Annotated in this window: 55 protein-coding genes and 1 pseudogene (1 of these 56 cut by a window edge); 25 read left to right on the plus strand and 31 right to left on the minus strand. The window is 58.5% G+C overall.

From position 1 onward, the window contains the following. Position 1 precedes the first annotated feature (1 nt). Genes yidC through rpmH form a run of 4 tightly spaced genes read right to left on the minus strand, consistent with a single transcriptional unit; the run spans position 2 to position 2,483 of the window. Positions 2-1,690 (minus strand): membrane protein insertase YidC, encoded by a 1,689-nt coding sequence (gene yidC, locus QRN38_RS02550; RefSeq protein ID WP_005738535.1) that lies wholly within the window; start codon positions 1,688-1,690, stop codon positions 2-4. Between the two features lie 2 nt (positions 1,691-1,692). Continuing rightward, positions 1,693-1,938 (minus strand): membrane protein insertion efficiency factor YidD, encoded by a 246-nt coding sequence (gene yidD, locus QRN38_RS02555; protein WP_003377879.1) that lies wholly within the window; start codon positions 1,936-1,938, stop codon positions 1,693-1,695. Then, positions 1,931-2,332, minus strand: coding sequence for a ribonuclease P protein component (gene rnpA, locus QRN38_RS02560; RefSeq protein ID WP_005768230.1), 402 nt, complete (start codon positions 2,330-2,332; stop codon positions 1,931-1,933). The genes yidD and rnpA overlap by 8 nt, the downstream gene beginning before the upstream one ends. 16 nt (positions 2,333-2,348) lie before the next feature. Continuing rightward, positions 2,349-2,483 (minus strand): 50S ribosomal protein L34, encoded by a 135-nt coding sequence (gene rpmH, locus QRN38_RS02565; protein ID WP_002551315.1) that lies wholly within the window; start codon positions 2,481-2,483, stop codon positions 2,349-2,351. 583 nt (positions 2,484-3,066) lie between these two features. Between rpmH and dnaA the strand changes: the two genes are divergently transcribed. Genes dnaA through gyrB form a run of 4 tightly spaced genes read left to right on the plus strand, consistent with a single transcriptional unit; the run spans position 3,067 to position 9,292 of the window. Further along, entirely contained in the window at positions 3,067-4,602 is a 1,536-nt protein-coding gene (gene dnaA / locus QRN38_RS02570; protein ID WP_010210352.1) for a chromosomal replication initiator protein DnaA, read from the plus strand. Positions 4,603-4,640: 38 nt separating this feature from the next. Further along, complete coding sequence (gene dnaN, locus QRN38_RS02575) at positions 4,641-5,744, plus strand: DNA polymerase III subunit beta (RefSeq protein WP_005768226.1); 1,104 nt, start codon at positions 4,641-4,643, stop codon at positions 5,742-5,744. 22 nt (positions 5,745-5,766) lie between these two features. After that, complete coding sequence (gene recF / locus QRN38_RS02580; RefSeq protein WP_003377871.1) at positions 5,767-6,870, plus strand: DNA replication/repair protein RecF; 1,104 nt, start codon at positions 5,767-5,769, stop codon at positions 6,868-6,870. Between the two features lie 4 nt (positions 6,871-6,874). Next, a complete protein-coding gene (gene gyrB, locus QRN38_RS02585; protein ID WP_005768224.1) occupies positions 6,875-9,292 on the plus strand; it encodes a DNA topoisomerase (ATP-hydrolyzing) subunit B in 2,418 nt (805 codons plus the stop codon). A 271-nt stretch (positions 9,293-9,563) separates the two neighbouring features. On the opposite strand, the gene QRN38_RS28135 is transcribed toward gyrB, so the two are convergent. Beyond that, on the minus strand, positions 9,564-10,982 hold the full coding sequence (locus tag QRN38_RS28135; RefSeq protein WP_233594517.1) for a phenylacetaldoxime dehydratase family protein: 1,419 nt from the start codon (positions 10,980-10,982) through the stop codon (positions 9,564-9,566). Between the two features lie 24 nt (positions 10,983-11,006). On the opposite strand from QRN38_RS28135, the pseudogene QRN38_RS02595 reads away from it, so the two are divergent. Then, a pseudogene (locus QRN38_RS02595) lies at positions 11,007-11,726 on the plus strand (AraC-like ligand-binding domain-containing protein); the annotation flags it as partial. Positions 11,727-11,895: 169 nt separating this feature from the next. Here the strand turns inward: QRN38_RS02595 and QRN38_RS02600 are convergent. The 4 genes from QRN38_RS02600 to glyQ are packed head-to-tail and all read right to left on the minus strand — an operon-like array spanning position 11,896 to position 16,287. Next, entirely contained in the window at positions 11,896-12,666 is a 771-nt protein-coding gene (locus QRN38_RS02600) for a lysophospholipid acyltransferase family protein (RefSeq protein WP_005768204.1), read from the minus strand. A 57-nt stretch (positions 12,667-12,723) separates the two neighbouring features. Beyond that, positions 12,724-13,275, minus strand: coding sequence for a D-glycero-beta-D-manno-heptose 1,7-bisphosphate 7-phosphatase (gene gmhB, locus QRN38_RS02605; protein WP_005768202.1), 552 nt, complete (start codon positions 13,273-13,275; stop codon positions 12,724-12,726). A 13-nt stretch (positions 13,276-13,288) separates the two neighbouring features. After that, positions 13,289-15,343: a glycine--tRNA ligase subunit beta gene (gene glyS, locus QRN38_RS02610; RefSeq protein ID WP_011103028.1), complete on the minus strand. Its 2,055-nt coding sequence runs from the start codon at positions 15,341-15,343 to the stop codon at positions 13,289-13,291. Continuing rightward, on the minus strand, positions 15,340-16,287 hold the full coding sequence (gene glyQ, locus QRN38_RS02615) for a glycine--tRNA ligase subunit alpha (protein WP_003379468.1): 948 nt from the start codon (positions 16,285-16,287) through the stop codon (positions 15,340-15,342). Before glyQ ends, glyS begins: the two co-directional genes overlap by 4 nt. Before the next feature lie 79 nt (positions 16,288-16,366). Here glyQ and QRN38_RS02620 point away from each other — a divergent pair, with 79 nt between their 5' ends. After that, a complete protein-coding gene (locus QRN38_RS02620) occupies positions 16,367-16,918 on the plus strand; it encodes a DNA-3-methyladenine glycosylase I (protein ID WP_057417683.1) in 552 nt (183 codons plus the stop codon). A 37-nt stretch (positions 16,919-16,955) separates the two neighbouring features. After that, on the plus strand, positions 16,956-17,843 hold the full coding sequence (locus QRN38_RS02625) for a lysophospholipid acyltransferase (RefSeq protein ID WP_005768197.1): 888 nt from the start codon (positions 16,956-16,958) through the stop codon (positions 17,841-17,843). Between the two features lie 221 nt (positions 17,844-18,064). Here QRN38_RS02625 and QRN38_RS02630 read toward each other — a convergent pair whose 3' ends face one another. The 5 genes from QRN38_RS02630 to def form a co-directional block, all read right to left on the minus strand. Further along, positions 18,065-20,419, minus strand: coding sequence for an FdhF/YdeP family oxidoreductase (locus QRN38_RS02630; RefSeq protein ID WP_057417682.1), 2,355 nt, complete (start codon positions 20,417-20,419; stop codon positions 18,065-18,067). A 142-nt stretch (positions 20,420-20,561) separates the two neighbouring features. Next, positions 20,562-21,935 carry a Trk system potassium transporter TrkA gene (trkA, locus tag QRN38_RS02635; RefSeq protein WP_005768190.1) on the minus strand — a complete coding sequence of 458 codons (1,374 nt, stop codon included), beginning with the start codon at positions 21,933-21,935 and terminating at the stop codon, positions 20,562-20,564. Then, positions 21,932-23,278 (minus strand): 16S rRNA (cytosine(967)-C(5))-methyltransferase RsmB, encoded by a 1,347-nt coding sequence (gene rsmB, locus QRN38_RS02640; RefSeq protein ID WP_024667281.1) that lies wholly within the window; start codon positions 23,276-23,278, stop codon positions 21,932-21,934. Before rsmB ends, trkA begins: the two co-directional genes overlap by 4 nt. Continuing rightward, positions 23,275-24,219 (minus strand): methionyl-tRNA formyltransferase, encoded by a 945-nt coding sequence (fmt, locus tag QRN38_RS02645; RefSeq protein ID WP_057417681.1) that lies wholly within the window; start codon positions 24,217-24,219, stop codon positions 23,275-23,277. The genes rsmB and fmt overlap by 4 nt, the downstream gene beginning before the upstream one ends. A 60-nt stretch (positions 24,220-24,279) precedes the next feature. After that, a complete protein-coding gene (gene def, locus QRN38_RS02650) occupies positions 24,280-24,786 on the minus strand; it encodes a peptide deformylase (protein ID WP_005768180.1) in 507 nt (168 codons plus the stop codon). A gap of 125 nt (positions 24,787-24,911) precedes the next feature. On the opposite strand from def, the gene QRN38_RS02655 reads away from it, so the two are divergent. The 3 genes from QRN38_RS02655 (at position 24,912) to tsaC (ending at position 27,772) form a co-directional block, all read left to right on the plus strand. Beyond that, positions 24,912-25,937, plus strand: coding sequence for a LysM peptidoglycan-binding domain-containing protein (locus QRN38_RS02655; RefSeq protein ID WP_011103024.1), 1,026 nt, complete (start codon positions 24,912-24,914; stop codon positions 25,935-25,937). Positions 25,938-26,060: 123 nt separating this feature from the next. Beyond that, complete coding sequence (gene dprA / locus QRN38_RS02660) at positions 26,061-27,176, plus strand: DNA-processing protein DprA (protein ID WP_057417680.1); 1,116 nt, start codon at positions 26,061-26,063, stop codon at positions 27,174-27,176. A 38-nt stretch (positions 27,177-27,214) separates the two neighbouring features. Beyond that, on the plus strand, positions 27,215-27,772 hold the full coding sequence (tsaC, locus tag QRN38_RS02665; protein WP_003379455.1) for an L-threonylcarbamoyladenylate synthase type 1 TsaC: 558 nt from the start codon (positions 27,215-27,217) through the stop codon (positions 27,770-27,772). Positions 27,773-27,779: 7 nt separating this feature from the next. On the opposite strand, the gene QRN38_RS02670 is transcribed toward tsaC, so the two are convergent. After that, positions 27,780-28,757 (minus strand): NADPH:quinone reductase, encoded by a 978-nt coding sequence (locus QRN38_RS02670; protein WP_057417679.1) that lies wholly within the window; start codon positions 28,755-28,757, stop codon positions 27,780-27,782. A gap of 169 nt (positions 28,758-28,926) precedes the next feature. Here QRN38_RS02670 and hemF point away from each other — a divergent pair, with 169 nt between their 5' ends. Both hemF and aroE read left to right on the plus strand, forming a co-directional pair. Continuing rightward, positions 28,927-29,841 (plus strand): oxygen-dependent coproporphyrinogen oxidase, encoded by a 915-nt coding sequence (hemF, locus tag QRN38_RS02675; protein ID WP_005768167.1) that lies wholly within the window; start codon positions 28,927-28,929, stop codon positions 29,839-29,841. Then, entirely contained in the window at positions 29,841-30,665 is an 825-nt protein-coding gene (aroE, locus tag QRN38_RS02680) for a shikimate dehydrogenase (protein ID WP_007244935.1), read from the plus strand. Before hemF ends, aroE begins: the two co-directional genes overlap by 1 nt. A 103-nt stretch (positions 30,666-30,768) precedes the next feature. Here aroE and QRN38_RS02685 read toward each other — a convergent pair whose 3' ends face one another. From QRN38_RS02685 to betC, 4 genes are all read right to left on the minus strand, one after another. Next, positions 30,769-32,337: a SulP family inorganic anion transporter gene (locus QRN38_RS02685; protein WP_057417678.1), complete on the minus strand. Its 1,569-nt coding sequence runs from the start codon at positions 32,335-32,337 to the stop codon at positions 30,769-30,771. A 71-nt stretch (positions 32,338-32,408) separates the two neighbouring features. Continuing rightward, positions 32,409-32,726, minus strand: a complete 318-nt coding sequence (locus QRN38_RS02690; RefSeq protein WP_005768154.1) for a hypothetical protein — start codon at positions 32,724-32,726, stop codon at positions 32,409-32,411. A 166-nt stretch (positions 32,727-32,892) separates the two neighbouring features. Then, on the minus strand, positions 32,893-33,819 hold the full coding sequence (locus QRN38_RS02695) for a choline ABC transporter substrate-binding protein (protein WP_044392376.1): 927 nt from the start codon (positions 33,817-33,819) through the stop codon (positions 32,893-32,895). 37 nt (positions 33,820-33,856) lie between these two features. Further along, positions 33,857-35,362, minus strand: a complete 1,506-nt coding sequence (gene betC / locus QRN38_RS02700) for a choline-sulfatase (protein WP_005768150.1) — start codon at positions 35,360-35,362, stop codon at positions 33,857-33,859. Positions 35,363-35,476: 114 nt separating this feature from the next. On the opposite strand from betC, the gene QRN38_RS02705 reads away from it, so the two are divergent. After that, entirely contained in the window at positions 35,477-36,427 is a 951-nt protein-coding gene (locus QRN38_RS02705; protein WP_057417677.1) for a choline sulfate utilization transcriptional regulator, read from the plus strand. Positions 36,428-36,435: 8 nt separating this feature from the next. Here the strand turns inward: QRN38_RS02705 and QRN38_RS02710 are convergent, their stop codons facing one another. Further along, positions 36,436-36,774 carry a hypothetical protein gene (locus QRN38_RS02710; RefSeq protein ID WP_235814505.1) on the minus strand — a complete coding sequence of 113 codons (339 nt, stop codon included), beginning with the start codon at positions 36,772-36,774 and terminating at the stop codon, positions 36,436-36,438. A 425-nt stretch (positions 36,775-37,199) separates the two neighbouring features. Here QRN38_RS02710 and QRN38_RS02715 point away from each other — a divergent pair, with 425 nt between their 5' ends. Further along, positions 37,200-37,532, plus strand: a complete 333-nt coding sequence (locus QRN38_RS02715) for a DOPA 4,5-dioxygenase family protein (RefSeq protein WP_057417675.1) — start codon at positions 37,200-37,202, stop codon at positions 37,530-37,532. Between the two features lie 212 nt (positions 37,533-37,744). Further along, the gene (locus QRN38_RS02720) at positions 37,745-38,569 is read left to right on the plus strand and encodes an alpha/beta fold hydrolase (RefSeq protein ID WP_057417201.1); all 825 of its coding nucleotides are present in this window, start codon (positions 37,745-37,747) and stop codon (positions 38,567-38,569) included. A 189-nt stretch (positions 38,570-38,758) separates the two neighbouring features. Here QRN38_RS02720 and QRN38_RS02725 read toward each other — a convergent pair whose 3' ends face one another. The 3 genes from QRN38_RS02725 to trpB form a co-directional block, all read right to left on the minus strand. After that, on the minus strand, positions 38,759-39,262 hold the full coding sequence (locus QRN38_RS02725) for an anti-virulence regulator CigR family protein (protein WP_054090645.1): 504 nt from the start codon (positions 39,260-39,262) through the stop codon (positions 38,759-38,761). 126 nt (positions 39,263-39,388) lie between these two features. Further along, on the minus strand, positions 39,389-40,201 hold the full coding sequence (gene trpA, locus QRN38_RS02730) for a tryptophan synthase subunit alpha (RefSeq protein ID WP_005613464.1): 813 nt from the start codon (positions 40,199-40,201) through the stop codon (positions 39,389-39,391). Then, positions 40,198-41,427: a tryptophan synthase subunit beta gene (trpB, locus tag QRN38_RS02735; RefSeq protein ID WP_005768143.1), complete on the minus strand. Its 1,230-nt coding sequence runs from the start codon at positions 41,425-41,427 to the stop codon at positions 40,198-40,200. The genes trpA and trpB overlap by 4 nt, the downstream gene beginning before the upstream one ends. A 79-nt stretch (positions 41,428-41,506) precedes the next feature. Between trpB and QRN38_RS02740 the strand changes: the two genes are divergently transcribed. Then, positions 41,507-42,463 carry a LysR family transcriptional regulator gene (locus QRN38_RS02740; RefSeq protein ID WP_005768142.1) on the plus strand — a complete coding sequence of 319 codons (957 nt, stop codon included), beginning with the start codon at positions 41,507-41,509 and terminating at the stop codon, positions 42,461-42,463. On the opposite strand, the gene QRN38_RS02745 is transcribed toward QRN38_RS02740, so the two are convergent. Further along, entirely contained in the window at positions 42,464-42,790 is a 327-nt protein-coding gene (locus QRN38_RS02745) for an ElaB/YgaM/YqjD family protein (RefSeq protein ID WP_003379422.1), read from the minus strand. A gap of 167 nt (positions 42,791-42,957) precedes the next feature. On the opposite strand from QRN38_RS02745, the gene QRN38_RS02750 reads away from it, so the two are divergent. Both QRN38_RS02750 and QRN38_RS02755 read left to right on the plus strand, forming a co-directional pair. After that, on the plus strand, positions 42,958-43,173 hold the full coding sequence (locus tag QRN38_RS02750) for a dodecin (protein WP_005613459.1): 216 nt from the start codon (positions 42,958-42,960) through the stop codon (positions 43,171-43,173). A 149-nt stretch (positions 43,174-43,322) separates the two neighbouring features. Next, positions 43,323-43,547: a DUF1161 domain-containing protein gene (locus QRN38_RS02755; RefSeq protein ID WP_003379418.1), complete on the plus strand. Its 225-nt coding sequence runs from the start codon at positions 43,323-43,325 to the stop codon at positions 43,545-43,547. Positions 43,548-43,693: 146 nt separating this feature from the next. On the opposite strand, the gene QRN38_RS02760 is transcribed toward QRN38_RS02755, so the two are convergent. Beyond that, the gene (locus QRN38_RS02760; protein ID WP_005768139.1) at positions 43,694-44,695 is read right to left on the minus strand and encodes an LLM class flavin-dependent oxidoreductase; all 1,002 of its coding nucleotides are present in this window, start codon (positions 44,693-44,695) and stop codon (positions 43,694-43,696) included. Positions 44,696-44,905: 210 nt separating this feature from the next. Between QRN38_RS02760 and QRN38_RS02765 the strand changes: the two genes are divergently transcribed. Then, positions 44,906-45,337 (plus strand): OsmC family protein, encoded by a 432-nt coding sequence (locus QRN38_RS02765; RefSeq protein WP_005768138.1) that lies wholly within the window; start codon positions 44,906-44,908, stop codon positions 45,335-45,337. Positions 45,338-45,454: 117 nt separating this feature from the next. Continuing rightward, entirely contained in the window at positions 45,455-45,688 is a 234-nt protein-coding gene (locus QRN38_RS02770) for a DUF1161 domain-containing protein (RefSeq protein WP_003379415.1), read from the plus strand. On the opposite strand, the gene QRN38_RS02775 is transcribed toward QRN38_RS02770, so the two are convergent. Both QRN38_RS02775 and QRN38_RS02780 read right to left on the minus strand, forming a co-directional pair. Beyond that, positions 45,689-46,108, minus strand: a complete 420-nt coding sequence (locus tag QRN38_RS02775; protein WP_079215988.1) for a PA0061/PA0062 family lipoprotein — start codon at positions 46,106-46,108, stop codon at positions 45,689-45,691. 150 nt (positions 46,109-46,258) lie between these two features. After that, entirely contained in the window at positions 46,259-47,995 is a 1,737-nt protein-coding gene (locus tag QRN38_RS02780; protein WP_057417674.1) for an OPT family oligopeptide transporter, read from the minus strand. Positions 47,996-48,261: 266 nt separating this feature from the next. Between QRN38_RS02780 and QRN38_RS02785 the strand changes: the two genes are divergently transcribed. Together QRN38_RS02785 and QRN38_RS02790 are read left to right on the plus strand one after the other, a co-directional pair. After that, positions 48,262-48,942, plus strand: coding sequence for an EcsC family protein (locus QRN38_RS02785; protein WP_005768134.1), 681 nt, complete (start codon positions 48,262-48,264; stop codon positions 48,940-48,942). A gap of 285 nt (positions 48,943-49,227) precedes the next feature. After that, positions 49,228-50,298 (plus strand): GTP pyrophosphokinase, encoded by a 1,071-nt coding sequence (locus QRN38_RS02790; protein WP_005768132.1) that lies wholly within the window; start codon positions 49,228-49,230, stop codon positions 50,296-50,298. Positions 50,299-50,730: 432 nt separating this feature from the next. On the opposite strand, the gene QRN38_RS02795 is transcribed toward QRN38_RS02790, so the two are convergent. After that, positions 50,731-51,168 (minus strand): DUF3592 domain-containing protein, encoded by a 438-nt coding sequence (locus QRN38_RS02795; protein WP_057417673.1) that lies wholly within the window; start codon positions 51,166-51,168, stop codon positions 50,731-50,733. A 180-nt stretch (positions 51,169-51,348) separates the two neighbouring features. On the opposite strand from QRN38_RS02795, the gene QRN38_RS02800 reads away from it, so the two are divergent. Next, positions 51,349-52,404 (plus strand): aminopeptidase, encoded by a 1,056-nt coding sequence (locus QRN38_RS02800; RefSeq protein ID WP_057417672.1) that lies wholly within the window; start codon positions 51,349-51,351, stop codon positions 52,402-52,404. A gap of 140 nt (positions 52,405-52,544) precedes the next feature. On the opposite strand, the gene QRN38_RS02805 is transcribed toward QRN38_RS02800, so the two are convergent. Beyond that, positions 52,545-53,090: a gamma carbonic anhydrase family protein gene (locus QRN38_RS02805; RefSeq protein ID WP_005769457.1), complete on the minus strand. Its 546-nt coding sequence runs from the start codon at positions 53,088-53,090 to the stop codon at positions 52,545-52,547. 76 nt (positions 53,091-53,166) lie between these two features. On the opposite strand from QRN38_RS02805, the gene prlC reads away from it, so the two are divergent. Continuing rightward, positions 53,167-55,254: an oligopeptidase A gene (gene prlC, locus QRN38_RS02810; protein ID WP_162491791.1), complete on the plus strand. Its 2,088-nt coding sequence runs from the start codon at positions 53,167-53,169 to the stop codon at positions 55,252-55,254. Then, a complete protein-coding gene (locus QRN38_RS02815; protein WP_005769461.1) occupies positions 55,251-55,538 on the plus strand; it encodes a YheV family putative zinc ribbon protein in 288 nt (95 codons plus the stop codon). The genes prlC and QRN38_RS02815 overlap by 4 nt, the downstream gene beginning before the upstream one ends. Positions 55,539-55,642: 104 nt before the next feature. Here QRN38_RS02815 and QRN38_RS02820 read toward each other — a convergent pair whose 3' ends face one another. Both QRN38_RS02820 and QRN38_RS02825 read right to left on the minus strand, forming a co-directional pair. Next, positions 55,643-55,873, minus strand: a complete 231-nt coding sequence (locus QRN38_RS02820; RefSeq protein ID WP_005769463.1) for a hypothetical protein — start codon at positions 55,871-55,873, stop codon at positions 55,643-55,645. A gap of 214 nt (positions 55,874-56,087) precedes the next feature. Next, a protein-coding gene (locus QRN38_RS02825) for a cytochrome c/FTR1 family iron permease (protein ID WP_057417670.1) crosses the window boundary here: on the minus strand, positions 56,088-56,382 show its 3' end. 1,604 nt of this gene lie beyond the right edge of the window; only the last 295 of its 1,899 coding nucleotides appear in the window; its start codon lies off the right edge, out of view; it ends in the stop codon at positions 56,088-56,090.

Raw genomic sequence — 56,382 nt, forward strand, 5'->3', positions numbered from 1 at the left:
ATCAGGCAGCTGCTTTCTTGGTAGCTGCTTCGATCTTGCGAGTGATGTACGCCTGCTGTGCGATCGACAGGGTGTTGTTCACAACCCAGTACAGAACCAGACCGGCAGGGAACCACAGGAAGAAGAACGTGAAAATGATCGGCATCATTTTCATGACCTTGGCCTGCATCGGGTCCGGCGGAGTCGGGTTCAAACGCTGCTGGATGAACATGGTCGCGCCCATGATGATCGGCAGGATAAAGAACGGGTCTTTGATCGACAGATCAGTTATCCACAGGATCCACGGCGCCTGACGCATTTCCACGCTTTCCAGGAGTACCCAGTACAGCGAGAGGAAAACCGGCATTTGTACAAGAATCGGCAAGCATCCACCCAGTGGGTTGATCTTCTCTTTCTTGTACAGCTCCATCATTGCCTGGGACATCTTCTGACGATCATCGCCATGTTGTTCCTTCAGCACTGCAAGCTTTGGAGCCACGGCGCGCATGCGTGCCATCGACTTGTAGCTGGCTGCGGACAGCGGGAAGAACAGGCCTTTGATCAACATGGTCAGGACGATGATCGACCAGCCCCAGTTGCCCAGAATCGCGTGGATGTGTTGCAGCAGCCAGAAGATAGGCTGGGCAATGAACCACAGGAAACCGTAATCGACTGTCAGCTCCAGACCTGGGGATAACTCTTTGAGCACCGCCTGGCTTTTCGGACCTGCGTACAACGTGGCAGTGGTTTCGCCTTGTGCGCCTGGCGCAACCGACAGTGTCGGGCTGGTGAAACCAATGATGTAGTTACCTTGGCTGTCTTTGCGGGTCTGAACGGCGTTGGTCACGTTGTGATCAGGAATCCACGCCGTCACGAAGTAGTGCTGCAGCCATGCAACCCAGCCGCCCTGCACGTTTTCCTTGATCTGGCCCTTGTCGATATCTTTCATCGACACTTTTTTGTACGGCTCGGCCGCAGTCCAGAGCGCAGCACCCAGGTAGGTGGCTGTGCCGGTTGCAGTGGTCGACGAAGGATCGGAGCTGGCATCACGCTTCAATTGCGCGAACAGATTACCGGCCCAGGGTTGCGCGCTCTGGTTATCCACAACGTAAGTCATGACCAGGTCGTACAGACCGCGCTTGAATGTGAAGCGCTTGATGTAGTTGACGCCGTTTTCCGAGAATTTCAGCTCCACGACCATCGAGTCCTGGCCATCAGCCAGTTGATAACTCTTTTGCGCGGAGGAATAAACCGGACGACCGGAGGCGCGAGCATCAGGACCATTGGTCCCGGTCAGGCCGCTCTGTGCGAGAAAAGTACGCTCGCCGCCGTTATCGAACAGCTGGAAAGGCACGTCAGGACGATCCTGACGACGCGGGTACAGAGGCAAACGAAGCTGAACGACGTCACCACCTACCGGATCAATCGCCAGATCAAGCACGTCGGTCTTGACGTGGATGAGGTCTTTGCTGGCTACGGCCGGAGTTTCAAGAGGCGCTGCACTGGTAGTATTGCCAGTAGCGCTCGGAACGTCGGCACTTGCAGAACCATTATTACCAGCAGCCGTATCCGGAATACCCGGTGCGGTGTTGCTGGCTGCAACATTCTGGGTTGGCATGGCAGCCTGACCATAGTCTTGGTTCCATTTCAGGACCCCGACGTAGGTCACGATTGCCAGGGCAACGATCAGGATCGTGCGTTTAATATCCATGATTACTCGGCCATCGAAGAAGAACGGGAGGTGGGGACAGCTGGAACCGGGTCATAACCACCGGGATTCCACGGGTGACAGCGACCCAGGCGACGAATTGACAGCCAGCCGCCGCGCAAAAGGCCATGATTATCGATGGCTTCATACGCGTAGCAGGAGCAACTGGGGTAGAAACGACAGTGACTGGCCATCAGCGGGCTAATGGCATAGCGATAAAACTGGATCGGAACGAGTGCCAGTTTACGCATCGGTACTGTCTACCCCTGCAGGTTCGGACTTTTCTTCCGGAGTGGGTCGGCTACGCGCCAGACGCTTCCAGAGCTTGCCGAAATGCTGAATCAGTTCAGGGTTTTCTACGTCACCCAAACCTTTACGCGCGACGATAACGATATCCCAACCGACCAAACTGTCTTGGTGTTGGCGAAATGATTCGCGCATCAGGCGTTTCAAACGATTGCGCTCGACGGAGAGCTTCACGCTCTTTTTACCTATCACAAGCCCCAGACGGGGATGATCAAGGTCGTTGTTGCGCGCAAGGAGCAGGAGATTTTTCCCCGGAACCTTACCGGTAGGGGAGTCAAAGACTGCCTTGAAATGCCGGGGAGTCAGCAAACGCTTTTCCCGACTGAAGTCTCGACTCACCTCCTGTGCCGATTTATCAAACTGCCAGACGCTTACGGCCTTTGGCACGACGACGCGAAAGGACGGCGCGGCCGTTTTTGGTGGCCATACGTGCACGGAAACCGTGGGTGCGGGCGCGCTTGATAGTGCTGGGTTGGAAAGTACGTTTCATGGCGTGTTACCTGGTTCGTCCACTACGGGCCGGAATGGCCCCCGTTTTAAGAGACCGGGGATTCTAGAGAAAGCGCGCCCTTAGGTCAATTTCCAACCAGCTTTTCTTCATATACGTCTTTTACAGGCCATTCATCCTTGAACCGCGCTTTTGAGCCGACGGCTTGCGTCAGTTATAGAAATAAAAAGAAAGAGAGTATTTAAAGCTTTTTTATAAAGCTTATAACTCTTACGCAGCAGCTTTCTGTGGATAACTGTCTACAGCCCTTGATATTCAATGTGTACAGAGATCAGAAAGGTTGTCGAGAAACGGTGCTCTGCCTGTGCCGCACCCTCGGAAAAGCTGTGCATGGAATGCGGTTTTATCCACAGGCGAGTTGTGCACAGGGTTTAACCCTGAGTTATGCAATGGGCTGAAGTCAGGTTATCCACAGAGCTCGTGGCGCGACCGTTTGTCGTGTGGCCAATCGATAAATCGTTGATTTATAGCTATCTGTGAGCAACCTACATGTGGATAAGTCGTCCTCGGATCGTTACAATGGCGGCTGTTTTTGCCTCACCGGCTTTCAACTCAGGGGATATCCGTGTCAGTGGAACTTTGGCAGCAGTGCGTGGAGCTTTTGCGCGACGAGCTGCCGGCCCAGCAATTCAACACTTGGATCCGTCCGCTACAGGTCGAAGCCGAAGGCGACGAGTTGCGTGTGTACGCACCCAACCGCTTTGTTCTCGATTGGGTCAATGAAAAATACCTCGGCCGTTTGCTTGAGCTTCTCGGCGAACGTGGTCAAGGCATGGCGCCCGCTCTTTCCTTATTAATAGGAAGCAAGCGCAGCTCAGCGCCGCGTGCCGCACCGAATGCGCCATTGGCTGCTGCAGCGTCCCAGGCGTTGTCTGCCAATTCGGTCAGCAGCGTTTCAGCGTCTGCACCGGCCATGGCCGTTCCTGCACCGATGGTTGCAGCGCCTGTGCCTGTGCATAACGTCGCCACTCACGACGAGCCGTCACGCGACAGCTTCGATCCGATGGCAGGCGCCAGCTCGCAGCAGGCGCCGGCCCGTGCCGAGCAACGTACGGTGCAGGTCGAAGGTGCGCTCAAGCACACCAGTTACCTGAACCGCACATTCACCTTCGAGAATTTCGTCGAGGGTAAATCCAACCAGCTGGCACGCGCTGCCGCCTGGCAGGTTGCCGACAACCCCAAGCACGGCTACAACCCGCTGTTCCTTTATGGCGGCGTGGGTCTTGGTAAAACTCACTTGATGCACGCTGTGGGTAATCATCTTCTGAAGAAGAACCCGAACGCCAAGGTTGTCTACCTGCATTCGGAGCGCTTTGTCGCGGACATGGTCAAGGCCTTGCAGCTCAATGCAATCAACGAGTTCAAGCGGTTCTACCGCTCGGTTGATGCGTTGCTGATCGATGACATTCAGTTTTTCGCTCGCAAGGAACGTTCACAGGAAGAGTTTTTCCACACGTTCAACGCGCTGCTGGAAGGTGGACAACAGGTCATTCTGACCAGCGACCGCTATCCAAAGGAAATCGAAGGCCTGGAAGAGCGACTCAAGTCCCGCTTCGGCTGGGGGCTGACCGTTGCGGTCGAGCCACCGGAGCTTGAGACACGCGTAGCGATCCTCATGAAGAAAGCAGATCAGGCCAAGGTCGATCTGCCTCACGATGCGGCGTTTTTCATCGCCCAGCGTATTCGTTCCAACGTCCGTGAGCTTGAGGGCGCGCTCAAGCGTGTCATTGCCCACTCGCACTTCATGGGTCGCGATATCACCATCGAGCTGATTCGCGAGTCGCTGAAAGATTTGCTGGCGTTGCAAGACAAGCTGGTGAGTGTGGATAACATTCAGCGAACCGTGGCCGAGTACTACAAGATCAAGATCTCCGACCTGCTGTCCAAGCGTCGTTCCCGTTCCGTAGCCCGACCGCGTCAAGTGGCCATGGCACTTTCCAAGGAACTCACCAACCACAGCCTGCCGGAAATCGGCGATGTGTTTGGTGGCCGGGACCATACGACTGTTCTGCACGCGTGCCGGAAGATCAACGAACTCAAGGAATCCGACGCGGATATCCGTGAGGACTACAAGAACCTGCTGCGCACTCTGACTACGTGATGAAGCCAGTGCAGCTTATCAAGGCAAGGGACTAGACCATGCATTTCACCATTCAACGCGAAGCCCTGTTGAAACCCCTGCAATTGGTCGCCGGCGTGGTAGAACGCCGCCAGACCTTGCCGGTTCTTTCCAATGTGCTTCTGGTCGTGCAAGGCCAGCAGCTGTCGCTGACCGGTACTGACCTGGAAGTCGAGCTGGTTGGCCGTGTTCAGCTGGAAGAGCCTGCCGAACCTGGGGAAATCACCGTTCCTGCGCGCAAGCTCATGGACATCTGCAAAAGCCTGCCCAATGATGCGCTGATCGATATCAAGCTTGATGACTCGAAACTGATCGTGAAGGCAGGTCGCAGCCGGTTCACGTTGTCCACGCTGCCTGCCAACGATTTCCCGACGGTGGAAGAAGGCCCCGGCTCGCTGACGTTCAATCTGGTGCAAAGCAAACTGCGTCGCCTGATCGAGCGCACCAGCTTTGCGATGGCTCAGCAGGATGTTCGCTATTACCTTAACGGCATGCTGCTTGAAGTCAGTGCCGGAATCTTGCGTGCAGTGGCTACCGATGGCCACCGTCTGGCAATGTGCTCGATGTCAGCCGATATCGAACACGCCGACCGTCATCAGGTCATCGTGCCTCGTAAAGGTATTCTGGAGATGGCGCGTTTGCTGACCGAGCAGGACGGCATGGTCAGCATCGTGCTGGGTCAGCATCACATCCGCGCCACCACCGGCGAATTTACCTTCACCTCGAAACTGGTCGATGGCAAGTTCCCGGATTACGAGCGTGTGTTGCCCAAGGGTGGCGACAAGCTGGTATTGGGCGATCGTCAGTCCCTGCGTGAAGCGTTCAGCCGCACCGCGATTCTGTCCAACGAGAAGTACCGTGGCATTCGTCTGCAACTGGCTAACGGCCAACTGAAAATTCAGGCCAACAATCCTGAGCAGGAAGAAGCAGAAGAAGAAATCGGCGTCGAGTACAACGGTGAGGCGTTGGAGATCGGTTTCAACGTGAGCTACTTGCTCGACGTGCTGAGCGTCATGACCACCGAACAGGTTCGCCTGATTCTGTCTGACTCCAACAGCAGCGCTCTGGTGCAAGAGTCGGATAACGACGATTCCGCCTACGTTGTCATGCCGATGCGTCTGTAACTTCATGTCCAGCGCAACCTAGATGTCTCTTAGTCGCGTCTCGGTCACCGGGGTGCGCAATCTGCACCCGGTGACCCTCTCCCCCTCCCCGCGTATCAATATCCTTTACGGTGCCAACGGCAGCGGCAAAACCAGTGTGCTGGAAGCGATCCATCTGCTGGGCATCGCCCGCTCGTTTCGCAGCAGTCGTCTGCTTCCCGTTATTCAGTACGAGCAGCCGTCATGTACGGTTTTCGGGCAGGTTGATCTCGCGCAAGGCGGCCACAGCAATCTGGGTGTTTCACGCGATAGGCAGGGGGAATTTCAGATTCGCATCGACGGCCAGAATGCACGCAGCGCTGCGCAGCTTGCCGAGATCCTGCCGCTGCAGTTAATCAATCCTGATAGCTTCCGATTACTTGAGGGCGCGCCGAAGATTCGCAGGCAGTTTCTGGACTGGGGAGTGTTCCACGTGGAACCTCGCTTCATGTCCACCTGGCAGCGCCTGCAGAAGGCCCTCAAGCAGCGAAACTCGTGGCTTCGGCATGGTACACTTGACGCCGCTTCGCAGGCGGCATGGGACCGGGAGCTGTGTTTGGCAAGTGACGAGATCGATGAGTTTCGTCGCGCCTATATCAAGGCATTGAAGCCCGTCTTTGAAAAGACTTTGAGCGAACTTGTTGAACTCGAAGGTTTGACCCTTAGCTACTACCGAGGATGGGACAAGGAAAAAGAGCTGAGCACTGTGCTCGCCTCCTCCCTGAATCGCGATCAGCAAATGGGCCACACCCAGGCAGGACCACAACGTGCTGATCTGCGCCTTAGATTAGGTGCCCACAACGCGGCAGATATCTTGTCACGTGGTCAGCAAAAATTGGTGGTCTGTGCACTGCGTATTGCTCAAGGACACCTGGTCAGCCAGGTCCGTCGCGGCCAGTGTATTTACCTGGTGGATGACTTGCCCTCCGAACTGGACGACAACCATCGACGCGCGCTTTGCCGCTTGCTGGAAGAATTACGCTGCCAGGTATTTATCACCTGTGTAGATCAAGAATTTTTGAGGGAAGGCTGGCAGACGGATACGCCAGTCGCATTGTTCCACGTGGAACAAGGCCGTATCACCCAGACCCACGACCATCGGGAGTGATTGCATGAGCGAAAACCAAACGTACGACTCGTCCAGCATTAAAGTGCTGAAAGGACTTGATGCCGTACGCAAGCGTCCCGGAATGTACATCGGTGATACAGACGATGGCAGCGGTCTGCACCATATGGTGTTCGAGGTGGTTGATAACTCGATCGACGAAGCATTGGCAGGCCACTGCGACGACATCAGCATCATCATCCATCCAGACGAATCTATCACCGTGCGCGACAACGGCCGCGGTATTCCGGTAGACGTGCATAAAGAAGAAGGCGTGTCGGCAGCCGAAGTCATCATGACCGTGCTCCACGCGGGTGGTAAGTTCGATGACAACTCCTACAAAGTATCCGGCGGTTTGCACGGTGTAGGTGTTTCCGTGGTCAACGCCCTTTCAGAACTTCTGTTGCTGACAGTACGTCGCAGTGGCAAAATCTGGGAACAGACCTACATTCACGGTGTTCCACAAGAACCGATGAAAATCGTCGGCGAAAGCGACAGCACCGGCACCCAGATTCACTTCAAGCCATCTGCTGAGACCTTCAAGAATATCCACTTCAGTTGGGACATTCTGGCCAAGCGGATCCGTGAACTGTCGTTCCTGAACTCTGGTGTTGGCATCGTCCTCAAGGACGAGCGTAGCGGCAAGGAAGAACTGTTCAAGTACGAAGGCGGTTTGCGTGCGTTCGTTGAATACCTGAACACCAACAAGACGCCGGTCAACGAAGTGTTCCACTTCAATGTCCAGCGCGATGATGGTATTGGCGTCGAGATTGCCCTGCAGTGGAACGACAGCTTCAACGAGAACCTGTTGTGCTTCACCAACAACATTCCACAGCGCGATGGCGGTACTCACCTGGTGGGGTTCCGATCCGCACTGACGCGTAACCTGAACAACTACATCGAGCAGGAAGGTCTGGCCAAGAAGCACAAGGTCGCGACCACCGGTGACGATGCGCGTGAAGGTCTGACTGCAATTATCTCGGTCAAAGTACCTGATCCGAAGTTCAGCTCGCAGACCAAAGACAAGCTGGTTTCGTCCGAAGTCAAAACTGCAGTCGAACAGGAAATGGGCAAGTACTTCTCCGACTTCCTGCTGGAAAACCCGAACGAAGCCAAAGCCGTCGTCGGCAAGATGATCGACGCAGCCCGTGCCCGTGAAGCTGCGCGTAAGGCCCGTGAGATGACTCGCCGTAAAGGCGCTTTGGACATCGCCGGCTTGCCAGGCAAACTGGCTGACTGCCAGGAAAAAGACCCTGCCCTCTCCGAACTGTACCTGGTGGAAGGGGACTCTGCTGGCGGATCAGCCAAGCAGGGACGTAACCGTAGAACCCAGGCCATCCTGCCTCTTAAGGGCAAGATTCTGAACGTTGAAAAAGCACGCTTCGACAAGATGATCTCTTCTCAGGAAGTGGGCACCTTGATCACCGCGCTGGGCTGTGGCATTGGCCGCGAAGAGTACAACATCGACAAGTTGCGCTATCACAACATCATCATCATGACCGATGCTGACGTCGACGGCTCGCACATCCGCACCCTGCTGCTGACCTTCTTCTTCCGTCAGTTGCCGGAGCTAATCGAGCGTGGCTACATCTACATCGCTCAGCCGCCGCTGTACAAGGTCAAGAAAGGCAAGCAGGAGCAGTACATCAAGGACGACGAGGCCATGGAAGAATACATGACCCAATCGGCCCTTGAAGACGCCAGTCTGCACCTCAGCGAGTCTGCACCGGGTATCTCGGGCACCGCGCTGGAGAAACTGGTTCACGACTTCCGCATGGTCATGAAAACCCTCAAGCGCCTTTCGCGTCTGTACCCACAGGAATTGACCGAACACTTCGTCTATCTGCCGCCAATCACCCTGGAGCAGCTATCCGACCACGAGGGCATGCAAGCCTGGCTGGCACTGTTCGACGTGCGTCTGCGCACTGGTGAGAAGTCGGGTCTGGTCTACAAAGCCAGCCTGCGCGAAGACCGTGAGCGTAACGTCTGGCTGCCAGAGGTCGAACTGATCTCCCACGGCCTGTCGAATTACATCACCTTCAACCGCGACTTCTTCGGCAGCAACGACTACAAGACCGTCACGGCCCTGGGCGCGCAGATAAGCACGCTGCTGGAAGAAGGTGCGTACGTGCAACGTGGCGAGCGCAAAAAGCCCGTCACCGAGTTCAAACAAGCCCTCGCCTGGCTGATGGCTGAAAGCACTAAGCGCCATACCATCCAGCGCTACAAAGGACTGGGTGAAATGAACCCGGACCAACTCTGGGAAACCACCATGGACCCAAGCGTGCGTCGCATGCTGAAAGTCACTATCGAAGACGCCATCGGCGCTGACCAGATCTTCAACACCCTCATGGGTGATGCGGTCGAACCACGCCGTGACTTCATCGAGAGCAATGCGCTGGCGGTATCCAACCTGGACTTCTGATGGACGCTTGATCAAACATCTACCCCGGCGAAAGCCGGGGTTTTTGTTTGTGTGGTGCTTGAAACACACAAGTGGTCTGGCAGACCAAGGCGCTTGGATGAGAACCCTGAGCACGGCATAGAGGCCGACGCGGTGACAGACGCCAAGCTTGAAATGTGCAAGGGCGACTTTGCCGAGCACCCGGATTGCTACAGTGTTCCACGTGGAACACATCATCGTGAATAGCAAGCAGGCGTTTTTCACCCAGTAAGCCAACCCTCCACGAGCAAGCTCACCGTATAAAGGATGACTCACCAGCGTCTACTGAGCGGCCGATGCACCACCTACATGAGCGCATTCCCGCACCTAGAACAGTTTCGCCAAACGCAGATTCAACCGGGACTTCTCCATAAAGCCCTGCTCCACTTCCACATCCCTGCCGATCACTGCCTGTATATGAACCGATGTCGTCAGCATGTGAGTGGCGCTGATGCGTACATACGTGGTGCGTGGTGCTCAGCCTATCGTCCTGATTGATGCCACCCACCCGGTTTTCTCCGCCATTGATGTAGCCACCACCAAACGCAAAATGGTTTTGTGGCGAAAGGTTGTCGCGCAGATAAGCCTGATATTCGTAGCGTGTTTTTTGTTCGAGCGTGGCACTGCCAGGGCTGTAATCGTTGTTATGGCTGAACCATAAAATATCGGCGGCGGTGTCGAGCGCCCATTTTTCGTTGAAGTGGTGGATGTAAGCCGCCTGCAGCAAAAGACGCCAGCGGTTTTCTCCGAGGTTTAACGCGTCATCGTTGTCGTAGCTGCCGGTGGGCGCGTATAGGTAAGGTGCCAGGGAAAAGACATCCTTGTGTGCCGTGCTCAAGGTCCACTTCACCGGTGCGCCGAGAATCAGGTCGCCGGTGCCTGTGGTCTGGCCGAGCGAGTTTGCCTCACCGTCGTCCTTGAGATGTCCATAGAGCCGGTTGGCCAGATCATCGAACCACGCCAGGCCGAAACTCTTCTCCACAGGCTCGCCAGTCTCGCTATCATCCAGTGCTTGCATGAACCGACAGTTGAGGCAGCCGACGGTGGCTCCCTCATCACGCAGAAACGTCATCCCGGTTTTCAGGACGGGTTGTATGTCGTTCAAGTACAGGTCGCGCTCCTGTCCAGTGGTACTGCTCCAGTCCTGACCGGAACGAATCAGGCAAAGGTTGTCGCGGCCTGAAACGCGTACACGACCTGGGCGCTGAGGCGCTTCACTCGTGGGGCCGCCGCTACCGATCAACGCGTCGGTCTGGGCCAGAGGAATGCGGTCGCGAGAACTGCCCCAGTAGGCGTGTTCCAGAATCGGCTCGCTCATGTGGGTGGCTAAATGAGCAACGCCTTCGGGCGTTCCCGGGGCAGAAAATAATGTTTCGAAACGCTCGGCGCTGGGACAGACAATCTCGATAAACCAGCCAAAAGGTTCTGCTCCACGAGCCGGGTCTTGCCACCATTGACTGAAACCCGAGTCGTTGCGCCACTGACAAAACGTATCCACGTCTCGCCAGTAAGCAATGGCAATGCAGGTATGCAGGCCATTGGTATCCACGCAGCGAGCGCTGTCCCAATACTGCGGACCTGAGCCCGCGACGAAATGCTCCGGTGATAGGTGCAAGGTCCGGCAGACATACCGGATTACCGGATGCAATGCCTGGATGCCGAAGTAAGCCATCACCACCTGCCCTGCCAAGGGGATGAATTTGTACTGGTGAGTCTGGCGCTTGAAGGCAGGGCGCAGGTTTCCCAAGAGGGGCGCGAGGCAGTATTGGAGGTCGGCGACTTTGCTATCTATGACACTCGTCGCCCCTACCGGCTGCACTTCGACAGTGCATTCAGGCAGACCGTGGTGCAAATCCCGCGCAAGAGTCTGCAACAGCGCCTGTGCAATCTTGAGTATCTGACGGCGTTATCAATGTCTCGCGATAACCCGCTCAATGGATTGGTGTTCGACTTTTTCACCGGCCTTGCCGCCCTCGAGAATCGAGTGGGTGAAACACAGCAAGTTCGGATAACTGAGCAAGGGCTGGACCTGCTAGCAATGGCGCTGTCCGAGCGGGTCAAAGGAAAGGCACAGGGCTCGAAGCGCAGCGCCCTTCTGCTGCGCATCAAAGACCACATTCAGTCCAACCTGACAGATACAACGCTTAACCTCCCCTGCGTCAGCGCCTGGTTCGGAATAAGCACTCGCTACCTCAACAGCCTTTTTCACGACGAGGAGACATCGTTCGGTCGGTATCTGCTGTCTTCACGGTTGCAACACTGCGCCAACGATTTGCGCGAACCACTGCTGGTCAATCGACAGATCAGCGAGATCGCCTGGCGCTGGGGATTCAGCGATGTGGCGTACTTCAGCAGGGTGTTTCGTCAACGGTACGGATTGCCTGCGCAGGAGTATCGGATAGTCGTATCTCGCTAGAGGCCTTGAACAAAAAAACCGACCCTTTCGAGGTCGGTTTTTTGTACATCACCAAAACTTATGCACGTTTTACGTGCTTTTATGGCTAACAGAAATATGTATAGGAATTAATAGGTTAAACGCCGTTTTTGGATTTTTTCAAAATTCCGTGCACAGGTTATCCACAAAATCACGCCGGGACTTTTTCGGTGCTTGTCGCCGGTGCAACCGGTGAGCCCAATGCGCGTTGAGTATCCTCATTCCAGGTCTGAACGCGCTCGTTCAACGCTGCGATGGCGCGGGGGCCGGTGCCTTCGGCGTACATCGGTTCGCCGATGACTACCTGAATAGTGCCTGGCTTCTTCCCCCAGCCATCGCGAGGCCAGTATTTGCCTGCGTTGTGAGCAATAGGCAGAACCGGAAGGTCGGCGTTGACCGCAAGTGCCGTGCCGCCACGCGAGAACTTGCCGACCTGGCCGTAAGGCACACGCGTGCCTTCCGGGAAGATCAGCACCCAGACGCCGTCCTTGAGCAGTTCGTCGCCCTTCTTGGCGATTTCCCTGAGTGCAGCCTTCGGGTTGTCACGGTCGATGGCGATGGGGCGCAGCATGGCCATCGCCCAGCCGAAGAAGGGCACGTACAGCAACTCACGCTTGAGGACCTGGCTCAGTGGCTCGAAATACGCCGACAGAAAGAAGGTTTCCCACGTGCTTTGATGGTTGGAGATGATCACGCACGGCGTTTTCGGAACGTTGTCTGCGCCGCTTACTTCGACCTTGATGTTGAGGAACACCCGGGTCAGCCACAGTGCGCAACGGCACCAGTAGACATTGATGAAGCGATAGCGGGCCTTGAACGGCAGAAACGGCGCGATGAAAAAGCTCAAGGTGCACCACAGCAGCGAGCTGGTGCCCAGCAACAGGTAAAAGATGAAGGTCCTGATTGCCTGCATGATCGACATAGTTACGTTTACCGTACGGGCAGGTGCCCGCTCCTTGAGCGTCCTGAACCTGGAAGGTCAGTTGTTCAGTGAAGCGCTAGTGTGGATAAGTTCTGCGGCAACCGCCGCCAGATCGTCAAAAATCAGCGTACCTGTCGGCACTTCGCCGTTCATCGTCTTGCGGCCTTTACCGGTCAACACCAGCACAGGCTGAGAATCGACGGCCAGCGCGGCTTGCAGGTCACCTTTGCTGTCGCCCACGAACCACAGGCCCTTCAGGTCTGCCGAGTAGTGTCGGGCAATGGCCTGGAGCATGCCGGGTCGGGGTTTGCGACAGTCACAGCCATCGTCTGGCCCATGCGGACAATAGACGATCAAACCAACCTCGCCACCCTGCTCTGCCACCAGCGTGCGCAAGCGCTCATGCATGGCGTCCAGGGTGGCCAGGTCGTAATAACCTCGGGCAATGCCCGACTGGTTGGTGGCGATGGCCACCGTCCAGCCGGCCTTGCTCAGCGCTGCGATGGCCTCGACCGAGCCAGGAATGGGTATCCACTCCTCAACCGACTTGATGTAGGCGTCGGAGTCGTGATTGATTACGCCATCCCGGTCGAGTATCAGCAGTTTCAACAGCGTCCCCTTGTCAGCCCAGCAGCGAGATATCGGCAACGCCGAGGAACAGGCCGCGCAAGCGCGCCAGCAAGGCATAACGGTTGGCGCGCACATTGGCGTCTTCCGCGTTGACCATCACCGCTTCAAAGAACGCATCGACCGGCTCGCGCAGCATCGCCAGACGCGCCAGCGATTCGCTGTACTGACGCTCGGCAGCCATTGGCTGGACCGCATGATCAGCCTGCTGGATTGCCGAGTACAGCGAGAACTCGTTGGCGTTGTCGAAGTACTTGGGCTCGACGGTCTGGGCAATGCTGCCCTCGGCCTTGCTCAGCAGGTTCGATACGCGCTTGTTCACGGCAGCCAGTGCGGCGGCTTGCGGCAGTTTGCGGAAAGCCTGCACCGCCTGAACGCGCTGATCGAAATCAAGCGCCGAGGCGGGCTGCAAGGCACGCACCGAGAGATATACCGCCACTTCGACGCCTTCGTCTTCGTAACGCGCACGCAGACGGTCGAAGATGAATTCCAGCACCTGCTCAGCCAGCCCTGCGGGCTTGACCTTGGCACCGAACTGCGTGACCGCGAACTTCACGGTCTCGACCAGGTTCAGGTCCAGCTTCTTCTCGATCAGGATCCGCAGGATACCCAGCGCCGCACGACGCAAGGCATACGGGTCTTTGCTGCCGGTGGGCAGCATGCCGATACCGAAAATACCGACCAGCGTGTCGAGCTTGTCAGCGATGGCAACTGCCGCACCGGTCAGCGTGGTCGGCAGCTCAGCACCTGCGCCACGTGGCATGTACTGCTCGTTGAGCGCCAGCGCGACATCTTCTGCCTCGCCATCGGCCTTGGCGTAATAGTAACCGGCAATGCCCTGCATTTCCGGGAACTCGCCAACCATTTCACTCGACAGGTCGCACTTGGACAACAGCCCGGCACGCGCCGCACGCTGGGCGTCGCCGCCGATGCGGGGTGCGATGTAGGCGGCAAGCTTCGAGACGCGCTCGGCCTTGTCGAATACGCTGCCCAACTGGGCCTGGAACACGACGTTTTTCAGGCGATCGTTGAAGGTTTCCAGCTTCTGCTTCTTGTCCTGCTTGAAGAAGAATTCGGCGTCGGTCAGGCGTGGACGAACCACCTTCTCATTACCGGCGATGATCTGGGCCGGGTCCTTGCTCTCGATGTTGGCCACCGTGATGAAGCGCGGCAGCAACTTGCCGTCGGCATCCAGCAGGCAGAAATACTTCTGGTTGTCCTGCATGGTGGTGATCAGGGCTTCCTGAGGCACATCAAGGAAACGCTCTTCGAACGAACACACCAGTGGAACCGGCCACTCGACCAGCCCGGCCACTTCATCCAGCAGGCTTGGCGGCACGATGGCGGTGCCTTCCTGTTGGCTGGCCAGCTCTTCGACGCGCTTGCTGATGATCTGGCGACGTTCGTTGAAGTCGGCCAGAACATTAGCTGCGCGCAGGTCGCTGAGGTAGCCGGCAGGCGAAGAAATACGCACGTCTTCCGGGTGATGGAAGCGGTGGCCGCGAGAATGACGACCGGCGCTCTGGGCGAGAATCGTGCAGTCCACCACCTGATCGCCGAACAGCATCACCAACCACTGGGTCGGCCGTACGAACTCTTCCTTGCGAGCGCCCCAGCGCATGCGCTTGGCAATCGGCAGGTCGTTCAACGAGTCTTCGACAATGGTCGGCAGCAGCGAGGTGGTCGGCTTGCCGAGAATGGTCTGGCTGTAGCGCAGTTTCGGGCCGCTCTGATCGATTTCGCTCAGGTCGACGCCGCACTTCTTGGCAAACCCCAACGCTGCCTGAGTCGGGTTGCCGTCAGCGTCGAACGCGGCCTGACGCGGCGGGCCGTCCAGATTAACGCTACGATCCGGCTGTTGCGTGGCCAGTGCGGTGATCAGCACGGCCAGGCGACGCGGCGCGGCGTAGACCTGTTTGGCGCTATAGGTCAGACCTGCGCCAGCGAGGCCTTTTTCAATGCCGGCGAGAAATGCATCGGCCAGTGAGACGAGGGTCTTGGGTGGCAGTTCTTCGGTGCCCAGTTCGACCAGAAAATCTTGAGCACTCATTGCGCTGCCTCCAGCTTGGCCAACACTTCATCGCGTAGATCGGGCGGCGCCATCGGGAAGCCGAGACGGGCCCGGGCCTGCAGGTAGGCCTGAGCCACCGAGCGGGCCAGTGTGCGTACGCGCAGGATGTATTGCTGACGCGCGGTCACGGAAATCGCGCGACGGGCATCCAGCAGGTTGAAGGTGTGCGAAGCCTTGAGGACCATTTCGTAGCCTGGCAACGGCAGCTCCAGCTCGATCAGGCGTGCAGCTTCGCTTTCGTAGAAGTCGAACAGTTCGAACAGTTTGTCGACGTTGGCGTGTTCGAAGTTGTAGGTGGACTGCTCCACCTCGTTCTGGTGGAACACGTCGCCGTAGGTCACTTTGCCGAACGGGCCGTCAGCCCACACCAGGTCGTAGACCGAGTCCACGCCCTGCTGGTACATCGCCAGACGCTCGAGGCCGTAGGTGATTTCGCCAGTCACCGGGTAGCACTCGATGCCGCCGACCTGCTGGAAGTAGGTGAACTGCGAGACTTCCATGCCGTTGAGCCAGATTTCCCAGCCCAGACCCCAGGCGCCCAGCGTCGGCGATTCCCAGTTGTCTTCGACAAAACGCACGTCATGCACCAGCGGATCGAGGCCGATGTGCTTGAGCGAGCCCAGGTACAGTTCCTGGAAGTTGTCCGGGTTGGGCTTGAGAATCACCTGAAACTGGTAGTAATGCTGCAGGCGGTTCGGGTTTTCGCCGTAACGGCCGTCAGTCGGCCGACGGCTTGGCTGTACGTAAGCGGCATTCCAGGTTTCCGGGCCTACGGCGCGCAGAAACGTGGCGGTGTGGAACGTGCCGGCGCCTACTTCCATATCGTAGGGCTGAAGTACCACGCAACCTTGTTCTGCCCAGTATTGCTGGAGGGCGAGGATCAAGTCTTGGAAGGTACGCACGGCTGGCGTAGGCTGGCTCACAAATTTCACCTGTGCTGGGCTGCGATTCAAAGAGCGGGAGTATACCCGATTCGGCCGCACGTCCACTCCTGGGAGCCCTATGACACGCTGCTTTTGGTGCAACGAAGACCCCTTGTACATCGCTTATCACGATCAGGAGTGGGGAGTGCCGCTGCGCGATGCGCAGAAGCTCTTCGAGTTGCTTTTGCTCGAAGGGTTCCAGGCGGGTCTGTCGTGGATCACGATTCTCAAGCGTCGGGCGCGTTATCGCGAGGTGCTGTTCGGCTTCGACGCCGAGCGGCTGGCGCAATTGAGCGATGCCGAGATAGACGCGCTGATGCTAGATCCGAGCATCATCCGCAATCGCCTCAAGCTCAAGGCCGTGCGCACTAACGCGCGGGCCTGGCTGGCGCTGGAAGACCCGGTCGGCCTGCTCTGGTCGTTTGTCGGTGGCAAACAGAAAATCAACCATTTCAAGGATCGCAGCGAGGTCCCGGCCATTACCGCCGAGGCCGAAGCAATGAGCAAGGCACTGAAAAAAGCCGGCTTCACGTTTGTCGGCCCGACCATCTGTTATGCCTACATGCAGGCCACCGGCATGGTCATGGACCATACCGTCGATTGTGATCGGTACGCGCTCCTGAGCCGCTGACGTTACACTACCTGCCTCGAGAATCTGGGAGTCATCTGTGGATAAGTTCAAAGGCGCCGTAATGGTCGGGGCGTTGCGATTGTTTGCGCTGCTGCCGTGGCGAGCCGTGCAATGGGTCGGTACGGCCATCGGCTGGTTGATGTGGAAGCTGCCCAACCGCTCGCGCGAAGTGGCGCGGATCAACCTGTCCAAGTGTTTCCCCGAACTGAGCGAGCCCGAGCTGGAAAAGCTGGTCGGCCGCAGCCTGATGGACATCGGCAAGACACTCACCGAAAGCGCTTGCGCGTGGATCTGGCCTGCTCAGAAATCGATCAATCTGGTGCGCGAAGTCGAAGGGCTCGAAGTGCTCAAGGACGCGCTGGCGTCTGGCAAGGGCGTGGTCGGGATTACCAGTCACCTGGGCAACTGGGAAGTGCTCAATCACTTCTATTGCAGCCAGTGCAAGCCGATCATTTTCTATCGTCCGCCCAAGTTGAAAGCGGTGGATGACCTGTTGCGCAAACAGCGTGTGCAGTTGGGCAACCGTGTTGCCGCATCGACCAAGGAAGGCATTCTCAGTGTCATCAAGGAAGTGCGCAAAGGTGGTTCTGTGGGCATCCCGGCCGATCCGGAGCCGGCTGAATCAGCGGGCATCTTCGTGCCTTTTTGCGGCACCCAGGCGCTGACCAGCAAGTTTGTGCCGAACATGCTGGCTGGCGGCAAGGCCGTCGGCGTGTTCCTGCACGCCATGCGCCTGCCGGACGGTTCGGGCTATAAGGTTGTGCTGGAGGCGGCTCCCGAAGCCATGTACAGCACCGACACCCAAACCTCAGCAGCGGCGATGAGCAAAGTGGTCGAGAAATACGTGCGGGCTTATCCGAGCCAGTACATGTGGACCATGAAACGCTTCAAGAAACGTCCACCAGGCGAAGCACGCTGGTACTAGGAAAGACCGGACGCGGAGCGTCCAGGACTGCATGTGACGCGGAGCGCCGCACGGTAGTTGAGGTTATCGTTGCGCACGCTCCAGCGTCGCAATGCCTTGCGTGACGCTCCGCGTCACAACTCTGCGCCGCGCCGCCTATTCAAGACCGGACGCGGAGCGTCCAGAACTGCATGCGACGCGGAGCGCCGCATGATAATTGAGGTTATCGTTGCGCATTGGGTTCAACTGGCCGCCGCTATCAACCCGCGCCGCTCCAATGCTACTTGCGCCCCTTCCGGGCTCATCCGCACCAGGTTCACCGGGATAGATTTCGCTGCAGGGGTGTTGCTGCGGCTGTCGCGGTTGGCCAGTGGCAACAGGCCGTTGGTTTCCGGGTAGTACGCTGCGCAGCAGCCTGGCGGTACATCATAGGCGATGACTTTGAAGCCCGGCGCGCGGCGTGGGGTGGTCAGGTCCAGTGCGGTCTGAAACTCGATGTAGTCCCCGGCCTTCAGCCCCAGGCGTTCGATGTCCTGCGGGTTGAGCATCACCACCATGCGGTCGCCAAAAATATCCCGATAACGGTCATCGTTGGAGTACACCGTGGTGTTGAACTGGTCATGGCTGCGAATCGTCATCAACTGCAAGTGCGCAGCGCCCGGCGGTGTGTCGTCCTCGTCGTAGATCCCTTCAGTGAAGAGGAAGTTGGCTTTGCCGGACTCGGTGTCCCACTTACGCTCGCTGGCAGCGTTGGGCAGGCGGAAGCCGCCCGGCTCGAGAATGCGCTGATTGAAGTCGTAAAACTGCTCGGGCAACACTTCTTCGATCTTGTCGCGAATCCTGGCGTAGTCGCCCACATAGCTGTCCCAGTCCACGTTGGGGTTGGGCGCAAGCGTCGCTTTGGCGATGCCGGCGATGATGGCGACTTCGGAAATCAGATGTTTTGACGCAGGCTCCAGCATGCCGGTCGAGCCGTGCACCATCGACATCGAGTCTTCGACCGTGATGGTTTGCGCCACGCCGTTCTGCAGGTCCCGTTCCGAACGCGCCACGCATGGCAGCAAAAAGGCTTTCTGGCCGTGCACCGTGGCGCTACGGTTCAGTTTGGTGTTGACCAGCACGGTCATTTTCAAGCGGCTGACGGTCGGGCAGATCGCGTCGATGTCAGGAATGGCGCGGAAAAAATTGCCGCCCATGGAAATGAGCGCTTCCACTTCGCCACGCAGCAAGGCTTCGCAGGTCTCAGCCACCGCGTGCCCTTTTCTTCTCGACGCCTCGAAACCGAACACCTTGCTCATGCTGGCCAGAAACGGCTCACCGGCTTTTTCATAAATGCCCATCGTTCGGTCGCCCTGCACATTGGAGTGCCCGCGCACCGGGCAGGCCCCGGCACCAAGCTTGCCGATGTTGCCGCGTAACAGCAGCAGGTTGATGATCTGCTGCACGGCATCGCCGCCGCGCTTGTGCTGAGTGACGCCCATGCCCCAGCAGCAGATAACCCGCTCCGAACGCCTGTAGACCGCCGCCACATCCTCAATGGCCTGGCGCGTCAGGCCCGAATGGCTTTCGATGAGGTCCCAAGGCAACTGCCGGCAATAATCAGCGTATTGCTCAAAACCGTGGGTGTGCTCTTCGATGAACGCCACATCAAGAACGCGCGGCAGATGTTCGCGCCGGGCCACGTCATCGGCTTCGATCACCGCTTTGCAGACGCCTTGCAGGGCGATCATGTCGCCGCCGATCCTGACCTGATGATACCGGGAGCTGATCTCCACGCCATGCAGGCTGAGCATGTCGCGCGGGTCCTGAGGCGAGGCAAAGCGCACCAGCGCCTTTTCGCGCAGCGGGTTGAACGAGATGATGCTGGCGCCCCGTTTTGCCGCCGCGTGCAGCTCGGACATCATGCGCGGGCTGTTGCTTCCCGGGTTCTGGCCAATGATGAAAATCGCGTCGGCGTTCTCGAAGTCTTCCAGCGTCGTGGTGCCCTTGCCGACCCCGATCGACTCCGGCAGCGCCACAGTGGTGGTCTCATGGCACATGTTCGAACAATCAGGGAAATTGGCCATGCCGTACAGGCGGCCAAACAGCTGATACAGAAACGCCGCTTCGTTCGACGTGCGCCCGGAGGTGTACAGTTCCAGCTTCCACGGGTCGCTCAGTTGGCGCAGCTCTTCGCCGATCTCGGCGAACGCCTCATCCCAAGTGACGGGCAGGTATTTGTCGCTGGCCGCGTCGTAGCGCATCGGCTCGGCAATACGGCCCTGTTTTTCCAGATCGTGATCGCTCCAGGTGGCCAGCTCACTGACCGTATGCCGGGCGAAAAACTCAGGCGTCACGCGTTTTTTGGTAGATTCCCAAGCCAGTGCCTTGGCACCGTTCTCACAGTATTCAAAAGTATGCGGCTTCTTTGGGTCCGGCCAGGAACAACTGGGGCAATCGAAGCCGCCGGGCTTGTTCATGGACAGCAGCGTGCGGTTGCCCTTGACCAGCACATGCTGGTGCAGAAGGTGTTTGTTGACCGCATTCAGCGCAGGCCAGCCGCCTGCCGGGGAACCGTCGGTTTGCGAGCCTTGAAGGGGGGCGTTGGAGTCAGACATTGCGTATGTTTCCCTGGTAAAGCCCGTCACAGGCTTAGTGCGCGTGTAAGTGAGATACACGGGCCCAAGGAGAATTCGCCCGGATCGACGAGCGTTGCCGACCGAGCCGGTCGGCCGGAGGTTCAGTCAGCCGGCAGGCTGTTCAGAAAAAGCTCAGTCCTACCTGAAACAGCCGCTCCACATCGCGAATGCACTTTTTATCCACAAGAAACATGATCACGTGGTCGCCGGATTCGATCAGGGTAACGTCGTGGGCGATCAGAACCTGTTCGTCGCGGATGATCGCGCCAATCGCCGTACCGGTCGGCAGGTTGATGTCCTTGATGGCGCGACCGACCACCTTGCTGGATTTCGGGTCGCCGTGGGCAACGATCTCAATGGCCTCGGCTGCGCCCCGCCGCAGGGAATGGACGCTGACGATATCGCCCCGGCGTACGTGGGCCAGCAACGTGCCGATGGTTGCCAGTTGCGGGCTGACAGCGACGTCAATCTCGCCGCCCTGGACCAGATCAACGTAGGCCGGGTTGTTGATCAGCGTCATCACCTTGCGTGCGCCCAGCCGTTTGGCCAGCAGTGACGACATGATGTTGGCTTCGTCGTCGTTGGTCAGCGCCAGAAACAGGTCGGTGTTACCGATGTTTTCTTCCAGCAGCAGGTCGCGGTCCGATGAGCTGCCCTGCAGGACCACGGTACTGTCGAGGTTCTCCGACAGGTAGCGGCAGCGCGCCGGGTTCACTTCGATGATCTTGACCTGATAACGGCTTTCAATGGCTTCGGCCAGACGCTCGCCGATGTTGCCGCCGCCGGCGATGACGATGCGTTTGTAGTTCTCGTCCAGACGCCTCAGCTCGCCCATCACCGCACGAATATCAGCCCTGGCGGCGATGAAAAATACCTCGTCGTCGGCTTCGATGACCGTATCGCCTTTGGGCAGGATCGCCCGGTCGCGCCGGTAGATCGCTGCGATACGGGTATCGACATTGGGCATGTGCGCGCGCAGCTGGCGCAGTTGCTGACCGACAAGCGCCCCGCCGTAATAGGCTTTGACCGCGACCAGCTGCGCCTTGCCTTCGGCGAAATCGATTACCTGAAGCGCGCCGGGGTACTCGATCAGGCGCTTGATGTAATTGGTGACCACCTGTTCCGGGCTGATCAGCACGTCGACCGGAATCGCGTTCTTGTCGAACAGGCCTGCGCGGGTCAGGTACGCCGCTTCACGGATGCGCGCGATCTTGGTCGGTGTGTGAAACAGCGTGTGGGCCACCTGGCAGGCGATCATGTTGGCTTCGTCGCTGCTGGTCACGGCGACCAGCATGTCAGCGTCGTCGGCACCTGCCTGGCGCAGCACCGCCGGATACGAGCCTTTGCCCTGCACGGTGCGGATGTCCAGGCGATCACCCAGATCGCGCAAGCGGTCGCCGTCGGTGTCGACCACGGTGATGTCGTTGGCTTCGCCCGCCAGATGCTCGGCCAGTGTACCGCCCACCTGACCCGCACCCAGAATGATGATCTTCAACTGGTTACTCCTGCGCCGCCGCGATCTTGAGCTGCGATCTTGATCAGTTTGGCGTAGTAGAAACCATCGTGGCCACCTTGTTGGGCCAACAACTGACGACCGTGCGGTTGCTTTATGCCGGCCGGTGGCTGCCCGGCCTGCCCGGCGATATCCAGTTCTCTGGCCCCGGAGGTGCGTGCCAGAAAAGCCTCGATGACGTCGGTGTTTTCAGTTGGCAGTGTCGAGCAGGTCGCGTACACCAGCATGCCGCCTACTTGCAGCGTGGGCCACAACGCGTCGAGCAGTTCGCCCTGCAAGGTGGCCAGCGCGGCGATGTCGTCCAGTTGGCGGGTCAGTTTGATGTCCGGGTGGCGACGGATCACGCCGGTGGCCGAGCACGGGGCGTCGAGCAGAATGCGCTGGAACGGCTTGCCATCCCACCACTGCGCTGTCTCGCGGGCATCGGCGGCGATCAGTTCAGCGTCCAGACCCAGGCGCTCAAGGTTTTCACGCACGCGCACCAGGCGCTTGGCTTCCAGGTCTACCGCCACCACGCCGCTCAGTTGCGGCTGCACCTCCAGCAAATGGCAGGTCTTGCCACCCGGCGCACAGCAGGCGTCGAGCACGCGTTGGCCCGGGGCCAGTTCCAGCAGGTCGGCGGCCAGTTGCGCGGCTTCGTCCTGCACACTGATCCAGCCTTCGGCAAAACCGGGCAGCGAGCGCACATCGCACGGCTCGGCCAGCACGATACCGTCCTGACTGAACGTGCACGCGCTCGCTTCCAGCCCGGCAGTCTTGAGCAGCTCAAGGTACTGATCGCGACGGTGGTGACGGCGGTTGACCCGCAAAATCATCGGCGGGTGCGCGTTGTTGGCTGCGCAAATGGCTTCCCACTGCTCCGGCCATGCGGCTTTCAGGGCTTTTTGCAGCCAGCGCGGGTGGGCGGTGCGCACCACCGGGTCGTGTTCCAGTTCGATCAGCAGCGCTTCGCCATCGCGTTGAGCATTGCGCAGCACGGCATTGAGCAGGCCTTTGGCCCACGGCTTTTTCAGTTTGTCGGCGCAGCCAACAGTTTCACCAATGGCCGCATGCGCAGGGATGCGGCTGTAAAACAGCTGATAAAGCCCCACCAGCAGCAACGCTTCGACGTCAGCATCGGCGGCCTTGAAGGGCTTTTGTAACAGTTTGGCGGCCAGTGCCGACAGGCGCGGCTGCCAGCGCGCCGTCCCGAAAGCCAGGTCCTGGGTCAGGCCGCGATCACGTAGCTCGACCTTGTCCAGTTGCGTGGGCAACGAACTGTTCAGCGACGCCTTGCCGCTGAGCACGGCAGCCAGTGCCTTGGCGGCAGCCAGACGCGGGTTCATTGGCCCAGCACCGTGCCGATGGCGAATTTCTCGCGGCGACTGTTGAACAGGTCAGTGAAATTCAACGGCTTGCCGCCCGGCAGTTGCAAGCGAGTCAGGCGCAGGGCGTTCTGGCCGCAGGCGACGATCAGGCCGTCCTTGCTGGCGCTGAGAATGGTCCCCGGTGCGCCCTGCCATTCGGCCAGATCAGCCGCCAGCACTTTCAAGGCTTCTTCGTTCAGCGTGCTGTGGCAGATCGGCCACGGATTGAAGGCGCGCACCAGACGTTCCAGCTCATCGGCCGGACGTGTCCAGTCGATGCGCGCCTCATCCTTGTTCAATTTGTGCGCGTAATTGGCCAGGCTGTCGTCCTGAGCCTCGCCGACCAGCGAACCCTCCGCCAAGCCAGCAATAGCCTGTAACACCGCAGGCGGACCGAGCTCGGCCAGGCGGTCGTGCAACGTGCCGCCGGTGTCCTGCGCGCTAATCGGCGTGACGGCCTTGAGCAGCATCGGTCCGGTGTCCAGACCTGCCTCCATGCGCATCACGGTCACGCCGCTCTCGGCATCACCGGCCTGCACCGCACGTTGAATCGGCGCAGCACCGCGCCAGCGTGGCAGCAGCGAGGCGTGACTGTTGATGCAGCTCAGACGCGGAATATCCAGCACCACTTGTGGCAGGATCAGGCCGTAGGCGACCACCACCATCAAATCAGGCTTGAGCGCAGCCAGTTCGGCCTGGGCCTCGGGGGCGCGCAGCGTTGGTGGCTGCATGACCGGGATGTCATGTTGCAGCGCCAGTTGCTTGACCGGGCTGGGCATCAGTTTTTGCCCACGGCCAGCCGGGCGATCAGGCTGGGTGTACACGGCAACGATCTGGTGAGGGCTGTCGAGCAGGGCCTTGAGGTGTTCGGCGGCAAATTCCGGGGTGCCGGCGAAGACGATGCGCAGTGGCTCGGTCATAAGCTTCTCGTTCTAGAAAAACAAAAAGGCCTTGTGCAGGCCTTTTGGAGGGACGACGGATCAGGCATTCAGCTTGTGCTGTTTTTCGAGCTTTTTCTTGATCCGGTCACGCTTGAGGTTTGAGAGGTAATCGACGAACAGCTTGCCGTTCAGGTGATCACACTCATGCTGGATGCAGATGGCCAGCAGGCCTTCGGCAACCAGTTCATAAGGCTTGCCGTCGCGGTCCAGCGCCTTGACGCGGACTTTTTGCGGGCGGTCGACGTTCTCGTAGAAACCCGGCACCGACAGGCAGCCTTCCTGATACTGATCCATTTCATCGGTCAGTTTTTCGATTTCAGGGTTGATGAAGACCATCGGCGCGCTGCGGTCTTCGCTCAGGTCCATGACGACCACGCGCTTGTGAACGTTGACCTGCGTGGCAGCCAGGCCGATGCCGGGCGCTTCGTACATGGTTTCAAACATGTCGTCGACCAACTGGCGAATGCCGTCGTCTACCATCGCTACAGGCTTGGCGAGGGTGCGCAGGCGCGAATCGGGAAATTCGAGGATGTTTAGAATGGCCATATACGTAAGAGCTGCACTGTTAAGGTAAAGTCAGTGTCGGGTGCCGGGCTCGGGAGTTCAAGGCTGGCAGCCCAGGACAGGACTCTAGGGTTCGCGTGAGGCAACATGATAAAGGGATTCACCGCATGAGGAAATCACTACTCGCCCTGCTGCTGTTGACCGCCAGCGGTCTTGCCCAGGCGCAAGTGCAACTCAGGGAAGGCTATCCGCAGAGCTACACCGTTGTTGCCGGAGACACACTCTGGGACATTTCCGGCAAGTTTTTGCGTGAACCGTGGAAGTGGCGCGAGATCTGGAGGGCCAATCCGCAGGTCCACGACCCTGATCTTATCTACCCCGGTGACACCCTGGCACTGACCTGGGTGGACGGCCAGCCACGTGTGACGCTCAACCGTGGCGAGTCGCGCGGCACCATCAAATTGTCACCGCGTGTGCGCAGTACACCGATGGTTCAGGCCATTCCAAGTATCCCGCTGGGTGCGATCAATGCCTTTCTGATCAGCAACCGGATCGTTGACAATGCCGAGCAGTTCGACAAGGCGCCCTATATCGTTGCCGGCAATGCCGAGCGGGTGCTCAGCGGCAATGGCGACAGGGCCTATGCCCGCGGCAAACTGGACCCGACGCACACCGTCTACGGCATCTTCCGCCAGGGCAAGATCTACACTGATGCGCAGACCAAGGAAGTGCTGGGCATCAACGCTGATGACATCGGCAGCGCTGAAGTGGTTGCCACCGAGGGCGATGTCTCGACCCTGAGCCTGCAGCGTTCCACGCAGGAAGTGCGTCTGGGCGACCGGCTGTTCGCCAGCGAAGAACGTTCGATCAACTCGACCTTTCTGCCCAGCGCTCCGCAGACCCCCATAGAAGGTTTGATTCTGGATGTGCCACGCGGTGTAACCCAGGTCGCCGTCATGGATGTGGTCACCCTCAACAAAGGCAAACGTGACGGTCTGACCGAAGGCAACGTGCTGGCGATCTACAAAACCAGCGAAACGGTACGTGACCGAATCACCGGCGAACAGGTAAAAATCCCCGACGAACGGGCTGGCCTGCTGATGGTTTTCCGCACTTACGACAAGCTTAGTTACGCCTTGGTCCTGCAAGCGAACCGATCTTTGGCCATCATGGACAAGGTTCGAAATCCGTAGCGGTCTGTTTTAGTTCTGATACGGATTTGTCTTACCCGCCAGTCACTTATCAAATTGTTGTCAACAGAGTTATCCACAGGTTTGCGCACCATTCCGGGTGCGCAATGGATCAGGGACGATCTCATGCCACTGTTCGAAAAAGAACGCTCCTCGCCTGCCGAACTGGAAGCGCGTCTGCGTGTGCATCGCTTGCCCGAGGTGGGGCCGAAACGCTTTTTCAGGCTGATGGAAGCCTTCGGCTCTGCCTCTTCGGCACTCAGCGCACCGGCCAGCGCATGGCGTGCGCTGGGCCTGCCCGGTGCCTGCGCAGAGGCTCGACGTGACCCTTTGGTGCGTGATGGCGCCAGCGTTGCGCTGGCCTGGCTGGAGCGTCCGGGCCAGCATTTACTGATGTGGGACGATTCTTGCTACCCCGCGTTGCTGGCGCAGATCGCCGATCCGCCGCCGCTGATTTTCATCGCCGGCGACCCTTCCATTCTTGAGCGCCCGCAGTTGGGAATGGTCGGTAGCCGTCGCGCCTCCAAGCCCGGGCTGGACACCGCCAAGGCATTTGCACGCAGCCTGGCCGGTGCCGGTTTTGTGGTCACCAGCGGTCTGGCGCGGGGCATCGACGGTGCTGCGCATCAGGGCGCACTGGATGTCGGTGGGCTTACAATCGGCGTGCTTGGCACCGGGCTTGAAAAACTTTATCCACAGCAGCATCGCGCCCTCGCCGCGCAGATGGCGGCACAGGGTGGCGCGGTGATTTCCGAGTTCCCGCTTGACGCCGGACCGCAGCCCAGCAACTTCCCGCGGCGCAACCGGATCATCAGCGGCCTGTCGCTCGGCGTGCTGGTGGTCGAGGCCAGCGTTGCCAGCGGTTCGTTGATTACCGCACGCCTCGCCGCCGAGCAGGGACGAGAGGTTTATGCGATACCGGGCTCGATTCACCATCCGGGCGCCAAAGGGTGTCACCAGCTGATAAGGGACGGCGCGACGCTGGTCGAGACCGTCGACCACATTCTGGAAGGCTTGCAGCACTGGAAGCGCGTCGCACCCAGCGCCGACTCTTCAAATACCGAGCCTGCCCCCTGCGACCATCCACTATTGGCCTTGTTGCACGCCGCGCCGCATACCAGCGAGGGGCTGTCGGTCTCCAGTGGCTGGCCATTGCCGAAAGTATTGGCTGGCCTGACCGAACTGGAACTGGACGGACGCATAAGCTGTGAAGCGGGACGATGGTTCGCCAGCGCGCCCTGAGGTTAAACTGCCGCCAGGATTTATCGGAGAGACAGACAATGGTCAGCAGCTGGCGTGTGCAACAAGCCGCTCAGAATATTCGAGCCGGTGCGGTGATTGCCTACCCGACCGAAGCAGTCTGGGGGCTGGGGTGCGATCCATGGGATGAAGAGGCGGTCTATCGCTTGCTGGCGATCAAATCGCGGCCGGTGGAAAAAGGCCTCATCCTGATCGCGGACAACATTCGCCAGTTCGACTTTCTGTTCGAGGACTTCCCCGAGTTGTGGCTCGACCGCATGGCCAGCACCTGGCCGGGGCCCAATACCTGGCTGGTGCCGCACCAAAACCTGTTGCCCGAGTGGATCACCGGCATTCACGAAACCGTGGCACTGCGTGTCACCGATCACCCGACCGTACGCGAACTGTGCGCGCTGGTCGGCCCGCTGATCTCCACATCGGCCAACCCGGCGGGTCGCCCGGCTGCCCGGTCGCGATTGCGGGTTGAACAGTACTTCCGTGGTCAGATCGACGGCGTGCTCGGCGGCAGCCTGGGCGGCCGCCGAAACCCTAGCGTGATACGTGATATCGCCACCGGGCAGGTGATGCGCGCCGGCTGACGCTCGTTCAAGGAATCAGGATGGTCGAGCCAGTGGTGCGCCGCGCCGAGAGCTCAATCTGCGCCTGGGCGGCGTCCTTGAGGGCGTACTGCTGAATGCCATCGACCTTGAGTTTGCCGCTGGCGAGCATGTCGAACAGCTCATCGGCCATCGTTTGCAGGTTTTGCGCGTTGTTGGCGTAGCTGCCCAACGTCGGGCGGGTGACATACACCGAACCCTTCTGCGCCAGAATGCCCAGGTTCACGCCTGACACCGGCCCTGATGCATTGCCGAAACTCACCACCAGCCCACGCGGCGCCACGCTGTCGAGCGAAGTCAGCCAGGTGTCCTGCCCCACGCCGTCGTAGACCACCGGGCATTTCTTGCCGTCGGTCAGCTCCAGCACACGCTTGGCGACGTCCTCGTGGCTGTAGTCGATGGTTTCCCAGGCACCGAGTGCCTTGGCGTGCGCCGCTTTCTCCGGCGAACTGACCGTGCCGATCAACTTGGCACCCAGTGCCTTGGCCCATTGGCAGGCCAGCGAGCCGACACCGCCTGCAGCGGCATGAAACAGAATGATCTCGCCCGGCTTCACCTGATAAGTCTGGCGCAACAGGTATTGCACGGTCAGGCCCTTGAGCATCAGCGCCGCGGCCTGCTCGAAACTGACCGAGTCCGCCAGCTTGACCAGATTCGCCTCAGGCAGCACGTGCACCTCGCTGTACGCGCCCAGCGGCCCGGTGCCATAGGCAACCCGGTCGCCCACCTTGAAGCGCGTCACCTCATCGCCCACCGCCTCGACCACACCCGCCCCCTCGGCGCCGAGACCGGATGGCAAGAACGGCGCGGGATACAACCCGCTGCGGTAATAGGTATCGATGAAATTCAAGCCGATAGCCTTGTTGCGCACAACCACCGCCTGCGGCCCTGGAGCCTCTGGCTCGAAATCGACATATTCAAGAACCTCGGGTCCTCCGACAGTGCTGAACTGGATACGCTTTGCCATGTGCTCTCTCCGTGATGGTGAAAAGGTCCGCCAAAGCCCCCATCGAACGCTTTCGCCCGACCTTCGTCAACTGCCAGTGCGCTCTGCCGATGGTATGCTACGCGCCAGTTTGCCTGCGCCTCTTGTGCTTAGGGGCTCAGCCGTTTGACGTCAACCGTAAGGGATCTTCATGAGTACCCGTACCGAGGCCGTAAAAGCCTACCTGCTCGACCTGCAAGACCGTATCTGCACCGCGCTCGAGCAGGAAGATGGCAACGCACACTTCGTGGAAGATGCCTGGACACGTCCGGCGGGCGGCGGTGGTCGCACGCGGGTGGTCGAGAATGGCGCGGTCATCGAGAAAGGCGGCGTCAACTTTTCCCATGTGTTCGGCAGCAACCTGCCGCCGTCAGCCAGTGCGCATCGGCCTGAATTGGCCGGGCGTGGTTTCGAGGCGCTGGGCGTGTCGCTGGTGATCCATCCGCACAGCCCGCATGTGCCGACGTCTCACGCCAACGTGCGGTTTTTCATCGCTGAAAAAGAAGGCGAAGAGCCGGTGTGGTGGTTCGGCGGTGGTTTCGACCTGACGCCTTACTATGGCGTTGAAGAAGACTGCGTGCACTGGCACCGGGTGGCGGAGCGGGCCTGCGCGCCCTTCGGCGATGATGTTTACCCGCGTTACAAGGCGTGGTGCGACAGCTATTTCCACCTCAAGCACCGCGACGAGCCGCGCGGCATCGGCGGTCTGTTTTTCGATGACGTGAACCAGTGGGATTTCGACACCAGCTTCGCATTCATCCGCGCCATCGGCGATGCATTCATCAATGCCTACCTGCCGATCGTGCGCCGTCGCAAGGCTGCGGCCTATACCGTGCAGCAGCGCGAGTTTCAGGAATTCCGCCGTGGACGCTACGTCGAGTTCAACCTCGTGTACGACCGCGGCACGCTGTTTGGTCTGCAATCGGGTGGTCGTACCGAGTCGATCCTCATGTCGCTGCCGCCGCAAGTACGCTGGGGCTATGACTGGAAAGCCGCGCCGGGCAGCGAAGAGGCGCGTCTGACTGATTACTTCCTGACTGATCGCGACTGGCTGGCGGATAACTGATGGACCAGTATGTCGTCTTCGGTAACCCCATTGGTCATAGCAAGTCGCCGCTGATTCATCGCCTGTTCGCCGAGCAAACCGGCCAGGCACTGAATTACCAGACCGCGCTGGCACCGCTGGACGATTTCACGGCGTTTGCCCAGGCGTTTTTCCAGACCGGGCGTGGTGCCAACGTGACGGTGCCGTTCAAGGAGGAGGCGTTTCGCCTGGCCGACAGCCTGACCGAGCGCGGGCAGCGTGCGGGGGCCGTCAACACCCTGAGCAAGCTCGATGACGGGACGCTGCTGGGCGACAACACCGACGGTGCCGGGCTGGTGCGCGACCTGACGGTCAATTGCGCATGCAGCTTGCGCGGTCAGCGCGTGTTGTTGCTGGGCGCGGGCGGTGCGGTGCGTGGCGCGCTGGAACCGCTGCTGGCAGAAAAGCCCGCCGTGCTGGTGATCGCCAATCGTACGGTCGAAAAAGCCGAACGACTGGCTCAGGAATTTGCCGATCTCGGCCCGGTGTTTGCCAGCAGCTTTGACTGGCTTGAAGAGCCGGTGGACCTGATCATCAACGCCACGTCTGCCAGCCTGGCCGGGGAGCTGCCGCCCATCTCCCCGAGCCTGATCCAGCCTGGTGCGACCTTTTGCTACGACATGATGTACAGCAAAGCGCCCACCGCCTTCTGCCGCTGGGCCACTGAACAGGGTGCGGCGCAGTCGGTTGATGGCCTGGGGATGCTGGTCGAGCAGGCGGCAGAAGCCTTCCTGTTGTGGCGCGGCGTGCGCCCGGATTCAGCGCCTGTATTGGCGGATTTGCGCAGATTGCTGGCTGCGGGTTGATCGGCTATCTGCGGACTATCGTGCCAATGCTACGCGTTGGCATGCCGTTCTGGACGCTCCGCGTCCTCTTGCAACGCAGAGCGTCGCGACGATGAGCGACAACTCAATCCTCAAACAAAATCGGGCAGTTCTCCGGCCCTTCCAGCTTGTGCAATTCCTCGATTACCTGCGGTCTGGCATTGCGCAGAACCAGCACTCGCCCCTGCTGCCCCAGGCGTCTGGCTTCTTGATGAAGCATTTCCACACCTGAGTAATCGATGAAGTTGATCTGCTGCGCATCGATCACCACACGCAGCCCTTCGGTGCGTTGCAGGCGGGTTTGAAGGTAATGACTGGCACCGAAAAAGATCGATCCACCGACCCGTAACACATCCTCATCACCCTCGCGCCATTGCTGCACGCGGGGCTGTGAGGTGCGCTTGAGGTAGAAAAACAGCGAAGCCAGCACGCCTGCATAAATCGCCGTTTGCAACTCCAGCAACAGCGTGGCCAGGCAGGTCAGCGCCATCACGAAGAACTCGGCGCGGCTGACGCGCAACAGTGCGCGAATGCCACGACGGTCCACCAGCCCCCAGCAGATCAGCAGGATTGAAGCCGCCATGGCCGGGATCGGAATGTGCGAAACCAATGAAGCTCCGGCGACCGCGAACAGCGCCACCCACAGCGCCGAAAACACCCCGGCCAACGGCGAACGAGCGCCCGCTTCATAACTCAGCGCTGCACGGGTGAACGAGCCCGCGGAGAGATACCCGGAAAACAGCGAGCCGACCATGTTTGACAGCCCTTGGGCGCGCACTTCCTGATTGGCGTTGAGCATCTGTTGCGAGCGTGCCGACAGAGAGCGGGCAATCGACAGGCTGTTGACCAGTCCGAGCATGCCCACCGCCACTGCCGTCGGCAGCAGCTTGAGGATCAGCTCAAGGTCCAGCGGCAGCGGGCTGAAAGGCGGTAAATGCCCGACGAAGGCGCTGACCACTCGCACATGCCCGAACATCGCTGGCCACAGCCAGACCAGCAGGCTGCTTGATACCAGCGCGATCAACAGCGTCGGCCAGCGCGGCACCCATGCTTTGAGGCCGATGCCCAGCGTGAGGGTCAACAGGCCCAGCATCAACGAAGGCTTGTCGAGTTCGCCGCGATGCTCAAGCACGGCGCTCAGGCTTTTGAGTGCCGTGGTCTGGCTTGGCAGATCGATGCCCAGCAAATTGGGCATCTGCCCGAGCGCAATAACGACGGCAGCGCCCAGTGTGAAACCGAGCACCACCGAGTGCGAAACGAAATTCACCAGCGCGCCGAAGCGCATCATCCCCAACAACAACTGGAAGACACCGGCGATAAAGGTCAGCAGCAGGATCAACATGATGTAGTCCTGGCTGGCCGGCACGGCAAGCGGACTGACACTGGCATACAGCACGATGGAAATAGCCGCCGTCGGCCCGCAGATCAAGTGCCAGGACGAACCCCACAGGCAAGCGATGAGCACCGGGACAATGGCGGCGTACAGACCGTACTCGGGAGGCAGCCCGGCGATCAGCGCGTAAGCGATGGATTGCGGCAGGGCCAGAATCGCACCGCTTAAACCCACCAGCGCATCACGCCCCACGCTGGCGCGGCTCTGCTGCGGCAGCCAGGCGAGAAATGGCAGGAATTTATGGCGATTGAGCCAGCGCATCGGTCCCTCATGTTGGATGGATCATTGCATCGCCACGTCAGACCGTCCCTGCCCGGAGCCGCGAGCGAAGGCTAGTTCATGGCGTAGCATTTCGAGGTGGCGACGTTTGTGTCTGACCCGGTTCCAGCACCTCTGAGCATGCAGATAACATAGTGTTTTTTGTTGTTAAGCGTCACTACCGGGCCATTCTCTGCCACGTACGAAGAAACAACCGTTGCTCCTGCATTGAGCATCTCCTCCATAGAGACATTGACGGCCTCTAGCTTGGTCGGATATTCCAGCGCGTTTCCGGGTACTTTGGCGCTGGTTTCTGGCGGCCAGTTACCCGCAGAGGCAAAGGATGCGCTCAGAATCAGGGCCAGTGAGAGGGGTATAAGTGACTTTTTCATACTGTTCTCCAGTGTTCGCGGACAGGCCGCACGGCAGCCTGGTGGTTTGCCCCCTTCCGTTGGTTCCCAACTGGTGTCTTCCAGAATGACGCTTTGAAGTGCCAATATTGCTGAAAACCGGCGCGGTGGAAACCCCTGACGCCGGGTCAATACTTAATGTCGAGGCCTACAACTTCGCCTTCACTGCCGCCAGCCCGTCTTTGCCATCAACCGTCTTCACGCCCTCCAGCCACGTGTCCAGTACCGCAGGGTTGGCCTTGATCCAGGCTTTGGCGGCTGCGCTATTGCTGAGCTTCTTGTTGGTCACCTCGGCCATGATGCTGTTTTCCATGTCCAGGGTGAAGCTCAGGTTGGTCAGCAGCTTGCCAACGTTCGGGCAGGCTTGTGCATAACCCTTGCGGGTCAGGGTGAAGACCGAGCCGGTGTCGCCAAAGTATTTCTCGCCGCCCTTGAGGTAGTGCATGCCTTTGATCTGCACATTCATCGGGTGCGGTGTCCAGCCGAGGAAGACCACAAACGCCTTCTTCTTCACATTGCGATTGACCTCGGCGAGCATGGCCTGCTCGCTGGACTCCACCAGCTTCCACTGGCCCAGATCAAACTCGTTCTTCTTGATGATCTCCTGCAACGACAGGTTGGCCGGCGCGCCGGAGCCGATACCGTAGATTTTCTTGTCGAATTTTTCGGCGAATTTGCTCAGGTCGGCAAAATCATGCACGCCGGCCTCCCAGACGTAGTCCGGCACGGCCAGCGTGAACTCGGTGCCTTCAAGGTTCCTGGCCAGTTGCGTCACGTCACCGGTGGCCACGAACTTGTCGTAAAAGCCCTGCTGCGCCGGCATCCAGTTACCCAGAAACACATCCAGCTTGCCGTCCTTCAAACCGCCATAGGCAATCGGCACTGCGAGCGTGTCGACCTTGGCCTTGTAACCCAGACCTTCAAGCACCACGCCGGTGATAGCGTTGGTGGCGGCAATGTCACTCCAGCCCGGATCGGCCATCTTCACGGTGCTGCAACTGGCGTCCTCTGCCTGCGCGGCAAAGCTGCCAAACGTCATGACCGCGACCGCAACGGCTGTGGATAACTGTTTCATCGATGTACCCCTTTTTGATTTTTTGGTGTGGGCAGGGTCAAGGTTGCGGAAAACGTGCCTTGCGCTCCAGATCGTCGAGATCAATGTGGTTGCGCATGTACTGCTGACTGGCGTCGACCAGTGGCTGGTGATCCCAACTCTTCAGCTTGCCGGTTGCCAGCGATTTGGCGACAAAGCGCCTTCTGCGCTGGCTGGCGAGCACCTGTTGGTGTATCGCCGGTATGTCCCACTTGGCCCGAGCTTCGGCCAGAAAATCATTGAACAGCTTTTCATGGGCTGGCGACTGGCTCAGGTCTTTCTGCTCTTTCGGGTCTTTCTTCACATCGAACAACAGGCACGGGTCCTGTTCCGAATAGATGAATTTGTACGCACCGCGACGGATCATCATCAGCGGGCTGGTCGTGCCTTCGGCCATGTATTCGCCAAACACCTCATCGTGCCCGCCTTTGCGTTTCAGGTGCGGCATCAGCGAGCGCCCGTCCAGCGGCAAGCCGGCGTCCAGTGTGCCCTTGGCCATTTCGACAAAGGTCGGTAACAAGTCGGCCGTCGACACCGACGCACTGACCCGCCCCGGCTTGAACTGCCCCGGCGCGTACACCACCAGCGGCACGCGAGCGGCCATTTCGAACCAGTGCATTTTGTACCAGAGACCCTTCTCGCCCAGCATGTCGCCGTGATCGCCAGAGAACACCACGATGGTGTCGTCCGCCAGCCCGACCTCATCAAGCGTCTGCATCAGTTTGCCGACGTTCAGGTCGATGTAGCTGCACGCGCCGAAATAGGCACGGCGCGCATCACGAATCTTGTTTGTCGGCATCGGCTTGTCCCACAGGTCATACACCTTGAGCAGCCGTTGTGAGTGCGGGTCCAGCGCGGCCTGATTGGCGTGCGGCGTTGGCATCGGGATTTCGTCGTCGCTGTACAGGTCCCAGAACGGACGCGGGATGGTGTACGGGTCGTGAGGGTGAGTCATGGAAACGGTCAGGCAGAACGGCGCATCACCGTCCTGACGCACATGGTCGTAGAGGTACTGCTGAGCCTTGAACAGCACCTCTTCATCGAAATCCAGCTGGTTGGTGCGCACGCACGGGCCGGCCTGCAATACCGATGACATGTTGTGATACCAGCTCGGGCGTACGTCCGGCTCGTCCCAATTGACCGACCAGCCGTAGTCGGCCGGGTAGATGTCACTGGTCAGGCGCTCTTCGTAACCGTGCAACTGATCCGGCCCGCAAAAATGCATCTTGCCCGACAGCGCGGTCTTGTAACCCAGCGCACGCAGGTAGTGCGCGTAGGTCGGAACGTCTGCCGGGAAGTCCGCCGCGTTGTCGTACCCGCCGATCCTGCTCGGGAGCTGACCGCTCACCAGAGTAAAGCGCGAAGGCGCGCACAGCGGGCTGTTGCAATACGCCGAGTCGAACACCACGCCGTCGGCAGCAAGGCGGCTCAGGTTGGGCATCAGGATGGGAGACGGGGCGTAGAACGGCAACATTGGCGCGGCCATTTGATCGGCCATGATGAACAGAATATTTTTGCGCTTCATGTAATCGCTGCATCCCATTGTGAAAAGTTATGCGAAAGTGCTGGGCACGAGGATGGAGTCCTCGTGTTTGATGGTAAAGCCCATGCGCAGCAATGCCTAGGATAAGTACCGCTTATGTTTGAAGCTTTTGGCGACATGTCCCTCGACCTGCTGCGTGCTTTTGAAGTCGCGGCCCGCCTGCGCAGCTTTACTGCAGCGGCCATCGAACTGGGCACGACTCAGCCTGCCGTCAGCCAGCAGATCAAGCGCCTTGAAGAACAACTGGCCACCCGACTGTTTGACCGCATCTATCGCGGCATCGAGCTCACCGACGCCGGTGAAATACTGTTCAGCCACGTACAGGCAGGCTTGCAGTCCATCGACAGCGGGCTGATAGCGATCACCGAACAGCAGCAACACGAGGTGCTTCAAGTCGCCACCGACTTTGCCTTTGCCGCCTACTGGCTGATGCCGCGCCTGCACCGCTTTCACAAGCTTAACCCCGACGTGGACGTCAGCCTGGTGACCAGCGAGCGTACCCACAGCATGCTGCGCGCCGATATCGACGTCGCCGTGCTGTTCGGTGACGGGCGCTTCAAACAGGGCGAAAGCCGCTGGCTGTTCAGCGAAGAAGTCTTCCCGGTATGCAGCCCGCTGCTGATTGCCGACCGCCAGACACCACTGCCCAACGACGCCCTGCGCGACTTCCCGCTGCTGCACCTGCGTGGCGACAGCATCAACAACTGGTTCGACTGGGCTGGCGTATTCCGCGCCCTCGACATCCCCCAGGCCCCCGCCCCCGGCCAGTTGCGCTTCGACAACTACACCCTGCTCATCCAGGCCGCCATCGGCGGACAAGGCATCGCCATCGGCTGGAAACACCTGGTCGACGACCTCCTCGACCAAGGCCTGCTTTGCCGCCCCATCGCCGGCGCAGCCATTTCCGGACACGGCTATTACGTGGTTTTGCCCCAGCGCAAACGGCGGGTGCAGATTGTCCAGCAGTTCATGGACTGGCTGGCGAGCGAGCAGGCGTTGAGCGGGGTTTCGCTGGCGGGCAGGCCGTTGCCTTCGATTGCGGTTTGACGCTCCAATTACAGTGCAACTGTTGAAATTAAACCCGCCGCACCCAGTATGAACCCTATAGTAGCGCCCCTCTGCGGTATTTCTCGTAGCATTGCATAGATAACAATAGGTTCAAGTATCAATAGCAACGTCAAGGAGGCTACCGTAACCACCCATATATTACCGGTCGCCCGATACCCTAGCCAATAAGCGAAGACTAGGCTGATCCCGGCAATGCTAATAAAAACCATGGGCTTGAGAAACATCCCAGGTGATTCTAATAGCTTGCCGGGTAGCTTTGCAGAGTAGACCTCGCTGTAGATAGTCAAAATCTCGCCGAAGATCATCAGCATCAATGCAAGAACGATAGAGTACTCTTTTTCACGGTTGCCTCTTATTCAGACTATTAACGATTTCATCAGTTACTGTGCTACCCATTGCTTGGCTGTTGAGCAGAAAGCGTAGATCGTCGTGATCAAAGAAACGTATTTTATATTTTCTGCCTTCAAATTCTGCACTCAACCTGAGGATAACTTCCGCTTATTTTAATCTGTGGGGATAATAGGTTTACGGCGCTCTCAAAATGAATGGCTTCATCAGCTATCAAGTTTAGTTTTGTGCGTTCAGACGATTATCCAAGTCCAGAATTATGGGCTGAATCGCCTTTTTTGCCAGTCCGCTTTCTCAACCACCCCGCAGGACCTACTATCCGTTTTCACGAGAAAAAATGATCAAGGCTGACGACACACCTGCATCAGTCAGGCCTTCAGCCGAGAAAGGAGCCTCTACCTCAATGCAAGACATCCAAAGCTACCACGCCCACATCTATTTCAACGCCCACACCCTGGACCAGGCCCGAGCCCTGTGCGAGGCCGCGACCGGGAAATTTGCCGTGCAGATGGGGCGCGTCCATCAGAAGCTGGTCGGGCCGCATCCGGACTGGAGTTGCCAGTTGGCGTTCGGGCATGAGCAGTTGGCTGACGTTACGCTGTGGCTTGCGTTGAATCGCGATGGGCTGGTGGTGTTTCTGCATCCGTTGACGGGCGATGAGCTGCGTGACCATACCGATCATGCCATCTGGATGGGCGCGGTCAGGCCTCTTGATTTGAGTGCGCTGACTGGCTGATAGCCAGCTTCCTGGCCATTTTCCTTCTGCGGCTACAAGCGCATCCATCGTCGAAAAGATCGGTGTAAGATAGCTCCGCTGAAAAATGACCGCTCGGTCCGTTGCAGCGCAAACTTCAACAAGATGGTCATGCATACGCTTCAACATGATAATTCGCCCGCTACGGGCGGCTTGAGCTGAATGCTGAAAGACCAGACAGAGGATCATCAGAAATGCCGGATCTACTCATCGACGGTAAGACCCTTCACTACGCTGACCAAGGCACCGGTCCGGTTGTCCTGCTGGGTCACAGTTACCTTTGGGACAAGGCGATGTGGAGTGCGCAGATCGACACGCTGGCCAGCCGGTATCGGGTGATTGTGCCGGACCTTTGGGGGCATGGGGATTCCAGCGGTTTCCCGGAGGGCACCCGCAACCTCGATGATCTGGCTCGCCATGCGCTGGCGCTTCTGGATCATTTGAATATCGAGCGCTGCAGTATCGTCGGGTTGTCGGTGGGCGGTATGTGGGGTGCCATTGCGGCACTGCTCGCGCCAGAGCGCATCACCGGGCTGGTGCTCATGGACACGTATCTGGGCAAGGAGACCGAGGCCAAGAAGGCCTATTACTTCTCGCTGCTCGACAAGCTGGAAGAGGCCGGTGCTTTTCCTGCGCCGCTGTTGGACATTGTGGTGCCGATCTTCTTCCGGCCTGGTATTGACCCGCAGTCGCCGGTGTATCAGGCGTTTCGGTCGGCGTTGGCGGGCATGAATGCCGAGCAGTTGCGTCAGTCCGTCGTACCACTGGGAAGAATGATTTTCGGTCGTGATGACCGGCTTGGGTTGATCGAGCAATTGAATGCCGACACCACGCTGGTGATGTGTGGCGATGCGGACATCCCGCGCCCGCCTGAGGAGACTCGTGAGATGGCCAGCCTGATTGGCTGCCCTTATGTGCTGGTGCCCGAGGCGGGGCATATCGCCAATCTGGAAAATCCCGCGTTCGTATCGGGTGCGCTGATGACGTTCCTGGCGCGGGTTAACCAGAAGCAGGGTTGAGCCGGGCTGGTTTCCGCGCTGGGCGGCCCTCAAGATCGGACGCGGAGCGTCTAGAACGGCATGCGACGCGGAGCGTCGCACGATAGTGAGATTATCGTTCCTCACTCCAGCGTGGTAATGCCTTGTGTGACGCTCCGCGTCACACGTCTGCGCGTCGCCGCGCATTCAAGCAAGGACGTCAGCACACCATCAATTCAACACACCATCCAGAATCGCGTAAACGATCCCCGAACCCACGGTGATCAGTACGACGTCGGTGCCCAGGCGGCGCCATTCGTAGCCGTCGTAACGTGGCAGGTATTGCAGTGAACGGCTGTCCAGACGTTTGCCGTAGCCGCGCGGCAGTGGTTGGCCTTTGGCGATGTGCACGCCCGGTGGCAGGGGCTGGCCCCGACCGATGACGTCGCGGTGTTGCTGGAAAGTCTCGCGTACCGGGCCGAAATCCTGCGGCGGGCGGTTGCCGCCACGGTTGTCCTGATGGGCCTGTTTGCCTGGGCCGTTGCTTTTGTCATTCCCTGGGCCGCGCTCATTGCCACGCTCATTGTGCCCGCCATTCTGTGGTCCCTGCTGCTGGCCGCCACGGTTGTCGTGCGGGCCATCACCGCGCTGATCAGGTGGTGCAGCTTGCAGCAGCGGACTGGCGCTGATCATCAGGATACCCAGCCCGGTAATAAAACGGTTTGGCAGTTTCATGGGTGCTTCCTCGGCTTTACTCAATGCAGCAAAAAGGGGTTCACGACGCTGGTCATGAACCCCTTGTGTCTTGCTACATAGAACCGCTGCCAGCGCGTTGATTCCTCTGTATCAGAAACTTTACCCTCAACTGACGCGGGCGTTACGTACGCCTTCGGCCAGTGCGGCGCACAGCGTCAACACGCCATCGATTGCCTGCTCCGGCGACTCGGCTGTGGCGATCTTGTCGACGAACGCCGAGCCCACCACAACACCGTCAGCCAGACGCGCAATGGCCGCTGCCTGCTCAGGTGTGCGGATACCGAAACCGACGCTGATCGGCAGGCTGGTGTGGCGACGCAGGCGTGCGATGGCTTCGGTGACGTGCTCGGTGGTCGCTGAACCCGCACCGGTCACACCGGCGACCGACACGTAGTAGACGAAACCGGAACTGCGCTCCAGTACGCGCGGCAGACGCGCATCGTCGGTAGTCGGCGTGGTCAGGCGGATGAAGTCGATGCCGGACGCTTGTGCAGGCGTCGCCAGTTCGGCGTCATGCTCGGGCGGCAGGTCAACGATGATCAGGCCATCGACGCCCGCTTCCTTGGCCTGTGCCACGAACGCTTCGACGCCAAAACGGTGGATCGGGTTGTAATAACCCATCAGCACAATCGGCGTGGTCTGATCGTCGACACGAAACTCGCTGACCATCTGCAAGGTTTTCAGCAAAGTCTGGCCGGCGTCCAGGGCGCGCAACGTGGCCAGCTGAATGGCCACACCATCAGCCATCGGATCGGTAAACGGCATGCCCAGCTCGATCACGTCAGCACCTGCAGCGGGCAGACCTTTGAGCACTTTCAGCGAGGTGTCGTAGCCAGGGTCGCCAGCGGTGATGAAGGTGACCAGTGCCGCGCGACCTTCGGTTTTCAGCTGGGCGAAACGTTGTTCGAGACGGCTCATACCAGCTTCTCCTGAGTGTTGTCGGCGGCTGCCATGTGGTTCATGACGGTTTGCATGTCTTTGTCGCCGCGCCCGGACAGGCACACGACCATCAAATGATCGTCGCGCAGGTTGGTCGCGCGCTTCATGGCTTCGGCCAGTGCGTGAGCGGTTTCCAGCGCCGGGATAATGCCTTCGAGCAAGCAGCACTGATGAAACGCGTCGAGCGCTTCTTCGTCGGTGATGCTGACGTATTCGACGCGCTTCACTTCGTGCAGGTAAGCGTGTTCCGGGCCGATGCCAGGGTAGTCCAGGCCAGCAGAAATCGAATGAGCGTCGGTGATTTGCCCGTCGTTATCTTGCAACAGGTAGGTGCGGTTGCCGTGCAGCACGCCCGGTACGCCGCCATTCAGGCTGGCTGCATGCTTGTCGGTGTCCACGCCATGACCGCCCGCTTCGACGCCGATGATTTCTACGCTGGCGTCATCAAGGAACGGATGGAACAGCCCCATCGCGTTGGAGCCACCACCGACGCAGGCGATCAGGCTGTCCGGCAGACGGCCTTCCTTCTCCTGCATTTGCTCTTTGGTTTCCTTGCCGATGACGGACTGGAAGTCGCGCACCATCGCCGGATACGGGTGCGGGCCTGCCACCGTGCCGATCAGGTAGAACGTGTCATCGACGTTGGTTACCCAGTCGCGCAGGGCTTCGTTCATCGCGTCTTTCAGGGTGCCGGTGCCGGAAGTGACCGGCACGATTTCAGCGCCCAGCAGCTTCATGCGGAACACGTTGGCCTGTTGACGCTCGATGTCGGTCGCGCCCATGTAGATTACGCAAGGCAGGCCGAAACGCGCGGCAACGGTTGCAGTGGCAACGCCGTGCATGCCTGCACCGGTTTCAGCGATCAGGCGTTTTTTGCCCATGCGCTTGGCCAGCAGCACCTGGCCGATGCAGTTGTTGATCTTGTGCGCGCCGGTGTGGTTGAGCTCTTCACGCTTGAAGTAGATTTTCGCGCCGCCACAGAATTCGGTCAGGCGCTCGGCGAAGTACAGCGGATTGGGACGGCCAATGTAATCGCGCTGGAAGTAGGCCATTTCCTTGATGAACTCAGGATCGGCCTTGGCGGCTTCGTACTCGCGGTTGAGGTCCAGCACCAGCGGCATCAGGGTTTCAGCTACGTAGCGACCGCCGAATGAGCCGAACAGGCCGTTGGCGTCGGGGCCGCTGCGAAAGTTGGTCTGGGTCATGAAGTGCTCCAGTTGCAGTATTAAGCGAATGGATTGAGCCGGATCGGCAATGGGTCCACTTTAACCAGCGCATGCCCGAATGAAAACCGATAAGATCGCTGCAACCTGTCAGGAAAACTCACAGATCATGAGCCGCGACCTCCCTCCTCTCAATGCTTTGCGTGCCTTTGAAAGCACCGCCCGATTCGGCAGCGTCAGTCAGGCCGCCGAGCAGCTGAGCGTGACCCACGGTGCTGTCAGCCGTCAGTTGAAAGTCCTGGAAGAACACTTGGGCGTCAGCCTGTTCAGCAAGGACGGGCGTGGCCTGAAACTCACAGATGCGGGCATTCGCTTGCGTGACGCCAGCGCCGACGCATTCGACCGGCTGCGAAGCGTGTGCGCAGAACTGAGCAAAGGCAGCGTCGATGCGCCTTTCGTGCTCGGTTGTTCCGGCAGCCTGCTGGCCCGTTGGTTTATCCCGCGCTTGAGCCGCTTGAATGCGGAGTTACCGGACCTGCGTCTGCACCTGTCGGCAGGCGAAGGTGATCTCGACCCACGTCGGCCAGGGCTGGATGCGTTGCTGGTATTTGCCGAGCCACCCTGGCCTGCAGACATGCAGGTCTTCGAGCTGGCCAGCGAACGAATCGGCCCGGTCCTGAGCCCGCGCTTTGCGCGATTCGAAAGCATGCGCGATGCGCCCGCCAACGCCCTGCTTGAAGAATCCTTGTTGCAAACCACGTCACGTCCGCAAGCTTGGCCAAGCTGGGCACAGCAGAACGGAATCGATCCGGACGCGTTGCGCTACGGTCAGGGTTTCGAGCATTTGTATTATTTGCTGGAGGCGGCCGTGGCAGGCTTGGGCATCGCGATCGCGCCGGAACCGCTGGTCATCGATGACCTGAAAGCCGGTCGCCTGGCTGCGCCGTGGGGTTTCAGTGAAACCCCGGCGCAGCTGGCGTTGTGGGTACCCAGAAGAGCGGCCGATGGACGAGCGCGGCAGCTTGCTCAGTGGTTGAAAAATGAGCTGAAGCGGTCTGGGGACCCGATCAGAAACTGATCAGTTACCGCGCTTGAACAGCAGATAGGCGGCGAGCAGGCCGATTGCACCGACGGCAACACCAGCGGTGGTCCAAGGGTGCTCTTGGGCGTAGTCACGGGTTGCCAGGGCGTTTTCGCGGGTTTTCTCTTTGACGTCTTCGTAGACATCGCTGAGCAGGCTGCGCGAATGGCTCAGCGCGCTTTCGGCGTTGGCTTTCAGGTTTTTCAGTGTCTTGCGCGACTCGTCAGTAGCGTCGTCTTTCAGGCCCTCGAGGGACTTCAAGAGGCTCTCGATCTCAGCTTCCATACTCTGCAACGAGGCCTTGCGAAGTGAAGTACTAGCCATGGTGTATCTCCTGCAATGATGAGTGGGCGTGTTGTTTCCGACTCCGGGCTTTTTGGAAAGTGCGATGGGATTTTTGCAAAATGCTGAACTTTTGCGCGCCTTCCCCTGACAGAAGCAGGGAGCGCGGTTTACGTTGCGCCTTGCCAGACACTTTCAGGAGAACTGCAATGAGCGATAACCACACGTACAAAAAAGTCGAAATCGTCGGCTCTTCCACCACCACCATCGAAGACGCCATCAATAACGCACTGGCCGAAGCCAGCAAAAGCCTCAGCCATCTGGAATGGTTTGAAGTGACCGAAACCCGCGGCCATATCGAAAACGGCAAAGTCGCGCACTTTCAGGTCACGTTGAAAGTCGGCTTTCGCATCGCGGCCAGCTGATCATCACCTGAACCTTTCGACTGGCCGATTGCCATAACCTGCGCTACACACAGATATGACCCTGTCAGGATCGATGTGTGAGCGCGGGGATGTTCAATGGGCGCCTGTTCCGATGGCGTCTGCAGTTGGCCGGACGAGAGGGATTACCCATGAAGAAGTTTTTGTTGGCTGTAGGCTTGTTGAGCATTGCAGGCACCGCCCTTGCGGCAGGCAAGCCATGTGACGAGTTGAAAAGTGAACTCGATGCCAAGCTCCAGTCGAAGGGCGTAACGTCCTACACGCTGGAAGTCGTCGAGAAAGGCAGTGCAGCCGGCAAGCAAGTGGTCGGCACCTGCGAAGGCGGCACCAAGGAAATCGTCTACCAGCGCGGTTGATGACTGATCGAGCCTGATTCAGGTCAGGCCGGTCAATCCCGTTTGCAGGTTTCACGAACATGATCGCCCCGGACTGGTTACAGTCCGGGGCGATCGTGTTTTTGGTCGAGCACTTTGCGATGCTGCTTCTCGGTTTCAGGATTCGCCTAGCCGTGTGCGACCTGCGCGAGAATCTCGTAGGACCGCAGCCTGTCTTCATGCTCGTACATGTCGCAGGTAAAGATCAGCTCGTCGGCATCGGTCTGCTCAAGCAGCACGTCCAGCTTGGCGCGGATCTTCTCCGGGCCGCCGACCATCGCCAGCCCCAGGAAGCTCGCCACCGCTTCACGTTCGTGTGGCAGCCACAGGCCGTCCATGGAATCGACCGGTGGCCGCTGCATCAGACTGTGCCCGCGCATCAGCGCCAGAATGCGCTGGTAGACCGAGGTCGCCAGGTATTCAGCCTGCTCATCGGTATCGGCTGCCGACAGCGGAACCCCGAGCATCACGTAGGGCTTGTCGAGCACGGCCGAGGGCTGGAAGTGATTGCGGTACACGCGAATGGCCTCGTGCATGTAACGCGGTGCGAAGTGCGAAGCGAACGCATAAGGCAGCCCGCGCATGCCCGCCAATTGCGCGCTGAACAGGCTCGAGCCCAGCAACCAGATCGGCACATTGGTGCCGGAGCCCGGCACTGCGATCACTTTTTGATCAGGTGTGCGCGGCCCCAGGTACTCCATCAGCTCAGTGACATCATCCGGAAAGTCTTCGGCGCTGCCGGAGCGCTCGCGGCGCAAGGCACGGGCGGTCATCTGATCGGAGCCCGGCGCGCGGCCCAGGCCTAGATCGATTCGATCAGGATAGAGGCTGGCCAGGGTGCCGAACTGCTCGGCAACCACCAGCGGCGCGTGATTGGGCAGCATGATCCCGCCAGCGCCCACGCGAATGGTTGAAGTGCCCCCGGCCAGGTACGCGAGCAGCACGGAGGTCGCCGAACTGGCAATGCCGTCCATGTTGTGGTGTTCAGCCACCCAAAAACGGTTGTAGCCCAGCTTTTCAACGTGCTGAGCGAGGCTGAGCGAATTGCGCAGGGATTCGGCGGGCCCTTTGTCGTGGCGCACGGGCACCAGATCAAGGGTCGAAATTTTTACATCTGCCAGACGTTTCATAGGCCGGGGTAGCTCCTCGAATTGAGATGGGCTGGCTGCTGGAGCTGCCCAAGATGAAACAGCAGTGCGGGCGCAAGTCGGGCTTTTCAATGGCAGTCGGGTAAAAACCTACTTAAACAGTAGGTCTTTCCGACGGTTGAACTTTCCAGAGCGGTCTATCCTCAGAACCTTGTAACAGCATTGATCCAATTCATTCCAAAAGGAGCCACCATGAGCATCGTCAAGAAAGCATCCGCCCACTGGGAAGGTGATCTGAAAAGCGGTATCGGCAGCATCTCCACGGAAACCGGCGTGTTGCGCGAAGCGCCTTACGGCTTCAAGGCCCGTTTTGAAGGCGGCAAAGGTACCAACCCCGAAGAACTGATTGGTGCGGCCCACGCGGGCTGTTTCTCGATGGCACTGTCCATGATTCTGGGCGACGCAGGCCTGAAGGCTGACAGCATCGATACCAGCGCCGAGGTTTCGCTGGATCAGGTTGAAGGCGGTTTCGCCATCAGCGCTGTGCACCTTGTCCTCAAGGCCAAAGTGCCAGGAGCAACACAGGAACAGTTCGACGAACTGACCAAGAAAGCCAAAGAAGGCTGCCCGGTTTCGAAAGTGTTGAACGCCAAGATCACGCTGGACGCCACATTGGTGAGCTGATCCTCGGTAAACCTGGCGGGGGCGCCTTGTGCGCTCCCGTATCTGCTGTATAAAGCTGGCTGCTTCATCTGTCATGCGTTGATTGGCGCATGGTTTGATTTTGATCAGGAGTCGAGCATGAAACGTTTTATTCTGGCAGCAACCTGCACTTTGCTGGCAACCAGCGCCCTGGCGGCCCCGAAATCCTGTGATGAACTCAAGGATGAAATCGAAGCCAAGATCCAGGCCAACAATGTCACGTCCTACACACTGGAAATCGTTAGCAACGAAGAAGCCACCGACCCGAACATGGTCGTCGGCAGCTGCGAAAACGGCAGCAAAAAAATCATCTACCAGCGTAATGATCGCTGATCAGATGCAGTGCACACCGCCCTCTTCTTCCTCTTCGGCCACTACGTTGCGTTTCTCATCGTAAAGCCAGGCGTCGACACTGTTCGCCAGTGAGCGCACCTCCAGCATGTAGTGCTGCCCTGCAGCGAAGTGCTTGTAACGAACACTGACGTAACAGGTGATCTCGGTGTACTCATCACCGATCATCCCCATCCCGCCTGAGCGGTATTCGTAGTCATAACGCACCTGCAACTCATGGCTGCCCGGCGTCACCTGAAAATAGCGCCCGTCGTAGGTGTTCTTGCCATCCAGTTTGTCGGCCATGATCAACTGGCCGGTGATTGTGCGCATGTCGATCCACGCCATGTTTGGATCAACCGCAGGCAGGGGGCCGGCGCATCCGGCGAGGGTTAATGCGGTTATCAGGGTTGTGAGGCGCATTATCGTGGTCCTGGGTTTTGTGGACTGAGGTGTTGCTGGGTCATACCCTGCCACACGCGTGACAGGCGTCTGCAGATGATTGGACTGGAAGATGGCTTCCACGAGCAAGGCGGATGGTGGGAGTGAGCTTGCTCACGAATAGGCTACCACTCACCCATTACCAAACATCTGCCACAACGACGCCCCCACTCCGGTAATGCTTTCCCCGGCGATCAGCCCCGCTGCCGCAGTAATCGCGAAACGTTCGGTGAGGCTGGCCCAGCGACAGCTGACTGTCCACGTGAGCACCGCGCCAAGGGCCATCATCAACGACACCGAAGCCGGCAAGACAAACGCCAGGCCCAGCGCAGCGGCGCTTGGCAAGTAACGGGCGCGACGGGCGGGCAGCGTGCTGTCGAGTACCCCAAGCAACAGGCCCGTCAGGCCTGCAATAAAGATGGCCCAACGGATGCTCGCTGATAACGAGTCCAGCCCGTGGGTCAGGGTTTGCGCCACAGCCTTCCAGGTGGCCACTGCCGGAGCGGGCCACTCCTCAGTGAGCAACATGCTTTGCGGGTCTGGAATCAGCGCCATATAAGCCAGCACTCCGACAATACTGCCGACGAAAATCCCCAGTGTCTGCGCGACCAACTGCTTGCGTGGCGTGGCCCCGATCGCCTTGCCCACCTTGAAGTCGTTCATCAGATCGGTGCATTGCCCGGCCGAACCGCCCGCCGTGTTGGCGCTCATCAGATTGATCGTTACCTGCCCTGGCGCGACGATGCCGAAGCTCAGTTGCGATAACTGCCCGATAGCACCAATGGGCGGAATGCCCGTCGCACCAACCACCCTGGCGGCCACCGCTGCCAGGCAAATGGCCAGAGGAATGGTCAACAGAGCCATCCACAGATTGATGCCGAACAACAGCGCCTGCAGGCTTACCACCAGAATGATCGACAACAGCAGACCGAGTGCCGGCCCCGCCTTAGGCACGGCCCAGATCGTCCCGCTGTTCGCTTTGGTGGACCTGTGCAATCCCCATAAACGAATCGCGAGCGACGCCAGCGTCGAGCAGACCATCAAACTCACACCCGGCCACAGCAACCACTCCACCAGCGCCGCGAACTGCGGGCCACTGCTGCCGGCCGGTAACGTCACCAGCCCTTGCGCCAATAACCACGGCGCCAGCCCGCCCCACGCCAGCAAGGCACCAAGCAACAGCGTCACCCCCACACGAATGCCGATGATTGCACCGAACCCCACCAATAACAGCGAAGGGTCTGCGGTAAACGTCAAACGCTCCAGCGACGCACTCGGCGACCAGCGCGGGAACGCCCACACAAACGTATCGACCCACTTCGCCAAGCCGGACAGCAACGCAGCACTGAGCAACACCTTCAACCGCGTAGCCGCTTCCCGGCCATGGTTGTAGATGTGCAGCAGCGTCTCCAGCGTCGCCATGCCCTCCGGGAACTTCAGCGATGTGTCATTGAGCAACGACGGCCGTAAATACCACGCAATCCAGATCCCCAGAAAACTCACCGAAAACACCCACGCCATCATCGGAATCGCATCCAGCTGCTGCCCCGTCAACAAGGTATAAGCCGGAATCGGCGCCACCAACCCACCGGAAATAATCGACGCCGCCGCCGACGCTACCGTCTGATTGATATTGCTCTCGTGCAACGTCCACGGCGGCTGATGGGGCGAGCGTTTGGCCAGCCCTTGCCAGATGGCGTAACCGATCAGCAGCGCAATGATCGACATGTTGAACGACCAACCGATCTTCAGGCCCGCGTAGACATTGGAAGGGGTTAGCAGGATGCCCAGAACGATGCCGGTGATGACGGCACGCAGGCTGAGTTCGCGCTGGACCGGGGGGATTTGCGGGGTTGGGGCTGTAGGCATGCGAAGTCCTTTCGGCGGTGGGCGTTGAGGAGCGTATGTAGAAGGGAGTGTTGAGGTAGAGGAAGGTTCAGGGATGGGGCGATAGGGACGCCGAGCAATGATGTTTTTGCGTCTGGCGTCAGAAAGTACCGGTTCAAAAAAGTTGATCACTTCGCGACGCAAGGTCACTTGGGTGATGTTATTTTGATATTGGTTATGGCACTCTAACCTTAAGCACTCGGCCTATAACAGGCTGTGGATGGATTATCTCAAGAACGGAATCTGGCATGACTACGCAAAAAGACGAAAGCAGTTCCTCACTGATGAAGATGGTAGAGGCCATTTCCATCAGCTCTCAGGATGCACGTGATTTGGTTGCCCAGTACGAAAACCAAGCACGCAGCTCGTCTCCATCCGCGACAGACGAAAAAATTCAGGGCGCGGTTGTCGATAAAATTATCAGCCGCTACTCAAAGCTGGCTGCTACGTCTGGTGCCGTCACCGCTCTTCCTGGTGTCATTCCCGGTATTGGTACTGCGGTGAGTGCTGTTGGCGGCGGTTTGGCGGATATATCTGTATGTATGAAATTGCAGATCGATATGACCATGTGCTTGGCAGTGGCAATCAACGGCAAGATGTCTAACGAAGATGCCAAGCATATGTCATATATCATTGCGCTTTACGGCTCCTTGGAGCAGATGGGGTCTGCTGGCGCCACCAAGATAGCTAGCAAGGCTGGTGTGCGGATGGTGCGACAGTATTTGAAGGGGCCTACGCTTCAGATCATCAAGGAATTGTTTGCGAAGATCGGTATTTCTTTCACTCAGAAAGCCGCAGCAAAAATTATTCCGTTCGGGATTGGCGTCATCGTGGGCGGAACAGCTAACTATGCACTTACCTCCTACGTTGGAAAAACCGCTCGTGACACTTTTCGTCTGAACCTGAAAGAAGATATAACTATTGAGTAATTGGCAGAGGCTATAGATTCGTGAAGTTGAACGGTTGAGTAAGTTTTTAGTTGGTAGTTATCACATAATAAGATCGACATGCGACTATCAGTCATAATTAGACTAAAAGCACGCAATTGAACTCATTAGTATCGTACTCATATGCCCTGCGGCTTTGATTTTGGCTCTTGCTCGACCCTCAGACTCAGAGCGTCGAGCACTGATAAGGATGATTGACAGACAATCATTGGTGTAGATACACGCCATTTATGCCAACTAACAGTTAATGGTTTTAGGGAGAAAAAAATGCCATCTATGGATTTTGAAGTTGAAAAACAAAACTTCTGTGATTATTACAATGGAAACCATGGGCTGTTGGATGGCGCGAAAAACTCTTTTATAACGTTAGTTAACTCTCTGATCAGAAGTTCAAGCGATATAGCGTTGTCGAAAATAGAAGGTCGCGTCAAAGACAGGGATGAGTGTGTAAAAAAATTCATTGAAAAGTACAAGGTAGGACTTGAGTCCAGCGCTCAAGATTATCAAATACTAGATCATATTACTGACCTTATAGGTGTGCGCGTAGTTTGTCTATATGAAGATGATATAGAAAAAATTAAGGAGCTTCTTAGTGATCATTTTAAGGTCATAGATATTACTGATAAAATCGCGCAGATTGAAAATACCGAGAATTCATTTGGTTATAAAGGGTTGCATTTGGACTTGGAGTTAAACGAAAAGCGCAAAGAGTTACCCGAGTATTCGCAATTCGTTAACCTTGGTTTTGAGGTTCAAGTCCGCACCATAATTCAGGACTCGTGGAGTGTGTTGGATCACAAAATAAAGTATAAAAAATCTATCCCAATTAATCTTAAGCGAAGAATTAACTCCTTGGCTGCGCTATTTGAGGTGGCCGATCGGGAGTTTCGAGAAATCCGCAATGCTACTGTTGAGGGCATGAAGGCCGAGGATATTCCGCAAGAGCAAATTAGTCGGGAGTCTGATCAAATTGAATCGGGAGAATTGTATCCCAAGATCACTCCTTCATCTCTCAATGCTTTCAGTTTCTTGAAAATTGCACACCACTTTTTTAACGAGTTCGAGTTTGAGGCGCGGAAAGTTGATGGCTTTACAGAAGAGGTTGTTTCTCTTAAGCCGGACTTAAGTCGAGGGAAATTTAACTTTTACATGCGGGAAAATATATCGAAAGTAAAAAGGTATAAAGAATTTTTTGAAAAAAATTATCCGAGCTATAAATTTGACCCATACACAGTGATTAGGCACTGTTTATATCTAGGCGAGAAAGATCTTTTTGAAAGGCTGCTAACCGCTCAGCATTCGGAGGTTTTTGATGCGTGGTTGGCGAATAACAGCTAACAGTACCTGCCGTCGGTTTCTCGGGCGAATTGAAACTGTGTCGCCCGTATCTTTGACTTTTTCCAGATAAAGTCGTCTCTAGAAAAAGCTGAAAATTTTTATGGCGATTAACATTGTTATGGGAGATTTTAAGCTAAGTAAGCCTCTAGGAAGGCTAACTATCAGGATGATGAGCAACAGGAATATTGCGCTATTACCATGCCTCCAATGTATGTTGACTGGATAAGCGCATGGGCTCAGCTGGAATTATTGATGACCGTAATAACTCTCGTTTTTACGTTGATCTTGCCTGACTGCGGGAATCTCGTGTCGATAACCAAGCCAGCCCTGACCGAACCATAGCGAAAGTGTAAGGCGACCCCTGTGCTCAAGACAAAACCGCCTATGCTCGCAGGCTTGTAGCGCCTGCGAATGACAATGGGCCTTCGGTCCTTAAAGTAGTCGTGCCATCCGGCGCCTGCGAATCCATGCAGCCATGTGGTAACCGCCTCCTGCGGTAAACACGATTGCGAACAGGCCCGTCAGCAGGCTCACGCCCCATAGCGCGCCCTGGTCTTCAATGATCGCGGTGCTGGAGGGGGCTTCGCCGAGGTAGAGCACTGTCACCGGGTCGCCCACCGAATAGCCGAATATAAAGCCGCCTTGGGGGTAGCTGACCGCTTTGCCCACAGCATCGGTGAAGTCCACTTGTGGGTGGCTGCCGCCCGCATTCAGGGCGCTGACATGCCCTTCAGCGCGTTGCGCCTGGGCCAGGAAGTTAATCCGGTCAACGACCAGGCAAACAGTAAGGTAGAGCAGGCACAGGCCCAGCGGGATGAAAATCAGCGCGCGGGGCAGATCACCTCGCCCGCAAGTGGGTGTTTTGGTCATGGCAGGTCCTTTGCGTTGTTCGTAAGCGCCGGCTATTACAGTGAACCGGCAGGTGTCTGTCAATTAGAGGGGGTTAACACGCAGCGCAATGCGCCGCCTCATACCCTCACAACACTTGCACACCCGCACACCCGTGCGGCATAACATCACCGTATCGACACCACCCAAGCCCTGCCCTCCATGCCCAGACCCCCTGCCTCACGCCTTCGCCACCTGTTCGCGCTAACGGCCCTTACGCTGCTCGCCGGTTGCTCCAGCGTTTCCTACTATGGTCAGTTGGCGCAGGGCCAGTGGCAGTTGCTGCAGGCGCGTGAGCCTGTGGAGAAGATTATTGCCGACCCGACTCGAGACGCAGGTTTGCGCGAGCACTTGGCTCGGTCACAGTTGGCGCGCAGGTTTGCCAGCGAGCATTTGCATCTTCCGGATAACAAGAGTTATCGCCTGTATGCGGATCTGGGGCGGACTTATGTGGTGTGGAATGTGTTTGCGACGGACGAGTTTTCGCTCGACCCGGTGACGCACTGTTTTCCGATTGCCGGGTGTGTCGCGTATCGCGGTTATTACAGCCCTGGCGGGGCGCGTGGCGAGGCGGCGTTGCAGCGCCAGGCGGGCAAGGACGTTTATTTGAGTGGCGTGGAGGCCTACTCAACGCTGGGCTGGTTCGATGATCCGATTCTCAGCTCGATGCTGGGTTGGGGCGACGAGCGCTTGGCGACGCTGATTTTTCATGAGTTGGCGCATCAGCGTTTTTATGTGAAGGACGACACCGAGTTCAATGAGTCCTACGCCAGTTTCGTCGAGCAGGAAGGTAAGCGGCAGTGGCGTGCTGCCCGGGGCTTGCCGCCGGAGAGTGTTTCTCAGTCGGCGCGGCGTGATCAGTTCATTCGGTTGGTGCTGGAGACTCGCGAGCGGCTAAAGGCGCTTTATCGTCAGCCGTTGTCGGCAGAGGTGATGCGGGCGCGCAAGGCTGCGGAGTTCGAGCGGTTGCGCCGTGATTATCTGCAGATGCGTGATGAACAGTGGGCGGGCGACAAGCGTTTCGATGGCTGGGTCAACGGCCCGATGAACAACGCAAAGTTGCTGCCGTTTGGCCTTTATGATCAGTGGGTGCCAGCATTTGCGGCGTTGTTCAGGCAGGTCAATGGCGATTGGCCGGCGTTTTATCAGGCGGTGGAGAAGCTGGGCGGGCTGCCGGTCGAGCCGCGCAAGGCGGCGCTGCGGCGGTTGATGCACTGAGCGCGATCATCGTTACTACGCTCCGCGTGGTAATGCCTTTCTGGACGCTCTGCGTCCGGTCTTGAGTGAGCGGCGCTGCGCAGATTTGTGACGCAGAGCGTCATGGGATGCATTCCTAAGCTGGAGCGTAGGAACGATAGTTACGGCTTATCAAACCCTTCAGCCAGATGCTGGTCCTTGAGCTTCACGTAGTTGGTGGCGCTGTACGGAAAAAAGGCGATTTCCTTTTCGGTCAATGCACGCGCCTGTTTGACTGGCCTGCCGACATACAAAAAGCCGCTTTCCAGCACTTTGCCCGGTGGCACCAGGCTGCCTGCGCCGATGATCACTTCATCTTCCACCACTGCGCCATCCATGATGGTGGTGCCCATGCCGACCAGGATGCGGTTGCCAATGGTGCAGCCATGCAGCATCGATTTATGGCCGATGGTCACCTCGTCGCCGATCAGCAGCGGGAAGCCATCGGGGTTGAAGGGGCCGGCGTGGGTGATGTGCAGCACGCTGCCGTCCTGCACGCTGGTGCGCGCGCCGATGCGGATGCGGTGCATGTCGCCGCGTACGACCGTCAGCGGCCAGATGGAGCTGTCGGCACCGATTTCGACGTCACCGATAACCACCGCTGAATGATCGATAAAGGCCCGTTCGCCGAGGGCTGGGGTGTGGTCCTGAAACTTGCGAATGGCCACGATAGGCTCCTTCTTTGGCAGTGATAGACGTCTGGAACAGGTTTGGGTGCTGCGCACGGCATCGATTGTAATTAAGATGGCTGAGTGTTTCTTCCAGGCAAGGTGCAAAACCGTGAGCGCGAACAACCCTCTTCTGCAATCGTACGACCTGCCACCCTTTTCGGCGATTCGTGCCGAACATGTCAAACCTGCTATCGAACAAATCCTGGCCGACAACCGTGCCGCGATTGCCGACATCCTCACCAAACAGGGCTCGACGCCGACCTGGGCCGGGCTGGTGTTGACCATGGACGAGCTGAACGACCGCCTGGGCGCTGCCTGGAGCCCGGTCAGCCATCTGAATGCCGTGTGCAACAGCCCTGAACTGCGTGAAGCGTATGAGTCGTGCCTGCCGGCATTGAGCGCCTACTCCACCGAGATGGGCCAGAATCGCGCACTGTTTCAGGCTTATGAAGCGCTGGCCAACAGCCCTGAGGCCGCAGGCTTTGACGTCGGTCAGAAGACCATTCTGGAGCAATCGCTGCGCGACTTCCGCCTGTCCGGCATCGACCTGCCGCCCGAGCAGCAGAAACGTTATGCGCAAGTGCAGAGCAAATTGTCCGAGCTGGGCAGCCAGTTTACCAACCAGTTGCTCGATGCCACTCAGGCCTGGACCAAGCTGGTCGCTGACGAGTCCGCCCTCGCCGGCCTGACCGATTCTGCCAAGCAACAGATGGCCGCGGCTGCCAAGGCCAAGGACCTCGAAGGCTACTTGATTACCCTGGAATTCCCGAGCTACTACGCGGTAATGACCTACGCCGAAGACCGTGCCCTGCGCGAAGAAGTCTACGCAGCGTACTGTACCCGTGCTTCGGACCAGGGTCCAAACGCTGGCAAGAACGACAATACGCCGGTGATGGAGCAGATTCTCGATCTGCGCCAGGAGCTGGCGCAGTTGCTCGGCTACGCGAACTTTGCCGAGCTGAGCCTGGCGACCAAGATGGCAGAGTCCAGTGATCAGGTGTTGAGTTTCCTGCGTGATCTGGCCAAACGCAGCAAGCCGTTCGCTGCTCAGGACCTGGAGCAGCTCAAGGCTTATGCGGCCGAACAGGGTTGCCCGGACCTGCAAAGCTGGGACAGCGGTTTTTACGGCGAGAAGCTGCGCGAACAGCGTTACAGCGTTTCCCAGGAAATCCTGCGCGCCTACTTCCCCATCGATAAGGTGCTCGGCGGTCTGTTTGCCATCGTCCAGCGTCTGTACGGCATCGAGATTGCCGAGCAGAAAGGCTTCGACACCTGGCACCCGGACGTTCGTCTGTTCGAGATCAAGGAAAACGGCCAGCACGTCGGGCGTTTCTTCTTTGATTTGTATGCTCGCGCCAACAAACGTGGCGGTGCCTGGATGGATGGCGCCCGTGATCGTCGTCGCACTGCGCAAGGTGCGCTGCAAAGCCCGGTGGCTAATCTGGTATGCAACTTCACGCCGGCCGCTGCCGGTAAGCCTGCGCTGCTGACCCACGATGAAGTCACCACCCTGTTCCACGAATTCGGTCACGGCTTGCACCACCTGCTGACCCGCGTCGAGCATGCGGGTGTTTCCGGTATCAATGGCGTGGCATGGGATGCGGTCGAGTTGCCGAGCCAGTTCATGGAAAACTGGTGCTGGGAGCCTGAAGGTCTGGCGCTGATCTCCGGTCATTACGAAACCGGCGAGCCACTGCCGCAGGACCTGCTGGAGAAAATGCTCGCCGCCAAGAACTTCCAGTCCGGTCTGATGATGGTGCGTCAGCTGGAGTTCTCGCTGTTCGACTTTGAATTGCACGCCACCCACGGTGACGGGCGCAGCGTGCTGGATGTGCTGGAAGGCATTCGTGACGAAGTGTCGGTCATGCGTCCGCCTGCCTATAACCGTTTCCCGAACAGCTTTGCGCACATCTTTGCAGGCGGTTACGCAGCCGGTTACTACAGCTACAAGTGGGCCGAAGTACTGTCTGCCGATGCGTTCTCCAAGTTCGAGGAAGACGGCGTGCTTAACGCCGAAACCGGTCGGGCGTTCCGCGAAGCCATTCTGGCGCGTGGCGGCTCACAGGCGCCGATGGTGCTGTTCGTCGACTTCCGCGGACGTGAGCCGTCGATTGACGCATTGTTGCGTCACAGTGGCTTGAGTGAGGACGCGGCAGCATGACCGATACACCGGCAGTCATTACCAAGAAACGCTTCATCGCCGGGGCTGTATGCCCGGCGTGCAGCGAGCCTGACAAACTCATGATGTGGAGCGAAAACGACGTGCCGCACCGCGAGTGCGTCGGCTGCGGGTACAGCGATACGCTCAACGAACAAGGTATTTCGATACCCAAAGAGCTGGGCACGCGGGTTAACAAGGCGGTGGTCAAACCGGCGGATCCGAAGGTCCAGGGCGTGCAGTTCTTTCCGAATCCAAAGTTGAAGAAGCCGGTTGATCTGGGATGAATTGATCTGCGTGTTTCACGTGAGGCGTTTTAACTAAAAGGTTCGCTCGTTTGAGCGAACCTTTTTTTATCAGCCCCTCGCCGTCGAGGCTCTCAAGAGCGGAATCACCAATCGGCAAGCTCCCCCACCTTTTTTCTGAACGCCAGCGCCAAGTCATGGAGCACGTCTTCGTCCCTGCCCAATTCGCCTTCTATTATCTTGTATCGCCCGTGAGGGTAGAGTTTTATCAGGGCATGTTCTTGCAGTTCATCTTCCTCGTAAAACTCAATGGCTATTACAGGATGGTTATGTCGCTCAGTATCTTCAGCCCACAACCGAATCTCGTACTTGACCATCACCCACCTCTTTTTCAGGTAAATGCGCCTGTACCCGATAGCCGAGTTGGCGTTTCGCTACACTAGGCTTGAATAAAAAGTGCGTCTACTGACAGAACTGACAGGTGGTTTTTTGTACAGGAAGGAAAAGCATCTAACGATGGCAGAAATAGCGCTGATTAGTGCAGTCTGGACAAGCGGCGGGTGCCGCTTGCCCTTGAGCAGGTGTATAGCTTCAGGCTGATGCCTGCAGCCTGCGTTTCTCTGCCAGCACGCTACGCCCGTAAAGCACGGCAATGGCAGTAAGGGCGATGGCCTGTGCACCGAGCGAGTACAGGTCGGCGTGAATGCCCAGCCAGTCGAACTCGAAGAACGGCACTGGCCGGGTACCGAAGATGCCAGCTTCTTGCAGGGCCTTGACGCCATGCCCGGCGAACACCACCGACAGCGCACACAGCAGTGCAGCGTTGATGCCAAAGAACAGCGACAGCGGCAGTTTCGCCGAGCCGCGCAGAATCACCCACGCCAGA

The sequence above is a fragment of the Pseudomonas sp. CFBP2511 genome, assembly GCF_030209255.1.
In the GTDB taxonomy this organism is placed as follows: Bacteria; Pseudomonadota; Gammaproteobacteria; order Pseudomonadales; family Pseudomonadaceae; genus Aquipseudomonas; species Aquipseudomonas avellanae.

Excerpts from the sequence above, each read along its gene's own strand:
- glyS (WP_011103028.1), bottom strand. The coding sequence starts at position 15,343 with ATGAGTGCTCAAGATTTTCTGGTCGAACTGGGCACCGAAGAACTGCCA.
- betC (WP_005768150.1), bottom strand. The coding sequence starts at position 35,362 with ATGAAGCGCAAAAATATTCTGTTCATCATGGCCGATCAAATGGCCGCG.
- QRN38_RS02755 (WP_003379418.1), top strand. The coding sequence starts at position 43,323 with ATGAAGAAGTTTTTGTTGGCTGTAGGCTTGTTGAGCATTGCAGGCACC.
- QRN38_RS02630 (WP_057417682.1), bottom strand. The coding sequence starts at position 20,419 with ATGTCTGACTCCAACGCCCCCCTTCAAGGCTCGCAAACCGACGGTTCC.
- yidD (WP_003377879.1), bottom strand. The coding sequence starts at position 1,938 with ATGCGTAAACTGGCACTCGTTCCGATCCAGTTTTATCGCTATGCCATT.
- dnaN (WP_005768226.1), top strand. The coding sequence starts at position 4,641 with ATGCATTTCACCATTCAACGCGAAGCCCTGTTGAAACCCCTGCAATTG.
- QRN38_RS02815 (WP_005769461.1), top strand. The coding sequence starts at position 55,251 with ATGACCGATACACCGGCAGTCATTACCAAGAAACGCTTCATCGCCGGG.
- QRN38_RS02725 (WP_054090645.1), bottom strand. The coding sequence starts at position 39,262 with ATGAAACTGCCAAACCGTTTTATTACCGGGCTGGGTATCCTGATGATC.
- QRN38_RS02775 (WP_079215988.1), bottom strand. The coding sequence starts at position 46,108 with ATGCGCCTCACAACCCTGATAACCGCATTAACCCTCGCCGGATGCGCC.
- gyrB (WP_005768224.1), top strand. The coding sequence starts at position 6,875 with ATGAGCGAAAACCAAACGTACGACTCGTCCAGCATTAAAGTGCTGAAA.
- QRN38_RS02760 (WP_005768139.1), bottom strand. The coding sequence starts at position 44,695 with ATGAAACGTCTGGCAGATGTAAAAATTTCGACCCTTGATCTGGTGCCC.
- dprA (WP_057417680.1), top strand. The coding sequence starts at position 26,061 with ATGCCACTGTTCGAAAAAGAACGCTCCTCGCCTGCCGAACTGGAAGCG.
- QRN38_RS02765 (WP_005768138.1), top strand. The coding sequence starts at position 44,906 with ATGAGCATCGTCAAGAAAGCATCCGCCCACTGGGAAGGTGATCTGAAA.
- QRN38_RS02685 (WP_057417678.1), bottom strand. The coding sequence starts at position 32,337 with ATGCGCTGGCTCAATCGCCATAAATTCCTGCCATTTCTCGCCTGGCTG.
- QRN38_RS02670 (WP_057417679.1), bottom strand. The coding sequence starts at position 28,757 with ATGGCAAAGCGTATCCAGTTCAGCACTGTCGGAGGACCCGAGGTTCTT.
- QRN38_RS02600 (WP_005768204.1), bottom strand. The coding sequence starts at position 12,666 with ATGTCGATCATGCAGGCAATCAGGACCTTCATCTTTTACCTGTTGCTG.
- fmt (WP_057417681.1), bottom strand. The coding sequence starts at position 24,219 with ATGACCGAGCCACTGCGCATCGTCTTCGCCGGCACCCCGGAATTTGCC.
- QRN38_RS02770 (WP_003379415.1), top strand. The coding sequence starts at position 45,455 with ATGAAACGTTTTATTCTGGCAGCAACCTGCACTTTGCTGGCAACCAGC.
- QRN38_RS02750 (WP_005613459.1), top strand. The coding sequence starts at position 42,958 with ATGAGCGATAACCACACGTACAAAAAAGTCGAAATCGTCGGCTCTTCC.
- QRN38_RS02820 (WP_005769463.1), bottom strand. The coding sequence starts at position 55,873 with ATGGTCAAGTACGAGATTCGGTTGTGGGCTGAAGATACTGAGCGACAT.
- QRN38_RS02785 (WP_005768134.1), top strand. The coding sequence starts at position 48,262 with ATGACTACGCAAAAAGACGAAAGCAGTTCCTCACTGATGAAGATGGTA.
- rpmH (WP_002551315.1), bottom strand. The coding sequence starts at position 2,483 with ATGAAACGTACTTTCCAACCCAGCACTATCAAGCGCGCCCGCACCCAC.
- trpB (WP_005768143.1), bottom strand. The coding sequence starts at position 41,427 with ATGACCCAGACCAACTTTCGCAGCGGCCCCGACGCCAACGGCCTGTTC.
- yidC (WP_005738535.1), bottom strand. The coding sequence starts at position 1,690 with ATGGATATTAAACGCACGATCCTGATCGTTGCCCTGGCAATCGTGACC.
- tsaC (WP_003379455.1), top strand. The coding sequence starts at position 27,215 with ATGGTCAGCAGCTGGCGTGTGCAACAAGCCGCTCAGAATATTCGAGCC.
- QRN38_RS02720 (WP_057417201.1), top strand. The coding sequence starts at position 37,745 with ATGCCGGATCTACTCATCGACGGTAAGACCCTTCACTACGCTGACCAA.
- QRN38_RS02695 (WP_044392376.1), bottom strand. The coding sequence starts at position 33,819 with ATGAAACAGTTATCCACAGCCGTTGCGGTCGCGGTCATGACGTTTGGC.
- QRN38_RS02715 (WP_057417675.1), top strand. The coding sequence starts at position 37,200 with ATGCAAGACATCCAAAGCTACCACGCCCACATCTATTTCAACGCCCAC.
- QRN38_RS28135 (WP_233594517.1), bottom strand. The coding sequence starts at position 10,982 with ATGGCTTACTTCGGCATCCAGGCATTGCATCCGGTAATCCGGTATGTC.
- rsmB (WP_024667281.1), bottom strand. The coding sequence starts at position 23,278 with ATGAACCCGCGTCTGGCTGCCGCCAAGGCACTGGCTGCCGTGCTCAGC.
- QRN38_RS02620 (WP_057417683.1), top strand. The coding sequence starts at position 16,367 with ATGACACGCTGCTTTTGGTGCAACGAAGACCCCTTGTACATCGCTTAT.
- QRN38_RS02745 (WP_003379422.1), bottom strand. The coding sequence starts at position 42,790 with ATGGCTAGTACTTCACTTCGCAAGGCCTCGTTGCAGAGTATGGAAGCT.
- QRN38_RS02800 (WP_057417672.1), top strand. The coding sequence starts at position 51,349 with ATGCCCAGACCCCCTGCCTCACGCCTTCGCCACCTGTTCGCGCTAACG.
- aroE (WP_007244935.1), top strand. The coding sequence starts at position 29,841 with ATGGACCAGTATGTCGTCTTCGGTAACCCCATTGGTCATAGCAAGTCG.
- QRN38_RS02705 (WP_057417677.1), top strand. The coding sequence starts at position 35,477 with ATGTTTGAAGCTTTTGGCGACATGTCCCTCGACCTGCTGCGTGCTTTT.
- QRN38_RS02690 (WP_005768154.1), bottom strand. The coding sequence starts at position 32,726 with ATGAAAAAGTCACTTATACCCCTCTCACTGGCCCTGATTCTGAGCGCA.
- trpA (WP_005613464.1), bottom strand. The coding sequence starts at position 40,201 with ATGAGCCGTCTCGAACAACGTTTCGCCCAGCTGAAAACCGAAGGTCGC.
- QRN38_RS02780 (WP_057417674.1), bottom strand. The coding sequence starts at position 47,995 with ATGCCTACAGCCCCAACCCCGCAAATCCCCCCGGTCCAGCGCGAACTC.
- QRN38_RS02655 (WP_011103024.1), top strand. The coding sequence starts at position 24,912 with ATGAGGAAATCACTACTCGCCCTGCTGCTGTTGACCGCCAGCGGTCTT.
- QRN38_RS02790 (WP_005768132.1), top strand. The coding sequence starts at position 49,228 with ATGCCATCTATGGATTTTGAAGTTGAAAAACAAAACTTCTGTGATTAT.
- def (WP_005768180.1), bottom strand. The coding sequence starts at position 24,786 with ATGGCCATTCTAAACATCCTCGAATTTCCCGATTCGCGCCTGCGCACC.
- QRN38_RS02740 (WP_005768142.1), top strand. The coding sequence starts at position 41,507 with ATGAAAACCGATAAGATCGCTGCAACCTGTCAGGAAAACTCACAGATC.
- hemF (WP_005768167.1), top strand. The coding sequence starts at position 28,927 with ATGAGTACCCGTACCGAGGCCGTAAAAGCCTACCTGCTCGACCTGCAA.
- QRN38_RS02795 (WP_057417673.1), bottom strand. The coding sequence starts at position 51,168 with ATGACCAAAACACCCACTTGCGGGCGAGGTGATCTGCCCCGCGCGCTG.
- prlC (WP_162491791.1), top strand. The coding sequence starts at position 53,167 with ATGGCTGAGTGTTTCTTCCAGGCAAGGTGCAAAACCGTGAGCGCGAAC.
- recF (WP_003377871.1), top strand. The coding sequence starts at position 5,767 with ATGTCTCTTAGTCGCGTCTCGGTCACCGGGGTGCGCAATCTGCACCCG.